Annotated in this window: 52 protein-coding genes, 1 tRNA gene and 3 pseudogenes (2 of these 56 cut by a window edge); 36 read left to right on the top strand and 20 right to left on the bottom strand. The window is 62.4% G+C overall.

Annotated features, from left to right (window positions below; all coding sequences use genetic code 11):
* The 3 genes in view from QZ648_RS18745 to QZ648_RS18735 are tightly spaced (at most 56 nt apart) and all read right to left on the bottom strand, a layout consistent with a single transcriptional unit that may run on beyond the window.
* A protein-coding gene (locus QZ648_RS18745; RefSeq protein WP_291997947.1) for an OmpA family protein crosses the window boundary here: on the bottom strand, positions 1-304 show its beginning. Its footprint begins 353 nt before the window's first position; the window shows 304 of its 657 coding nt (coding positions 1-304); the start codon lies at positions 302-304; its stop codon lies off the left edge, out of view.
* Positions 304-2,322 carry a hypothetical protein gene (locus QZ648_RS18740; protein WP_291997946.1) on the bottom strand — a complete coding sequence of 673 codons (2,019 nt, stop codon included), beginning with the start codon at positions 2,320-2,322 and terminating at the stop codon, positions 304-306. Before QZ648_RS18740 ends, QZ648_RS18745 begins: the two co-directional genes overlap by 1 nt.
* A gap of 56 nt (positions 2,323-2,378) precedes the next feature.
* Entirely contained in the window at positions 2,379-3,152 is a 774-nt protein-coding gene (locus tag QZ648_RS18735; protein WP_291997945.1) for a DUF3348 family protein, read from the bottom strand.
* Between the two features lie 648 nt (positions 3,153-3,800).
* Here QZ648_RS18735 and QZ648_RS18730 point away from each other — a divergent pair.
* From QZ648_RS18730 to QZ648_RS18710, 5 genes are all read left to right on the top strand, one after another.
* Complete coding sequence (locus QZ648_RS18730) at positions 3,801-4,673, top strand: lipid A biosynthesis acyltransferase (protein ID WP_291998016.1); 873 nt, start codon at positions 3,801-3,803, stop codon at positions 4,671-4,673.
* Positions 4,674-4,825: 152 nt separating this feature from the next.
* Positions 4,826-5,509 carry a DedA family protein gene (locus QZ648_RS18725; RefSeq protein WP_291997944.1) on the top strand — a complete coding sequence of 228 codons (684 nt, stop codon included), beginning with the start codon at positions 4,826-4,828 and terminating at the stop codon, positions 5,507-5,509.
* A 105-nt stretch (positions 5,510-5,614) separates the two neighbouring features.
* Positions 5,615-6,268 (top strand): phosphoribosylglycinamide formyltransferase, encoded by a 654-nt coding sequence (purN, locus tag QZ648_RS18720; RefSeq protein WP_169065148.1) that lies wholly within the window; start codon positions 5,615-5,617, stop codon positions 6,266-6,268.
* A gap of 18 nt (positions 6,269-6,286) precedes the next feature.
* Positions 6,287-7,318, top strand: coding sequence for a DUF3108 domain-containing protein (locus QZ648_RS18715; protein WP_291997943.1), 1,032 nt, complete (start codon positions 6,287-6,289; stop codon positions 7,316-7,318).
* Positions 7,315-8,631, top strand: coding sequence for an RsmB/NOP family class I SAM-dependent RNA methyltransferase (locus tag QZ648_RS18710; protein ID WP_291997942.1), 1,317 nt, complete (start codon positions 7,315-7,317; stop codon positions 8,629-8,631). Before QZ648_RS18715 ends, QZ648_RS18710 begins: the two co-directional genes overlap by 4 nt.
* Positions 8,632-8,819: 188 nt before the next feature.
* Here QZ648_RS18710 and QZ648_RS18705 read toward each other — a convergent pair whose 3' ends face one another.
* The 4 genes from QZ648_RS18705 to QZ648_RS18690 form a co-directional block, all read right to left on the bottom strand.
* Positions 8,820-9,014: a hypothetical protein gene (locus QZ648_RS18705; protein ID WP_291997941.1), complete on the bottom strand. Its 195-nt coding sequence runs from the start codon at positions 9,012-9,014 to the stop codon at positions 8,820-8,822.
* Complete coding sequence (locus QZ648_RS18700; protein WP_291997940.1) at positions 9,011-9,169, bottom strand: hypothetical protein; 159 nt, start codon at positions 9,167-9,169, stop codon at positions 9,011-9,013. The genes QZ648_RS18705 and QZ648_RS18700 overlap by 4 nt, the downstream gene beginning before the upstream one ends.
* 77 nt (positions 9,170-9,246) lie before the next feature.
* The gene (locus tag QZ648_RS18695; protein ID WP_169065153.1) at positions 9,247-10,653 is read right to left on the bottom strand and encodes an ATP-binding protein; all 1,407 of its coding nucleotides are present in this window, start codon (positions 10,651-10,653) and stop codon (positions 9,247-9,249) included.
* Positions 10,640-11,347, bottom strand: coding sequence for a winged helix-turn-helix domain-containing protein (locus QZ648_RS18690; protein WP_169065154.1), 708 nt, complete (start codon positions 11,345-11,347; stop codon positions 10,640-10,642). The genes QZ648_RS18695 and QZ648_RS18690 overlap by 14 nt, the downstream gene beginning before the upstream one ends.
* Before the next feature lie 180 nt (positions 11,348-11,527).
* On the opposite strand from QZ648_RS18690, the gene QZ648_RS18685 reads away from it, so the two are divergent.
* Together QZ648_RS18685 and QZ648_RS18680 are read left to right on the top strand one after the other, a co-directional pair.
* Positions 11,528-12,691 carry a fatty acid desaturase gene (locus QZ648_RS18685; RefSeq protein WP_169065155.1) on the top strand — a complete coding sequence of 388 codons (1,164 nt, stop codon included), beginning with the start codon at positions 11,528-11,530 and terminating at the stop codon, positions 12,689-12,691.
* Positions 12,692-12,785: 94 nt separating this feature from the next.
* Entirely contained in the window at positions 12,786-13,316 is a 531-nt protein-coding gene (locus tag QZ648_RS18680) for a disulfide bond formation protein B (protein WP_291997939.1), read from the top strand.
* 16 nt (positions 13,317-13,332) lie between these two features.
* Here QZ648_RS18680 and dut read toward each other — a convergent pair whose 3' ends face one another.
* Together dut and coaBC are read right to left on the bottom strand one after the other, a co-directional pair.
* Complete coding sequence (gene dut / locus QZ648_RS18675) at positions 13,333-13,797, bottom strand: dUTP diphosphatase (protein WP_169065156.1); 465 nt, start codon at positions 13,795-13,797, stop codon at positions 13,333-13,335.
* Complete coding sequence (coaBC, locus tag QZ648_RS18670) at positions 13,797-14,990, bottom strand: bifunctional phosphopantothenoylcysteine decarboxylase/phosphopantothenate--cysteine ligase CoaBC (protein WP_291997938.1); 1,194 nt, start codon at positions 14,988-14,990, stop codon at positions 13,797-13,799. The genes dut and coaBC overlap by 1 nt, the downstream gene beginning before the upstream one ends.
* Before the next feature lie 256 nt (positions 14,991-15,246).
* On the opposite strand from coaBC, the gene mutL reads away from it, so the two are divergent.
* Together mutL and miaA are read left to right on the top strand one after the other, a co-directional pair.
* A complete protein-coding gene (gene mutL / locus QZ648_RS18665) occupies positions 15,247-17,130 on the top strand; it encodes a DNA mismatch repair endonuclease MutL (protein WP_291998015.1) in 1,884 nt (627 codons plus the stop codon).
* A gap of 47 nt (positions 17,131-17,177) precedes the next feature.
* Positions 17,178-18,083 (top strand): tRNA (adenosine(37)-N6)-dimethylallyltransferase MiaA, encoded by a 906-nt coding sequence (miaA, locus tag QZ648_RS18660; RefSeq protein WP_291997937.1) that lies wholly within the window; start codon positions 17,178-17,180, stop codon positions 18,081-18,083.
* Positions 18,084-18,127: 44 nt separating this feature from the next.
* Here the strand turns inward: miaA and QZ648_RS18655 are convergent, their stop codons facing one another.
* Together QZ648_RS18655 and mutM are read right to left on the bottom strand one after the other, a co-directional pair.
* Positions 18,128-20,083, bottom strand: coding sequence for a dynamin family protein (locus tag QZ648_RS18655; protein ID WP_291997936.1), 1,956 nt, complete (start codon positions 20,081-20,083; stop codon positions 18,128-18,130).
* A 99-nt stretch (positions 20,084-20,182) separates the two neighbouring features.
* A complete protein-coding gene (gene mutM / locus QZ648_RS18650) occupies positions 20,183-21,010 on the bottom strand; it encodes a bifunctional DNA-formamidopyrimidine glycosylase/DNA-(apurinic or apyrimidinic site) lyase (protein ID WP_169065158.1) in 828 nt (275 codons plus the stop codon).
* 97 nt (positions 21,011-21,107) lie between these two features.
* Between mutM and QZ648_RS18645 the strand changes: the two genes are divergently transcribed.
* The 13 genes from QZ648_RS18645 to QZ648_RS18585 all read left to right on the top strand — a co-directional run bounded on the left by QZ648_RS18645 (position 21,108) and on the right by QZ648_RS18585 (position 31,083).
* Positions 21,108-22,883 (top strand): tetratricopeptide repeat protein, encoded by a 1,776-nt coding sequence (locus tag QZ648_RS18645; protein ID WP_291997935.1) that lies wholly within the window; start codon positions 21,108-21,110, stop codon positions 22,881-22,883.
* 14 nt (positions 22,884-22,897) lie between these two features.
* The gene (gene lolB, locus QZ648_RS18640; RefSeq protein ID WP_291997934.1) at positions 22,898-23,566 is read left to right on the top strand and encodes a lipoprotein insertase outer membrane protein LolB; all 669 of its coding nucleotides are present in this window, start codon (positions 22,898-22,900) and stop codon (positions 23,564-23,566) included.
* Between the two features lie 20 nt (positions 23,567-23,586).
* Positions 23,587-24,453, top strand: a complete 867-nt coding sequence (gene ispE, locus QZ648_RS18635) for a 4-(cytidine 5'-diphospho)-2-C-methyl-D-erythritol kinase (RefSeq protein WP_291997933.1) — start codon at positions 23,587-23,589, stop codon at positions 24,451-24,453.
* A 103-nt stretch (positions 24,454-24,556) separates the two neighbouring features.
* Positions 24,557-24,633: transfer RNA gene (locus QZ648_RS18630), tRNA-Gln, on the top strand.
* An 89-nt stretch (positions 24,634-24,722) separates the two neighbouring features.
* A complete protein-coding gene (locus tag QZ648_RS18625; protein WP_169065162.1) occupies positions 24,723-25,673 on the top strand; it encodes a ribose-phosphate pyrophosphokinase in 951 nt (316 codons plus the stop codon).
* A gap of 94 nt (positions 25,674-25,767) precedes the next feature.
* Positions 25,768-26,418 (top strand): 50S ribosomal protein L25/general stress protein Ctc, encoded by a 651-nt coding sequence (locus QZ648_RS18620; RefSeq protein ID WP_291997932.1) that lies wholly within the window; start codon positions 25,768-25,770, stop codon positions 26,416-26,418.
* Between the two features lie 206 nt (positions 26,419-26,624).
* The gene (gene pth, locus QZ648_RS18615; RefSeq protein WP_169065187.1) at positions 26,625-27,200 is read left to right on the top strand and encodes an aminoacyl-tRNA hydrolase; all 576 of its coding nucleotides are present in this window, start codon (positions 26,625-26,627) and stop codon (positions 27,198-27,200) included.
* A 10-nt stretch (positions 27,201-27,210) separates the two neighbouring features.
* The gene (gene ychF, locus QZ648_RS18610) at positions 27,211-28,302 is read left to right on the top strand and encodes a redox-regulated ATPase YchF (protein ID WP_169065164.1); all 1,092 of its coding nucleotides are present in this window, start codon (positions 27,211-27,213) and stop codon (positions 28,300-28,302) included.
* Between the two features lie 239 nt (positions 28,303-28,541).
* Positions 28,542-28,766 (top strand): AbrB/MazE/SpoVT family DNA-binding domain-containing protein, encoded by a 225-nt coding sequence (locus tag QZ648_RS18605; RefSeq protein WP_169065165.1) that lies wholly within the window; start codon positions 28,542-28,544, stop codon positions 28,764-28,766.
* Complete coding sequence (locus tag QZ648_RS18600; RefSeq protein WP_291997931.1) at positions 28,763-29,170, top strand: PIN domain-containing protein; 408 nt, start codon at positions 28,763-28,765, stop codon at positions 29,168-29,170. The genes QZ648_RS18605 and QZ648_RS18600 overlap by 4 nt, the downstream gene beginning before the upstream one ends.
* A 408-nt stretch (positions 29,171-29,578) precedes the next feature.
* Entirely contained in the window at positions 29,579-29,749 is a 171-nt protein-coding gene (locus QZ648_RS18595; RefSeq protein WP_291997930.1) for a transposase, read from the top strand.
* A 126-nt stretch (positions 29,750-29,875) separates the two neighbouring features.
* The gene (locus tag QZ648_RS18590) at positions 29,876-30,685 is read left to right on the top strand and encodes a c-type cytochrome (RefSeq protein WP_291997929.1); all 810 of its coding nucleotides are present in this window, start codon (positions 29,876-29,878) and stop codon (positions 30,683-30,685) included.
* A 179-nt stretch (positions 30,686-30,864) separates the two neighbouring features.
* Positions 30,865-31,083, top strand: a complete 219-nt coding sequence (locus QZ648_RS18585) for a type II toxin-antitoxin system CcdA family antitoxin (RefSeq protein ID WP_366144188.1) — start codon at positions 30,865-30,867, stop codon at positions 31,081-31,083.
* Between the two features lie 165 nt (positions 31,084-31,248).
* On the opposite strand, the gene QZ648_RS18580 is transcribed toward QZ648_RS18585, so the two are convergent.
* Both QZ648_RS18580 and QZ648_RS18575 read right to left on the bottom strand, forming a co-directional pair.
* Positions 31,249-32,742 (bottom strand): reverse transcriptase domain-containing protein, encoded by a 1,494-nt coding sequence (locus QZ648_RS18580; RefSeq protein ID WP_291997928.1) that lies wholly within the window; start codon positions 32,740-32,742, stop codon positions 31,249-31,251.
* 300 nt (positions 32,743-33,042) lie between these two features.
* Positions 33,043-33,888 carry an ATP-binding protein gene (locus tag QZ648_RS18575; RefSeq protein ID WP_291997927.1) on the bottom strand — a complete coding sequence of 282 codons (846 nt, stop codon included), beginning with the start codon at positions 33,886-33,888 and terminating at the stop codon, positions 33,043-33,045.
* A gap of 1,233 nt (positions 33,889-35,121) precedes the next feature.
* Here QZ648_RS18575 and QZ648_RS18570 point away from each other — a divergent pair.
* The 6 genes from QZ648_RS18570 to QZ648_RS18545 all read left to right on the top strand — a co-directional run bounded on the left by QZ648_RS18570 (position 35,122) and on the right by QZ648_RS18545 (position 43,824).
* Positions 35,122-35,274 (top strand): hypothetical protein, encoded by a 153-nt coding sequence (locus QZ648_RS18570; protein WP_291997926.1) that lies wholly within the window; start codon positions 35,122-35,124, stop codon positions 35,272-35,274.
* A gap of 266 nt (positions 35,275-35,540) precedes the next feature.
* Complete coding sequence (locus tag QZ648_RS18565; protein WP_291997925.1) at positions 35,541-36,851, top strand: patatin-like phospholipase family protein; 1,311 nt, start codon at positions 35,541-35,543, stop codon at positions 36,849-36,851.
* Positions 36,852-36,872: 21 nt separating this feature from the next.
* The gene (locus QZ648_RS18560) at positions 36,873-38,510 is read left to right on the top strand and encodes a radical SAM protein (RefSeq protein WP_291997924.1); all 1,638 of its coding nucleotides are present in this window, start codon (positions 36,873-36,875) and stop codon (positions 38,508-38,510) included.
* A gap of 35 nt (positions 38,511-38,545) precedes the next feature.
* Positions 38,546-41,416, top strand: a complete 2,871-nt coding sequence (locus QZ648_RS18555; protein ID WP_291997923.1) for an EAL domain-containing protein — start codon at positions 38,546-38,548, stop codon at positions 41,414-41,416.
* A 104-nt stretch (positions 41,417-41,520) separates the two neighbouring features.
* Positions 41,521-43,647, top strand: coding sequence for a glycogen debranching protein GlgX (gene glgX / locus QZ648_RS18550; protein ID WP_291997922.1), 2,127 nt, complete (start codon positions 41,521-41,523; stop codon positions 43,645-43,647).
* A gap of 30 nt (positions 43,648-43,677) precedes the next feature.
* The gene (locus tag QZ648_RS18545) at positions 43,678-43,824 is read left to right on the top strand and encodes a hypothetical protein (protein ID WP_291997921.1); all 147 of its coding nucleotides are present in this window, start codon (positions 43,678-43,680) and stop codon (positions 43,822-43,824) included.
* A 52-nt stretch (positions 43,825-43,876) separates the two neighbouring features.
* On the opposite strand, the gene QZ648_RS18540 is transcribed toward QZ648_RS18545, so the two are convergent.
* Positions 43,877-45,154, bottom strand: a complete 1,278-nt coding sequence (locus tag QZ648_RS18540; RefSeq protein ID WP_291997920.1) for an HD domain-containing phosphohydrolase — start codon at positions 45,152-45,154, stop codon at positions 43,877-43,879.
* Between the two features lie 215 nt (positions 45,155-45,369).
* On the opposite strand from QZ648_RS18540, the pseudogene QZ648_RS18535 reads away from it, so the two are divergent.
* The 3 genes and pseudogenes from QZ648_RS18535 to QZ648_RS18525 form a co-directional block, all read left to right on the top strand.
* Positions 45,370-45,711, top strand: a pseudogene (locus QZ648_RS18535) (Fic family protein); the annotation flags it as partial.
* 112 nt (positions 45,712-45,823) lie between these two features.
* Entirely contained in the window at positions 45,824-46,168 is a 345-nt protein-coding gene (locus QZ648_RS18530; protein ID WP_291997919.1) for a hypothetical protein, read from the top strand.
* 268 nt (positions 46,169-46,436) lie between these two features.
* On the top strand, positions 46,437-46,778 hold the full coding sequence (locus QZ648_RS18525; RefSeq protein WP_169065420.1) for a YciI family protein: 342 nt from the start codon (positions 46,437-46,439) through the stop codon (positions 46,776-46,778).
* A 315-nt stretch (positions 46,779-47,093) separates the two neighbouring features.
* On the opposite strand, the pseudogene QZ648_RS25140 reads toward QZ648_RS18525, so the two are convergent.
* A pseudogene (locus QZ648_RS25140) lies at positions 47,094-47,877 on the bottom strand (transposase zinc-binding domain-containing protein).
* A gap of 62 nt (positions 47,878-47,939) precedes the next feature.
* Between QZ648_RS25140 and QZ648_RS18510 the strand changes: the two are divergent.
* Together QZ648_RS18510 and QZ648_RS18505 are read left to right on the top strand one after the other, a co-directional pair.
* Positions 47,940-48,146: a hypothetical protein gene (locus tag QZ648_RS18510; RefSeq protein ID WP_169065421.1), complete on the top strand. Its 207-nt coding sequence runs from the start codon at positions 47,940-47,942 to the stop codon at positions 48,144-48,146.
* Positions 48,147-48,221: 75 nt separating this feature from the next.
* Positions 48,222-48,383: pseudogene (locus tag QZ648_RS18505) on the top strand (transposase zinc-binding domain-containing protein); the annotation flags it as partial.
* A gap of 272 nt (positions 48,384-48,655) precedes the next feature.
* Here the strand turns inward: QZ648_RS18505 and QZ648_RS18500 are convergent.
* The 4 genes from QZ648_RS18500 to QZ648_RS18485 all read right to left on the bottom strand — a co-directional run bounded on the left by QZ648_RS18500 (position 48,656) and on the right by QZ648_RS18485 (position 50,092).
* Positions 48,656-48,952, bottom strand: coding sequence for a type II toxin-antitoxin system RelE/ParE family toxin (locus QZ648_RS18500; protein ID WP_169065422.1), 297 nt, complete (start codon positions 48,950-48,952; stop codon positions 48,656-48,658).
* Positions 48,949-49,173 (bottom strand): addiction module protein, encoded by a 225-nt coding sequence (locus QZ648_RS18495; RefSeq protein WP_291997918.1) that lies wholly within the window; start codon positions 49,171-49,173, stop codon positions 48,949-48,951. The genes QZ648_RS18500 and QZ648_RS18495 overlap by 4 nt, the downstream gene beginning before the upstream one ends.
* A 224-nt stretch (positions 49,174-49,397) precedes the next feature.
* Positions 49,398-49,877, bottom strand: a complete 480-nt coding sequence (locus QZ648_RS18490; protein ID WP_291997917.1) for a transposase — start codon at positions 49,875-49,877, stop codon at positions 49,398-49,400.
* Complete coding sequence (locus QZ648_RS18485) at positions 49,853-50,092, bottom strand: hypothetical protein (RefSeq protein ID WP_291997916.1); 240 nt, start codon at positions 50,090-50,092, stop codon at positions 49,853-49,855. Before QZ648_RS18485 ends, QZ648_RS18490 begins: the two co-directional genes overlap by 25 nt.
* 135 nt (positions 50,093-50,227) lie before the next feature.
* On the opposite strand from QZ648_RS18485, the gene QZ648_RS18480 reads away from it, so the two are divergent.
* The 3 genes from QZ648_RS18480 to QZ648_RS18470 are packed head-to-tail and all read left to right on the top strand — an operon-like array spanning position 50,228 to position 55,337.
* Positions 50,228-52,018 (top strand): NADH-ubiquinone oxidoreductase-F iron-sulfur binding region domain-containing protein, encoded by a 1,791-nt coding sequence (locus QZ648_RS18480; RefSeq protein ID WP_291997915.1) that lies wholly within the window; start codon positions 50,228-50,230, stop codon positions 52,016-52,018.
* Positions 52,015-54,831: a formate dehydrogenase subunit alpha gene (gene fdhF / locus QZ648_RS18475; protein ID WP_291997914.1), complete on the top strand. Its 2,817-nt coding sequence runs from the start codon at positions 52,015-52,017 to the stop codon at positions 54,829-54,831. Before QZ648_RS18480 ends, fdhF begins: the two co-directional genes overlap by 4 nt.
* 11 nt (positions 54,832-54,842) lie before the next feature.
* The gene (locus QZ648_RS18470; RefSeq protein WP_291997913.1) at positions 54,843-55,337 is read left to right on the top strand and encodes a DUF1499 domain-containing protein; all 495 of its coding nucleotides are present in this window, start codon (positions 54,843-54,845) and stop codon (positions 55,335-55,337) included.
* 42 nt (positions 55,338-55,379) lie between these two features.
* On the opposite strand, the gene QZ648_RS18465 is transcribed toward QZ648_RS18470, so the two are convergent.
* Positions 55,380-56,296, bottom strand: partial view of a bacteriohemerythrin gene (locus QZ648_RS18465; RefSeq protein WP_169065427.1) — the 3' portion only. 190 nt of this gene lie beyond the right edge of the window; 917 of the gene's 1,107 nt are visible here — the last part of the coding sequence; its start codon lies off the right edge, out of view — the gene reads right to left on this strand; the stop codon is at positions 55,380-55,382.

Genomic DNA, 56,296 nt, shown 5'->3' with positions numbered 1-56,296 from the left:
CTGGCTGCAACTCGTCGGAATTCAGCGAAAACAGGACGCTACCGCTGATACCGATGCGACCGTCACGCAGGGTCACCCTGCCCGCTGCCAGCGGATCGGCCAGTGCTTGTTCAAGCGCCATTCGCCGCTGCTCCTCCACCTGGCGCTTCTCGACTTCCCGTTCCAGTGACTGCGCAAGTTCCAGCTGAAATCCAAGCGCCCACACCAGAAGCAGGACGAAGACGCCGACCAGTGCCGACATGAGATCCCCGAAAATCGCCCAGATGGGCGTCGCCTCGGAAAAGCCATCTTCCAGCTCTTCCATCAGCCGACCTCTTCCCGCACGGTCTCGGAAGTGCGCTTCCCAGGACGCCGAAGCTGACGCAATTCCTCGAAAATCTCCTTCTGGGAAAGTATGCTGTGATCGATGATCTCCCGGGCCTGGGCCACGTAGTAGGCCAGTTGCTCATCGCTGCGGATCGTCGCTTTCTCCAGCGATTGCTCGATGTGATCAAGGCTTTCGACGAGCTTGCCATTCGATTCATTGAACAGACCGACGGCCAGAGTGAAGGCTTCGCCGAGACTCGACATTTCTATCGCGCTCCCGGCAAAATCATCGGCAATCTGTGCCGCTTTACCCGCCAGATTGTCGGCGATTCCGGAGAGCTTCGACGCTTCCGACTCCACCTGCCCGGAAAAACGCGAGCCCACATCCTCCAGCAGAGTGGCGGCGGAGGTGAGCAAGGACTCGACCGCTTCTCGCTGCCCCTTGGTGACCTCTTGCAGTGAGGTCGCCAGGCTGCCAAGTTCGCTCATGATCCGCTGCCGCTCGGCAAGCAGAGCGTTGTCCCGTTCCATGTTGTTCGACATCTCGCGGCGAAGATGGGCAATCACTTCGGCGGCAGCGCGCGGGGTTTCGGAAGCTGTCTGAATGAGCCGGGTCATGGGTTCTTCGAGTGAGTTCCCCAGGCTCGCCAATTGTGCCGCCACCGTCGACTCCAGGCCGGCAAGACTGGCAACAGCGGCCTGGCCGCGTCGTTCTTCGTCGTTTCTCAGCGCCTGCAGCTCCGCCTTCAGGGTCGCCGTCAGCTGATTCATGCGCTCGCCATGCCCCTGCAACCATGAGGCTTCGGCATTGATCCGGGTCTCGACCAAGGCCTCGGAGGATTGCAGGAGAGTGCTCACTTCAGCGAGCATGCCGCTGGAAGTCGCACGGGCAGTATCCGCCATTGCACGGGCCGTCTGCTGCAGTGAGTCCGACAGCGCCTGGTGTTGAGTGCGCGAGCGCTCGCCCGCCTGTTCGAAGGAACGGGTCCAAAGCTCAAGTCGCTCCCCGTCGGCCAGCTGCTGGCGTTCTGCCCAACCAGCCGCGCGCCTATCGAAGGATTCCAGGAGCGAGCTGGTCAGGCCTTCAAGTTGCTGTTCGGCGGTGGTGGTCAGGTGCTGATGGGTTCTTTGCGTTTCAGCGCCGATGCTGGTGATCAGGCCTTCGATCAGTGGTCTGATGTTCTCGCCGAGCAGCCGTCCACTCTCGATCGCCTGGCGACCGCTCTCGACGACACTTTCCCTGAGGGATCGATCGACCGAGCTGGCGAGCTCGGAATAACTGCTGCTTGCGGATTGGTGAAAGCGCTCCTGGTTGGCAATCAACTTGTCCCCCAGCTGTTCACCCATGCGCTCCATTGCCGCCGCCAGGAGATGCAGTTTTTCCACCACGTCGGGAAGCGCCTTGGCTTGCGCCTGCACCGCCTTGAAGGCCTGTTGCCGACTGTAGACCAGAGAAAACTCCCGGAAGGTCGTGGCGACCTGGCCATCCAGCTGCCGGGTGGCTGACATTCGGTCGCGTCGGCTGATGGTGGCACTCAAGCCGAGCATGGCGGACGCCGCCACGCCGGCCACGGAGGTGCCGAAAGCGAGCCCGAGACCTTTGATGGGCGCAGCCAGACCGGCGCGAATGGCCTGCAACTCATTCGTTCCTTCGAGCGCAAAAACCGCTCCCTGCAGGGTGGCGACCATGCCAAGGAAGGTTCCGAACAGGCCCAGCATGACCAACAGACCGACCAGATAGGGGGTGATCACGGGCGCGGGCAGCCCCAAACGCTCGCCTTCGATACGCAGCCGCACCGAGTTCTGCAACGACGGATGCAGTCTGGCCAGCCATCGCTCAAGAAAATCAGCGCCCACTTCCTGCGTCGTCCCGGACAATCCCGACAGCGCATTCGAGAGCGTCGACGTCGCTTGCCGGAACTGCAGAATTTCGATAAAGCCGATGCTATAGACGCCGCCAATCACCACGGTCACGGCCAGGCCCAATGGATCGGAAGTGATAAACGTCAGCCCCATCGCAGCAATCGCCGCGGCTCCCAACAAAAATGCTGTCGCAAAAAGCAATCTACTTATCAAGCGCTCTCACCCTCTTCCTTAAGTGCTTCCATGAGTCCAAGAACCGGCTGCAGGCGAGCTTCAAGCTCCGCCAGCAGCGACCCTTGCATTTCACCCGCAAATTGCGCAAGCCAGCCTCCCGGTTGACTCCACAACTGTCGATCATCGTCGGTCTCCCGGTCGACAATCGTCTCCTGATGGCGCTGGTAGAGATCCTCAAAGCGCTTTCCAAGCAGCCGTGGAACTTCCGCAAACAGGTTCTGGGCAGGCGCAGAAAGGGCCTCATCAAGCCCTGTATCGAGGACGACCAGCCTGGCGAGCCTCGCTGAACGACCCGAGACAGTAAGGCGGACATCGGCCCTGAGCTTGTTGATTCTGAGAGCAATCTCCCGTTGCTGATTCACATAGAACATCTGGTAGCGCTTGTAGCTCGCCATCTCCTCGGCCGGCGTACTCGCTGTCACCCTCGGAAAGCTTAGCCACGAGGCGCCCGCACCGGGAGTAAAGCTATCGACGATGGTTTCCACGAGGGTCGTGCGAACTCTGAGAAAACCGGCCATTACCGACTCACTGGACACCGCCACACCTGCCTCTGGCATGGGCTCGGAGGTCATCGTCGAAAGCCTGGCGTGCACCATTGACAGGGCAATGGAATCAGGCAGAGCGATTAGTCGCCCGAGTCGTTCAGCAAAGTCCTTATGCGAAACCTCGCCATCGGCAACAGCTAGATCAGACAGAAAGCGAACTAATCTAGGGCCTTGCAACGGTTTTGGTGACCGCGCTTGAGTCATAAAATGGCGTCGGCCAGATCGCTACGGCCGAAATCGCTTAAAAACTCCAGAAAACTCATTGCTTTAAACCTGAAAGAAGAGCTTGGCTAGCTGTGGTTCATGCAGGTAAAAGTGCAAGCGCTAGAAACTTCTGCATCATTTCCCTGCTCGGCAGAGGACATGACGCCTGTCGGAAAGAACAGGGATTTCGACGGCGGCAAGAGTATATGAGGCCCCGGCAAACGGCGTCAATCTCGAACTTTGGCCCAGCACAAGCCTCGCCAGTCGGGGTGATAGCAAACAGCCCGGAATCGCGTCAGTGACTTCGTCGAGCGGACCTCTTCACCGCCCCGTCTTCGTCAACACTTGCGGGTGGCGCATAGTACTGCAGAACTGCCGCCGGCAAGCAGCACGCCAGATCCTTCCCGGGCGGGACGCAGGCACACCTGTTCCGCCCGTTCCGGGGTGATGCCGAGACACGGACTTTGCATCAGGCAAGCAGCGCGAAGCGAAAAACGAACGACAGAACAAGATACAATACGCCGCCCTGCCCCCCTTGCTTCGCTTGCCGATCTGACCGGCGATCCGCTGCCTCACCGCTGATCTGATGACCCACTTCCCACAAGCCCGCCTACGCCAGGCAGGCAACTCGCGAGTAGCGTGCCGATGCTGAGTCGTTTGCTCGTCGCCCTGCTATGGCTGCTGCACTTTCTGCCACTCGCGGCCCTGGCCTTCCTCGGCCGGACGCTTGGCCTGGTGCTCTTCGGCCTTGCCGGCAGGCGCCGGCACATCGTGCTGGTGAATCTGCGCCTGTGTTTCCCGGAACTCGACGAAGAGCAACGGCGGCGCCTGGCGAAGGAACATTTCAAGGTCCTCGGCCGCAGCATCCTCGAACGTTCGCTACTGTGGTGGGCAAGTGCGCAGCGCTTGTCGCCGCTGCTGCGGGTAAGCGGCGAAGAGCACATGCGCCAGCTGCTCGACGCCGGTCGGCCGGTGCTGATGCTGACGCCGCACTTCGTCGGGCTGGACGCGGGCGGTGCAGCCATCGCCATGCGCTTCGATAGCGCGAGCATCTACGCCGTGCAGTCCGACCCGGTTTTCGACGCCCTCCTGCACCGCGGGCGCCTGCGCTTTGGCGATCAACTGCTGCTCTCGCGCCAGGAAAGCGTGCGCGCCAGCGTCCGGGCGATGAAATCGGGCCGGCCGCTCTACTACCTGCCGGATATGGATTTCGGCAGCAAGGAGTCGATCTTCGTGCCTTTTTTTGGGGTCCAGACGGCGACCATCAGCGGCCTGTCGCGGCTGGCACGCCTGGCCGGCGCCACCGTCGTTCCCTGCGTGACGCGTATTCTGCCCGGCGGCGCCGGCTACGCAGTCGAGGTGGGCGAGCCGTGGGCGAACTTTCCGAGCGCCGACGTCGATGCCGATACCCGCCGCATGAACGCCTGGATCGAAGCCGCCGTACGGACCATGCCCGAGCAGTACTACTGGGTCCATCGCCGCTTCAAGACCCGCCCGCCGGGTGAGCCGCGCCCCTACTGACCTGTGCGCGGCGGCGGCAAGCCGGCGCCGTGCAAGCCCACGCCTGCGCACGCCATCTGACGACCAGACAGCAGCCAAGTGCGGCAAGCAGCACAGCGACGCAACCTGGCTTCCGGTAGAATCGCGCCTTACCTCCTTCCACCCTGCCGGCCATGGAATACCTCACTTACTTCATCGATATCGTCCTGCACCTCGACAAGCATCTGGCGATGCTGGTTGAGCAATACGGGCAGTGGATCTACGTCATTCTCTTCGTAATCATCTTCAGCGAGACCGGTTTCGTCGTCACGCCCTTCCTGCCCGGGGACTCGCTGCTTTTCGTTGCCGGCGCCCTGGCTGCGGTCGGTGGCATGGACATTTCCATCTTGATGGTCGTGCTGATGGCCGCGGCGATCCTCGGTAATATGCTCAACTACCAGATTGGCCGCTATTTCGGCCCCAAGGTCTTCCACTGGGAACAATCGCGATTCTTCAACCGGGCGGCCCTCGACAAGACGCACGCCTTCTACGAGAAGCACGGCGGCAAGACGCTGGTCATCTCGCGTTTCCTGCCACTGTTTCGCACTTTCGCGCCCTTTGTCGCCGGAATTGGCGCCATGAGCTACGCGCGCTTCACTTTCTTCAACCTCGTCGGCGGAGTCAGCTGGGTCGGTTCACTGACCCTGGCCGGCTACCTGTTCGGCAATCTGCCGTGGATTCAGAAGAATCTGACGCTGGTGATCCTGGTGATTATCGCCATTTCGCTGCTGCCATTACTCATCGGCTGGCTGCAACACCGCAAGGCCGAAGCCGAGCCCAGCCCAAGGCCTCCTGAAAATGCCGCCCCACTTCCTTGACCAGGCGCGTCGCCTTGCGCAACGAGCACTACGAGAAGCGCGAGTGAACCGCCTGCGCCGCCGCACTTGCCAGCTGCCTGCCAGCGGGAGCGGGAGCGCCTGCCCATGATCTCGGTCGTCATCCTGATTTCCGGACGCGGCAGCAATATGGCGTCGCTACTTGCCGCAGTCGACGCCGGAACACTGCCGGTACGTATCGCCGCCGTCCTCGCCAACCGCCCCGACGCGGGGGGGCTCGAAACGGCGGCCGCGCGTGGCGTGCCGACCGGCGTCGTTGACCACCGGCAGTTCGCCAGCCGCGAAGACTTCGATACCGCCATGGCCGCGGCCATCGACGCTTTCGCGCCCGAACTGGTGGTCCTGGCCGGCTTCATGCGGATTCTTGGCGAAGCCTTTGTCCGCCACTACGACGGTCGACTGATCAATATCCATCCTTCGCTGTTGCCGACCTTTCCCGGTCTGCACACGCACCGACGCGCGCTCAGCGAAGGTGTCCGCATCCACGGCTGCACCGTACATTTCGTCACCCCTGACCTGGACCACGGCCCGATCATTGTCCAGGCCGCTGTGCCGGTACTCGACGGCGACGACGAAGACACCCTCGCCGCGCGCGTTCTGGCGCACGAGCATCAGGTCTATGCACTGGCGGTGCGCTGGTTTGCCGAAGGGCGTCTGCGTGTGCACGCCGGCCGCGTCGTCCTCGACTCACCGCAGAGTAAGTGCGGCGCACTGATCGCGCCGCAGACTTTCGCGGGGTGAAGCGGCTAAGCGATGCCGATGGCCCTGCTCATCGCCATCGCGGCCTCGCTCGGCGTGCATGCCTTGTTGCTCTTCACTCCGGAGTTCGATTTGCCGCCTTTCCCTGAGCCACCGCCGCTACGCGCCGAGCTCAAACCAGCAGCAGCGATAGAAACGCCGCTCGAGCCGCCGCCGAAAGCCGCCCTGACCGCCGCCAGCAAACGACCGGCAAAGCACCGCCAGGCGCGCGCCGCACCGCCGCCAGCACCAGCTCCGGTGTTGAAGGCGCACGAGTCGCCGCTGGCCGTCGCGGAGCCGGCAATTGGCAGACCAACGGGCACGTCAATGCCACCAGGCACCGAGCCGGCCGCGACAGCGATCGGCCCGCTCGCACTGGCGACGCCTTCGGCAGCAGCCGCGGGCATGCCTGACGCGTCCCGGCTGCCGGCACGCGGGACGATTCACTACCGCGTCGACCGCGGCGATCAAGGCTTCATGATTGGCCAGTCGACGCACGACTGGGTGGTCGTCGACGGCGTCTACCGGATTACCGCGGTGACCGAAACCAATGGTCTGGTGGCGCTGTTCAAACCCTTTCGAATCGAACTCGAAAGCCGCGGCACGGTGACCGCTGCCGGGCTGGTTCCCGAGCAATTCAGCAGCCGCCGCAAGGGCCGCGCGACCGGCGAACAGGCCGAGTTCGACTGGCAGCAGATGCAGGTTCGCGTCGGCCAGCGGCCGGCGCAAGCACTGAGCACTGGCGCCCAGGATCTGCTCTCCTTTCCTTACCAGCTGGGACTCCTTCCCGATCTGGCTAGCGGCACCCTGATGCCCGTGGCCACCGGCAAGAAATACGAGCAGTACCGGTTCGAGGTCGTCGGCGACGAGGACGTCGAGACTCCGGCCGGAAGCTTCCGCTCGCTGCACCTGCGGGTAGGCGGCGTTTCGCCAACCGAACTGTGGCTGGCCTACGATCGTTCGCTGCTGCCGGTGAAGATCCTGCATACCGACCACAAAGGCGCCATTTTCGTCGAAATCGCGACGTCCATCGAATTAAGCGAGGAACCATGAGCGCGCATCCTGCCGTAGCCCGAGTTAGTCCGGCCCGCACTACCCCTGCCCGTTTCACCCCGGCCATTTTCCATCATGCCCAGAAGCTGCTCTCCGAACTGCTGCGCTCGGAGTTTGCGGCCGATCGCGTGGTTGCCGACTATTTCCGCCAGCATCGCGAACTCGGCCACGCCGACCGCAGTTTCGTCGCTGACGCGGTGTTCACCGTGCTGCGCCGCAAACGTTCCCTGTCCGCGCGCTGCGCCGGCGAGCTGACCTCACGGCGCTTGTTGCTCGCCGCGCTGGCCTGCCTGCAAGGCATGAACCGGCGCGAACTCGAAGCGGTGCTGAACGAGGCCGAGAGTCACTGGCTGGCACACGCGAAAGCCGTGCAAGTCAGCGAGCTGCCAGCGGCCGTACGCCTGGATCTGCCCGACTGGCTGCATGCGCTGCTCAGCGAACAATTCGCCGCCGACGAAATCGAGCCACTGGTCGCCGGACTCAATCAGCCGGCGCCCCTGGATCTGCGCGTCAATGCCCTCAAAAGCGGACGCGAGGAAGTCCTCGAACGACTACGCACCGACGGGCTGAGCGCCGAAGTGTGCCGCTATTCACCGCATGGCATCCGCCTGGCCGGCAAGCCGGCGCTGTCACAACACCCCTTGTTCGTCGACGGCAGTATCGAAATCCAGGACGAAGGCAGTCAGCTGCTTGGCTTCCTGCTGCAACCCAAACGTGGCGAAATGGTCGCCGACTTCTGTGCCGGAGCGGGTGGCAAGACTTTGCTGCTCGGCGCCCTGATGCGCTCGCAGGGAAGGCTCTACGCCTTCGATGTTGCCGAACACAGGCTGGCCCGCCTGAAGCCCCGCCTGGCTCGCTCGGGACTATCGAACGTCCATCCGGTCCGCATCGAATCCGAGCGCGACATCAAGATCAAGCGTCTGGCAGGAAAGCTTGATCGCGTGCTGGTCGACGCGCCCTGCTCCGGCCTCGGCACGCTGCGCCGCAACCCCTACCTGAAGTGGCGGCAGACGCCGGCAAGCGTCGCCGAACTGAGCGCCAGGCAGGCGGCCATTCTATCCGCCGCCGCCAGCCTGGTGAAAACCGGCGGGCGACTGGTCTACGCGACTTGCAGCCTCCTCGAACAGGAGAACGAGGCCATCGTGCGCACATTTCTGGAGCAGCACCCCGAGTTTGTCCTCTGCTCGGCCCAGGAGATCCTCGCCAAGCAGGACATTGCCATCGACTGCGGCGAGCAGCTACGCTTGCTGCCGCACCGCCACGGTACCGATGCCTTCTATGCCGCGGCAATGGAACGGCGAGTGAGTGAGTGAGTGGTAAACCGGGCGCGCAAAAAAATCCCGCAGCTTGAACAGTGCGGGATGAAAAGCCCATCTTCAGATGATGGGCGGCAGGGAGGTGTCTAGGGTTGCAGCTTTCGTATCAACCCGCTGCAGAGCGAATCGCTGATGATCAGCCTGGCCGGCGCGTGCAGCAGCAGGGGACGTCGACCACCAAGCATTCAACGCCGTTTGCGACGACTGTACTGCCAGCAACGTGCGCAGTACCAGACCGCAGTACCTCCGGCGGAGATCAGCAAGGCCTTGAGCAGTTCCATTTCGCCAGCGCTGAGCACATCCCAGGCGACGATCCCGACGAAGATACCGACGCCTTCGGCAATCGGGACAGAGACGGGAGGAACAGCCAAAGCGATCAATTACCGGCTGGCGCGTGCTGCTGCGTCTCGCTGCAAGCGGCCGCATAAACAACCTCATCAATGCCCACGTGGCACGCGCAAGCGGCTTCGCAAGCGAAGAAATGCTGACGCGTCGCGGCGAAGAACTGCTCGTAGCTGAGCTTGAATTCGTTCATTTGGCCTTCCTTTTTCGTAATCCAGGAACAGCCGCCGATGATAGGGATGCGCAGCCGACTCGTCTGCAGGCATTGCGTCAGCTTTCAGTGACGTTTTGTGACAGCGGCCAGGCAAGGGTGAAGCGGGCGCCGCCAAGCGGCGACTCCGCGGCGCTGGCCTGGCCGTGGTGTTGCTCCATGACCAACTGCACGATGGCCAGCCCGAGACCGTAACCGCCGGTCGACCGATCACGCGATCGGTCGAGGCGTGTGAAGGGCGAGAAGACCCTTTCGCGCTCGTCCGCCGGGATACCGATGCCGTCGTCGTCGACATGCACCAGGATTTGCTCGCCGAGCACCTGTGCGCTGACCCGGATTTTCCCTTGCGCATACTTCATGGCGTTGCGCAGCAGATTTGAAATCGCGTGCGGCATCGTCCGGCGATCGAGCTCGACGTAGAGCATCGACGGCAAAGTCGCGGTATCGACCTGCAGGTCGAGCTTTCCTTCCAGCAAGCGGCTGCTCTCCACCTGCTCGTCAAGCCATGTCCCCAAGTCAACGGCGGTGAGCTGCAGATCGGGTTGTTCACGGCCGAAACGCGCATAGGTCAGACTGGCGTCGATCAGGCCGTCGAGTTCATCGAGGTCCGCTTCCATCAAGCGCCACAGGCGCTCGCGATCGGCCGGCACTTCGGAGCCTGCCAGCATCTCGAGGGCGAAGCGGATGCGCGCGATGGGCGTGCGCAACTCGTGCGAAATGGCACTCGACAAGTCTTTCTGCGTGGCAATCAGCCGCTGGATGCGTTCGGCCATGCCGTTGAGGGTCTCGGCGAGCGGCCCGAAAGCGCTGCTGCGCATCGTTGGCGCACGTGCTTCGAAAAGCCCCTCGCCCAGAGCCCGTGCGGTCTGGCGCATGGCTTCCAGGTCGCGCCAAACGGGGTGCACCCAGAGCCAGACGACAATCGCCAGACAGACGCCAATCAGGCTCCAGGTCAGCAGACTGATGCGCAGGTCGAGCGGCATGCCGCGGTGGTACTGGGGATTGCGGTCCGGCGAGATCGGGCCGACGACGAGGACCTGTGAGCTCTGCTTGAGTCGATGATAGAGGATGTCGCCCTGAGCATCGATCGCCAACTCGCCGTTGTCGAGCTTCTCGGCCTGTTTCGGCGGCAGATGCAGCGTCCAGCGCTCGACGATATCGAGCCGATAGGCAAACTTCTGGTCAAGCGCAGCGATCGCCTGCGGCCATTTTGAACGCGGTTTGCGGAACAGTTCGTCTTCGATCAGAACAATGGTGCCCTGCATGAAGCGGCTGGTGTAATCGTCGGTAATGCCCTTCACCGCTGTCGAAATGACAAAATCAGCGAAGATGGCAATGGCCACGAACGAACCCATCACCAGCAGGTAGAAGTTGAAGAACAGCCGCGCCAGGCTGTAGCGCTCGCGCCAGGGCGCCGGCGTGTACGGCGCGAGGATCGACAGCAGTTTGCTGCTATTGCCAATCATGCTTGCTGAACAGGTAGCCTTTGCCGCGGACGGTCTTGATCCGTGTCGGGTTCTCGGGGTCGTCGCCGAGCTTGCGGCGCAGGCGCGAAATACGCGCGTCGATGGAACGGTCAAGGCCGTCAAAACCGATGCCACGCAGTTCCTGCAACAAATCGTCGCGAGACAGAACGCTGCCGGCGTGGCGGGCAAGCAACCACAGCAGGTCGAACTCGGCGGTGGTCAGGTCGATGCAGTCCGCCCCCAAACAGGCGGTGCGTGTTGCCTGGCTGATATGAAAGCTGCCAAAAGTGAGTTCGGCGGGTCTGCGCGCGTCGGCGCCGCCAGCGCTGACCGGCGAACGGCGCAACAGCGCCTTGATCCTGGCCAGCAACAGACGCGGCTGCACCGGCTTGGCGATGTAGTCGTCGGCTCCCAGTTCCAGGCCAAGGATCTGGTCGAAATCCTCATCACGTGCGGTCAGCATCAGGATCACCCCCTGGTAACGCGCCCGCACGGCACGACAGATCTCGAAGCCGTCCTTGCCCGGCAACATGACGTCGAGAATCACCAGATCCGGGCGCTCGGCGAGGATGCGTGCCTCGGCAGAGTTGCCATGTCCCTCGACAAGCACTTCGAGATCATTCTTGCGCAGGTACTCGGCAGTGAGTTCGGCGAGGCGCTCATCGTCCTCGACCAACAGGATTCGTGTCTTCATGGCGCAATGATAGCGGGTTGTTGGTGGCGAACAAATGCATGCTGGCGATCAACGCCGAAACAGCCGACAGACAGCGGCCATCCATGGCCGGAACAGGGCGCCTTCCGGCATGCGTGCGCCCGTTTTGCTGAGCGCACTTATTGCCTTACAATCGCAGGTTCGTGATTTTGAGGGTGTTCAATGTACGCTGGAATCGTCGACTGGCCTTGGTGGGCCTACGTGCTGGCAACGCTGGCCTTGACCCACGTCACCATTGCCTCGGTAACCATCTTCCTGCACCGCCATCAAGCGCATCGCGCGCTCGACCTGCATCCGCTGGTGGCGCATTTCTTCCGTTGCTGGCTGTGGCTGACGACGGGGATGGTAACCAAGGAGTGGGCGGCTATCCATCGCAAGCACCATGGCAAATGCGAAACCGCCGAGGATCCGCACAGTCCCCAGGTGTACGGCATCCATCGGGTCCTGTGGACGGGGGTGTTTCTGTACGTCAAGGAGGCCAGAAATACCGAGACCCTGCAACGTTACGGTCATGGAACACCCAACGACTGGCTCGAGAATCACCTCTACTCACCGTGGCACAAACTCGGCGTGGTGATCTTGCTGGCCATCGACACCGCCGTCTTCGGCGTTCTTGCCGGACCACTGATGTGGGCCGTGCAAGTGGCCTGGATTCCCTTCTGGGCGGCCGGCGTGATCAATGGCCTCGGCCATTTCTGGGGCTATCGGAATTTCAGCACCGAAGACGCGAGCACCAATCTCTCGCCACTGGGCATCCTGATCGGTGGTGAGGAACTGCACAACAATCATCACGCTTTCCCGACCTCGGCCAAGCTGTCGTATCGCTGGTACGAATTCGACATCGGCTGGCTCTATATCAGCATTCTTGCGGCGCTTGGCCTGGCCCAGGTCAAGAAAGTGGCACCGAGACCTCGGCTGGGAACGCTGCGGCCGGTGGTCGACCTCGACACCTTGCAGGCGGTAATCACCAACCGTTATGACGTCATCTCACGCTACACCCAGTCACTGAAGCAGGTCTACCACGAGGAAGTTAGCAAGCGCCAGGACCGCAGTCGTTTCAAGGGCCTCAAGCCCTGGCTGGCCGAACATGCCGGCGACGTCCCGCAGGAATTGCGCGCGCGGCTGGAATTGCTGCGCGGCGAGAGCCGTGCGCTGCACACGCTCTACGCCATGCGCGAGGAGTTGGTGGCGGTCTGGGAGCGTTCGAATGCTTCGCGCGAGCATCTGCTCAAGGCGCTGCAGGACTGGTGCGAACGCGCCGAAAACTCGGGGGTCCGCCAGTTGCAGGAACTGTCGATGCGTCTGCGCAGCTACGTTCCGGCCTGACGGTCATGACATGTCGAGATACCGCGGATCATGAAAGTCATGACCGTTTCCCTCTTCCCCAGACCCTTCTCCCGCAGGGGGAGAAGGGAGTTTCGTGAGTCGCTTGCGCGACTTTCACATTAACCCAACAAGCCCGATGCGTCTCTCGCTGCGGGCCTGTTTCGGCCTATTAGCCCTGTTTGCGGTCGGGCTGACCGGCGCCGGGCTGCTCATCGGCGAACTGATGAAACTACAGCCCTGCCCCTTGTGCATCTTTCAGCGTCTGCTCTATCTGCTGATCGCCTGCCTTGCCCTGTGCGGCGTGCTCCTTCCCGGCTGGTGGCGCGCCTGGGGAGTGCTGGTCGGCTTGACCGCTAGCGGCGGACTGGGCACCGCCGCCTATCAGACCTGGCTGCAGCAGAATCCAGAAAGCAGCATGGCCTGCGGGTTTGGCGAGCCGACCGTGATCGAGCAGATCGTCAACTGGTTCGGCGTGCGCTGGCCCGACCTCTTCCTGGCCACCGGCTTCTGCTCGAGCAAGGACTGGGTTTTTCTCGGCCTGTCGATGGCCAACTGGTCGATCGTCTGCTTCCTTGCTGTCATGGTCGCTGCCGCGCAACTGGTCAGCAAGGGCCAACGGCCCTGAGGGCCGCGCCGCTCGTTCAGGAGCGGCCGGTGCTGCCGAAACCGCCTTCGCCGCGCGAACTGGCGGCAAAATCCTCGACGACGTTGAACGCCACCCGCAAGACCGGGACAACCACCAGTTGCGCCAGGCGCTCGAGCGGTTGCAGGGTGAAGGCTTCGCTGCCGCGGTTCCAGGTCGACACCATCAGCTCGCCTTGATAGTCGGAATCGATCAGGCCAACCAGATTGCCAAGGACTATCCCGTGTTTGTGACCAAGCCCCGAACGCGGCAGGATCATCGCCGCCAGACCGGGATCGGCAAGATGAATCGCCATGCCGGTCGGAATCAGCACCGTTTCGCCCGGCTTGATTTCTATCGGGGCGGCGATACAGGCGCGCAGATCCAGTCCGGCCGCGCCGCCGCTGGCGTATTGCGGCGGCGCATCGCCCAGCCGCGGGTCGAGCAGTTTGACGTCCACCGACAGCTCGCCTGTGCCGTTCATCACCTCTTCTCCAACAACTGCGCGATGCGTGCCACGAGTTGCCGCGCGAGGTCAATCTTTGCTGCTGGGGCGAGCGGATGCTGGCCGTCGTCGTCAAACAGAATCAGCGTGTTGCGGTCGCCAGCAAAGCCGTCCTGGATGAGGTTGCCGACGATCAACGGGATCTTCTTGCTGCGCCGCTTGCTTTCCGCGTACGCGGGCAGATTCTCACTTTCGGCGGCAAAACCCACGCACAGAGGCGGCGAAGGCAAGGCAGCGATTTCGCCGAGAATGTCCGGATTGGCGACCAGCTCGATGGTCGGCGGCGAGGCCTGCAGGCGCTTCTTGATTTTCTGCCCGACGACCTGTGCCGGCCGGTAGTCGGCGACGGCCGCCACGGCGATGAAAACGTCGTTCTCGGCAACCAGCGCGTGCACCGCCGCGTGCATCTGCAAGGCGCTGCTCACGGAAACGCGCCTGACTCCCGCCGGACAAGCGAGAGCGACGGGCCCGGAAACCAGCGTCACCTGCGCCCCCGCCTCGTGCGCTGCGCGGCTGATGGCATAGCCCATCTTGCCGCTCGACAGGTTGGTGATGCCGCGCACCGGGTCGATGGCCTCGAAAGTCGGCCCGGCGGTGAGCAGTACCCGCTTGCCGGCCAGCAGCTTCGGTTGCAAGTAGGCGACCAGCGCGTCGCGGATTTCTTCCGCTTCCAGCATTCGCCCCGGACCGCTTTCGCCACAGGCCTGGTCGCCACTGCCCGGACCAACGATGAGCACGCCGTCGCCGCGCAGGGTGGCGACGTTGCGCACGGTGGCCGGGTTTTCCCACATTTGCCGGTTCATGGCCGGCGCCACCAGCAAGGGGCAGTCGCGCGCCAGCACCAGAGTGGTGAGCAAATCGTCGGCCAGACCATTGGCCAGCTTGGCGAGAAAATCGGCTGATGCGGGAGCAACCAGGAGCAGGTCGGCTGCCCGCGAGAGGTCGATGTGCGCCATGTTGTTGGCCACCCGCGCATCCCATTGGTCAGTAAAGACCGGCTGGCCGGACAGCGCCTGAAAAGTGACCGGGGTGACGAAATGCGTCGCCGCCTCACTCATCACTACCTGCACGCTGGCGCCCTCCTTTATCAGCAGGCGGAGCAATTCTGCCGCCTTGTAGGCGGCGATGCCGCCAGTGACGCCGAGGACGATGCGTTTTCCTGCGAGTTCCATGCGCTGTGCTCTTGATCTGATTGGGATTGCTTGGCGGCACATTCTACTGGAGAAGATCGCCCCGAGGTGCGCCACCGCCCGGCAGCAATAGCCGCCCCCGGCTGTTATCACTACGCTGCGTGCCAATCAGTCGATCAGCCCGCCGCTGCGTAGCCGGAGCGAGCGGGCGGGCGATTCACTTCCGTCCCGGCAGGCGTGGGATAATCGGCCCATGCTCGCCACACCTGCCACACCCGCCACACCCGCCACACCGGCAATGACCGCCATCCAGCGGCTGCCCGATCTGCTGATCAGCCAGATCGCCGCCGGCGAAGTTGTCGACCGACCCGCTTCAGCGCTCAAGGAGTTGCTTGAAAACGCACTCGACGCGGGCAGTTCGACGATTCAAATCCAGCTCGAAGAAGGCGGCGTCAAGCTGATCCGCGTCAGCGACGACGGTGCCGGCATCGCGCGCGACGAACTGGCTCTCGCCCTCACCCGCCACGCGACCTCGAAAATCGGCTCGCTCGAAGATCTCGAACGCGTCGGCACGCTCGGTTTTCGTGGCGAAGCGCTGGCTTCGGTCGCCGGTGTCGCGCGAGTCACGCTGACCAGCCGTAGGCGCACCGCTATCGATGATCACGGCGAGCGTGGCAAGCACGGCGACGGCAGCGCAGCAGCGCACGCCTGGCGGCTCAGCGCCGAGCCGGGGGCGGCACCCGAGCCAGCCGCGCTGCTCGCCGGCACGGTGGTCGAAATGCGCGACCTCTACTACAACACGCCGGCTCGCCGAAAATTCCTCAAATCCGACGCCACCGAATTCGCGCATTGCGCCGAGGCCGTCAAGCGCATTGCGCTGGCGCACCCGGAGGTCGCTTTCACCCTGTCGCACAATGGCCGCGTCAGCCTGCACCTGAAGAAAAGCGACGCCCGCGGCCGTGTCGGGGCGATCCTCGGGGATGACTTCCTGGCCGAGTCACGGCCACTCGACGTACGCGCCGGAGCGCTACGCGTCACCGGCTTCTGCGCCCTGCCGGCCTACTCGCGAGCACGCAATGACGCCCAGTATTGCTACGTCAACGGCCGCTTCGTGCGCGACAAGCTGTTGCTGCATGCGCTACGCGAGGCCTACCAGGATCAGCTGCACGGCAGCCGTTACCCGGCCTACTGCGTCTTCCTGACCATCGACCCGGCGACGGTCGACGTCAATGTGCATCCCCAGAAAACCGAAGTCCGCTTCCGTGATGCGCGCGCCGTACATCAGTTCGTCTTTCACGCCGTGCAGCGTCTGCTGGGCAGTCCCCTGGCCACCACGGCCAGCGCTGCAGCGCAGCCAGCGCCCTGGACCGAACAATCTCGCTGGCCCCAAGGACCAACGGACCCGAGCGCACCGGCCAGCGGCGAATCCTCATACGGGGCCCGGCTTCCGTATCAGGGTTCGCTGCACGTCGGTGAGCCGCGCCCCCCCGGCACGGCTGGCAGCGCCAACGCCTACCTCGCCTTCGTCGGCACGGCGCAGCCGCCGGCCGACAGCCTGCCCGGCACCTTAGCCGACCCCCCTGCCCCGGAGACCGGCGGCCCGCCACTCGGCTATGCCCTCGCGCAACTGCACGGCGTCTATATCCTGGCGCAGAACAGCCAGGGCCTGGTGGTCGTTGACATGCACGCCGCCCATGAACGCATCCTCTACGAGAAGCTGAAGCTGGCGCTCGCCGATCAGCAAGTAGCCACCCAGGCGCTGCTGATTCCAGCGGTTTTCAGCGCCGCAGCGGTGGACGTCGCCACCGCCGAGGAGCACGCCGACGCGCTGCAGCAGCTCGGCTTCGAACTGGCGCCGCTGGGCCCTCGTCAGCTCGCCGTCAGACGCGTTCCGGCGCTGCTGCAGGGCGCCGACCCGGCAAGCCTGGCGCGCTCGCTACTCGGCGAGCTGCGCGAGCACGGCGTCAGCCAGCTGCTCACCGCACGCCGTAACGAGTTCCTCGCCAGCATGGCCTGCCACGGCGCCGTGCGCGCCCGCCGCCTTCTGTCGATCGCCGAAATGAATGCCCTGCTCCGGCAAATGGAGGAAACCGAACGGGGCGACCAGTGCAATCACGGCCGTCCGACCTGGACGCAGCTGAGCATGGCCGAGCTCGACCGCCACTTCCTGCGCGGCCGCTGAGCGTGTGCGCAGGAAGTGGCGATCAGCGACCGCCGGCGATCCTGCTGATGGGGCCGACCGCCAGCGGCAAGACGGCAGTGGCCATGGCTCTCGCACGGCGCTTCCCGGTGGAGCTGATCAGCGTCGATTCGGCGCAGGTCTTTCGCGACATGAATATCGGTACCGCCAAGCCCGACGCCGCGACCCTGGCCGAATTTCCACATCAGCTGATCGACCTGATTCCGCCGACCGAAGTCTACTCGGCGGCGCGCTTCCGTACCGACGCCCTGGCGGCGATGGCCGAGATCAGCGCGCGTGGACGCGTGCCGCTGCTCGTCGGCGGCACCATGCTCTACTTCAGGGCACTGCTCGAAGGCTTGGCCGAACTGCCGCAGGCCGATCCAGCCACGCGCGCAGAGATAGACCGCGAAGCCGCACTACGCGGCTGGCCAGCGCTGCACGCCGAACTGGCAACGATCGACCCGGCGACGGCAGCGCGCCTGCACACGACCGATGCACAGCGCATCCAGCGGGCACTGGAAGTATTCCGCTTGAGCGGTCGACCGCTGTCGACTCTGCTCGCCGCGGGCGAGAAGCAGAGCACGGCTTACCAGTTCACGGCCATCGGCCTGCTGCCGTCCGAACGCGCCGTCCTGCACCAGCGCATCGCCGAACGCTTTTCTGCGATGCTGGCCGCCGGCCTGGAAGCGGAAGTGGCCATGTTGCGCGAGCGCTACCTCTTGCACGCGGCGCTACCGTCGATGCGCTGTGTCGGCTATCGGCAGGTGTGGGAAGTACAGGATGGCCTGCTGCCACGCCGCGAGTTGCGCGACCGCGGCATCTTTGCCACTCGCCAGCTGGCCAAACGCCAGATCACCTGGCTCAGGAACACGCTGCGCTCAGAGATCGTCGACTGCCTCGCGGCCGACGCCGAAGAGCGCGTCGCGCAGCTGCTCGGCGACATTCTGCGCTGAGGGGGATGGATACGGCATGTGCTGGGGTCGGCGACGCATGCTGCTCACGCCGCGCTGCGCACTTCCTCTATGCTTACCGCCCGCCGCAGGACGTCACCAACCCCAGTGCCGATTTCGGTGAGCGCCTGCTTTTGCGACACCAGGCCATTCTCGACGTGAACCAGTTCTTCGATACGTTCTTCCAGCGTGTCGGTCGCCTGGTGAATGCGCTTGATGCTCTCCAGCCGGCGCTTCAGCTGGATCTGATGCTCACGAATCTGAATCTCCATCGGCGCCATGATCGCCTTCAGCCATGACTCGGCATCACGATTGGCATGCTCAAAGGTTTTCCGCACCTGTACCGCAACCTCCTCGAAGAAGCGCTGCGTGAGCTGCGACTTTTCGTGAGTCAGCAACTGGAACATGGTGTTGATGTGGGTATTGCACCACTGGTCGAGGCGATCGATTTCCTTTTCGTAGCGGCGCAGCGAAAACGCGATCGGCGTCCCCAGCTTCAGGCCATGCTCGACGGCAAACTTCTTGTAGATGACTTCCATCATGGTCGTGATTTCCGCAACCTCGCCACGCGATCTGCGGAGGTTGTCACGCGCCGCCTCAAAAAAATGCGCCATCGCTGTGGATAGCGTCTTCGAGAAAGTCGCCGCAACCATCGTTTCACGCGTGTGATTGGTCAGCAAGCGCAGCGGGTCGACACCGAGGTGCGCAAAGAGCTTGTTGGTCAGCTGTGAAAAGACGCTGCGCACCGCGTAGTAGCGCTGCAAGCCACTCTCGAACTCCTCCTTCTCATGACGCACCTTGCCCATCATGTACTCGACAACGCCCTTGTTCTTGCCGCGCAGCTCGGTGAGCTCGACGAGTTGTTCGCGCAAGCCAAGCAGGCGCGAGTCGAGCAGACTGCGCGTGCGCTGGTAGCAATCGGCGAACTCGCTTTCGGTATTGTCGCGAACGATTTCCTGCTTGGCCGGAATCAGCTCGTCGGTCAGCGCGCGCTCGAGCTCGGACACGCGACTGCGCTCGAGCAAGGGCTGATCGTCGTTGATCTTGGCGAGCAGCGCTTTCTGGGCGGAAACGGGAAAAATCTGGTTTTCCGGCAAATCCAGCGTCCATGCACAAGTTTCGACCTGTCGGCTGATTTCCGCATCGATCTCTTGCTGCGACTTGAGTTCGTCCCACAGGCTGTCAATCTTGTTCAGAACAACGATGCGCCCTTTCTTGCGGCCACCCGGCGTGCCGATGTGTTCGCGCCAGACCGTCAGATCCGACTGCGTGACACCGGTGTCAGCGGCCAGGATGAAGAGCACGGCATGCGCGTTGGGAAGCAGCGACAAGGTCAGCTCCGGCTCGGTACCGATCGCGTTCAGACCCGGCGTGTCGAGAATCACCAGCCCTTGCTGCAGCAGCGGGTGCGGGAAGTTGATGAGCGCGTGCCGCCAGCGGGGGATCTCGACGCTACCATCCTGACTAATGCGAAAGACAGCCGTATCACCGTCCACGATCGAGAAGCCAAGGCGTTCGGCGACCTTACGATCGACGCGGATAACTTCGCTGACCTGCCGAAGCGCCTCCTGCATCGCCCCCGCCGAAGCGGTGTCGAGAGGTACGACGGACCACTCATCGGGAAAGCGCTTGTACTCGCTGATACTGGTATTGGACTCGCGGCTAGCGATCGGCAGCAGTTCGATCGACGCCGGCTTGCTGGCGTCGAACATCAGCTCGGTCGGGCACATCGTCGTGCGACCGGCGGTCGAGGGCAGAATGCGATTGCCGTAATCGGCAAAAAAGATGGCGTTGATCAGTTCCGACTTGCCGCGCGAGAACTCGGCGACGAAGGCTACATGCAGGCGATCTTCACGCAGTTTGTCGAGCAATAGCGAGATTCGTCGATCGGTCTGGGCGTCGGTAAGTTCGTTCTCGACCAGCCAGCCGGAAAACCTGGCGAGCCGTTGCGAGAGCTCGGAACGCCATTCGCTATAGGCGGCAAGATTGTCAGCAAGCGTCATGGCCAGTCCCGGCACAGGAGAAAGTTTTGACTCTATCACAAAAGGCAGAGCAATCAGTGACATGGCATAGCAGTCGAGCGAGGCAGGAAGCGGCGGCGGTCAACGCTGGCAGGCCGGGCAGTAGAAGCTCGAACGGCCAGCCTGACGGAGCACGCGTATCGGCGTCGCACAGACCAGGCAGGGCTCGGCCTGGCGATCATAGACCGCGCACGAAAGCTGGAAGCAACCGGCACCGCCATCGCTATGCACGTAGTCGCGGACCGTACTGCCGCCCGCAGCGATCGATGCCGCAAGCGTCGCACGAATCGCCTCCGCCAAGACTCGGTAGCGCTGCAGGCTGATCCGGCCGGCACGCCGCAGGGGTGAAATACCGGCGCGAAAAAGGCTTTCGGCAGCATAGATATTGCCAATACCAACGACCAGATGACTGTCCATCAGCAGCGGCTTCACCGCCACCCGCCGCCCGCGAGTGACTGCGTAGAGCCACTCGCCGCAAAAGCCATCGGCCAGCGGCTCCCGGCCCAGCGCGGCGAGCGCCGGGTGCGCTTCGACGTCGGTACCTTCGTGCCAGAGCAGGGCGCCGAAGCGGCGCGGGTCGCGCAGGCGCAGAACGGTATGCTGGAATACCAGGTCCACGTGATCGTGCCTCTGCGCTGGCGTCCCCGGCGGCACCAGGCGCAAACTGCCCGACATGCCGAGGTGAATCAGCAACCAGCCGCCGCCGCGACTGCTTGCGCAGTCGAGCAGCAGATACTTGCCGCGCCGTAGAATGGCATCAATACGCAGGCCGGCCAGCCGCGCATCGAGTCCGAGCGGAATCTCGTGACGCAGCTTCGGCGTGCGCACGATGGCCCCGACCAGGCATCGCCCAGGCAAATATGGAAGCAATCCCTGGCGACTCACTTCAACCTCTGGTAGTTCCGGCATTGCTGCTACCCCGAAAAGTCCATAACATGCGCAGCAGGAATTATGACGCAATCTCCCCCGTCAGCTCCTGCAAGTGTTTGCAGCCAGCAAGGAAACCATGAAACCGATCACCAGCAATCTCCTCTGCGCCACCCTGTCGCTGGCCCTCGCCATGCCCGCCCAGGCTGCCGACGAAACAGCAGCCGGCAAGCAGGACAAAGCAACGCAGCAGAACAAGGCCAGCAAGCGCACGCCACAGAGTGCTTTGCCACAGACGCTCGCAGCGCATCCCGAGGCCACCGACACCAAGGAACTGACCGGCCAGATCGTCTATCAGGTACTGCTGGCCGAAGTCGCCTTGCAGCGCGGCCAGATAGAGTTTGCCAGCCAGGCCTACGCCGACCTGGCAATGCGCACGCGCGACCCCAAAGTCCTCGAAAGAGCCATCGAGGTCGCCGGTTATGCGCGCCGCTTCGAGCGCGTTGTCAAACTCGCGCGCTTGTGGGTGCAAGTCGAGCCGGACTCGAAACGTGCACAGCAGGTGCTGGTCGGCGTGCTGGTGCTGACCAATCAGCTGAACGGCCTGGCACCCCGCTTGATCGACATGCTCGCGGCCGACCAGCCGGCACTCCCCGGCAATCTGCTGGCGCTCAATCGGATGTTTGCGCGCAGCGCGGACCGGAAGGCCGTTCTGCAACTGATCAGCGCCATCGGCGAGCGCTTTCCAAGGCTTCCCGAAGCGCATTACGCGGTCGCCGTCGCCGCCAGCTCTGCCGGCGAGAACGACCGCGCACTCGCGGAAGTACGGCAGGCGCTCGCCCTGCGCCCGGATTGGCAGATCGGTGCGCTACTCGAGGCGCAGCTGCTGGCCCGCAACTCGCCGGCGGAGGCAATTGCCTCGTTGCAGAGCTTCGTCGCCAAGAATCCGGACGCGCGCGAGGCGCAGCTGCATCTGGCGCGTGCTCTGGTTGGCGAGAAACGCTATGCCGAGGCCAAGCGCCTGTTCGAACAGTTGCTGCAAGCCTACCCGGACAACCCGGATGTCGTCTTTCCGGTCGCCATCCTCGCCCTCCAGGAAAATGACAAGACGCTCGCCGAGGCGCAACTCAAACATCTGATTAGCCTCGACTTCCCGGACAAGAGCGCGCCTTACTATTACCTTGGCCAGATCGCCGAGGAAAGCAAGCGTGGCGACGAAGCGCTGGCCTACTATCAGCAGGTCGGCCCTGGCGAACACTATTTACCGGCGCAGATTCGCAGCGCCGCCATCCTTGCCCAGCAGGGCAAGCTCGACGAGGCGAGGCGCCAACTCAGCGCGGCAGCCGCGAGAGACCCGCAAATGCGGGTGCAACTGTTGATCGCCGAAGCGGCACTGCTGCGCCAGGCCGAGCAGAGCGCAGCGGCGCTGGCCTTGCTGGAACATGAACTGGGCGAGCAAGCCGACCAGCCTGAACTGCTCTACGAATCGGCACTGCTGGCCGAGCGACTCGGACGCCTGGAAGTGATGGAAAAGCGCCTGCGCAAGCTGATCGCGCTGCAACCGCAAAGCGCGCAGGCTTACAACGCACTTGGTTACTCCTATGCCGATCGCAATATGCGACTGGCCGAAGCGCGTCAATTGATCGAAACGGCGCTCCACTTGGCACCCAACGACCCGTTCATTCTCGACAGCATGGGCTGGGTACTGTTTCGGCAAGGTGAGCTCGAAGACGCACTGACCCATCTACAGCGCGCTTATGCGCAGCGCCCCGACGCCGAGATCGCGGCCCACCTGGGTGAAGTGCTGTGGATGCTCGGGCGCACGGACGAAGCGCAGCGCACCTGGAACGAGGCGCTGCAGCGGCATCCGGAAAGTGCGGAGATCCAGGAAGTGCGGAAGAGGTTCTTGCCCTGACTGCGACTTTGACCTTGCCCTACCCCGCAGCCATTACCGGCAGGCCGTTGTTCAACGCCATGCGGGTGCGGCTGTCCGCCGTTCTGCTTCTTGCGCTGCTCACATTGACCGCCTGCAGTAGCGCACCGCCCTCGGCGGAGCGGCCATCGCCCGTACAACGCGACGAGCTGCAGGCTTTCTCACTGGCGGGCCGCTTTTCATTGCGCCAGGAAGGACAAAGCCACAGCGGCCGGCTGGACTGGCGACACGCCGAAGAGAGCGATGAACTGCTGCTCTCGTCACCCCTCGGACAAGCCATGGCCGAAATCGTCAGCAACCCTGATGGCGCCCGCCTGAACAGCGCTGACGGAAAAACGCAAACGGCAGCCAGCGCCGACGAGCTGCTGCAGGCCGTCCTTGGCTACCCCTTGCCCCTGGACAAGCTGGCCGACTGGGTACGCGGCCGGAGTCCGCAGGGCGGGACGATGGCCGTCGACGCCTTGGGCCGCCCCCTGCGCCTGCAATACGAAGACTGGCGCATCGCCTACGAGTACGACAGCGACGAGCGACAAGCCCTGCCTGGCCGGCTCTTCGTCGAACGCGAGGCGCTCCTTGAACTGCGCCTGCGCATCGACGAGTGGTTGCCGCTGATACCACTACGCGCCCCCCTCTCGCCGCGCGCCCCGGCAAGTTCGGCGCCTTGAGCAACCGCGCAAACTTCGCCATGACGACCTCCGCCGGCCAGATCTGGGATTGGCACAGCGCCTATCCAGCGCCGGCCAAGCTGAACCTCTTCCTGCACGTCGTCGGCCGGCGCACCGATGGCTACCACCTGCTGCAAACACTGTTTCGTTTTCTCGGGCACGGTGACCGCCTGCGCTTCGCCCCGCGCGCCGACGGCGCCATCCATCTGGCGACACCACTGCCCGGCGTGCCGCCGGAGAGCGACCTCACCGTTCGTGCCGCGCGCCTGCTGCAGGCGGCAAGCGCTTGCCGAAAGGGCGTCGAGATCAGCATCGAGAAACAACTGCCCATGGGCGGCGGCCTGGGCGGCGGCAGTTCGGATGCCGCGACCGTCCTGCTGGCCCTCAACCATCTTTGGCAACTCGGCTTGCCTCGCCAGCAGTTGCAGGAAATCGGCCTGCAGCTCGGCGCCGACGTACCGGTCTTCATTTTCGGTCGCAATGCTTTTGCCGAAGGGGTCGGTGAAACGCTGCAAGCGGTCGATCTGCCAGCGCGCTGGTACCTGGTTCTCGAACCGCCGCTGGCGGTCGCCACGGCAGCCGTCTTCGCGGCCCCGGAACTGAAGCGCGACTCATTGCCGATCAGCGTCGAGCAATGGCAGCCGGGATTCGGCAGCAACGACCTGGAAACCGTCGCGGCGGCCCGTTATCCGGTGATTGCCGAGCATCTCGCCAGCCTGTCGGCCTTCGCGCCGGCCCGCATGAGCGGCTCCGGCGCCTGTGTTTTCGCCGAGTTCGAAAGCCGCGAGCAGGCCGAGGCAGCCCTGCGAAGAATCCCTGCAAAGCTTCGCGCCTGGGTCGCTGCGGGCCTCGCAGCGCACCCCCTGCGTGAGCTGGCGAGCGAATAAAGCGCGCGCAAGCAGAAGAATTATTGCTTTTGCACTTCTTTTCCTGAGAAATCCCGGGTACAATGCGCGCCTCGTTCGCCAGCCAGGCGATGCGAGCGACAGCTGGGGAGTCGCCAAGTTGGTCAAGGCACCGGATTTTGATTCCGGCATTCGAAGGTTCGAATCCTTCTTCCCCAGCCACTCTATTTCTGTCAAAGCGGGCAGGCGTCCTTACCTGCCCGTCTTGCTTTATACGGCGCTGCTTCACCGGCGCCTCTGGAAAGCGCAGCATGGCCTACGACAGCCTGATGGTGTTCACCGGCAATGCCAATCCGGCATTGGCTGCCGACGTTGTCAAGCGCCTCAACATCTCGCTCGGACGAGCGCAGGTGGGTCGCTTTTCTGACGGCGAAATAAGCGTCGAGATTCAGGAGCATGTGCGCGGCATGGACGTGTTCATCCTGCAATCGACCTGCGCGCCGACCAACGAAAACCTGATGGAGCTACTGGTGATGGTCGATGCGCTCAAGCGCGCCTCGGCTACCCGGATCACCGCCGCCATCCCGTATTTCGGTTATGCCCGCCAGGATCGACGCGTACGCTCGGAGCGCGTGCCGATCGCCGCCAAACTGGTTGCCGACCTGCTCACCGCTGCCGGCGTACACCGCGTCTTGACCATGGACCTGCACACCGAGCAGATCCAGGGCTTCTTCAACATCCCGGTCGATAACATCTATTCGCTGCCGATCATGCTGGGCGATGTCTGGAAGAAGAACTTCGACCATCTGATGGTCGTCTCACCCGACGTCGGCGGCGTCGTGCGCGCACGCGCGCTGGCCAAGCGTCTCGAGTGCGACCTGGCGATCATCGACAAACGGCGCCCGAAAGCGAATGTTTCAGAAGTGATGAACATCATCGGCGAAGTCCAGGGACGCACCTGCGTGATCATGGACGACCTGGTCGACACCGCCGGGACGCTGTGCAAAGCGGCAACCGCGCTCAAGGAGGATGGCGCCCGGCACGTCGTCGCCTACTGCGTCCACCCGGTACTCTCGGGCAAGGCCGTCGAGCGAATCAACGCTTCCGATCTCGACGAGTTGGTCGTCACCGACACCATTCCGCTGCGCGAAGACGCGCGGAACTCGCCGCGCATCCGGCAACTGTCGGTCGCCGAAGTGATGGCCGAAACGATTCGTCGGATCAGTAACGAGGATTCGGTTTCGTCCTTGTTCATCGAATAGGACAGCGCGCGCGCCGAGCGCCGAGCGCCGTCAGAACCATTTTCCATCCCTCGCCTGGTCGCGGGCGGGGTTGTGTTTCAACCAGGAGTTGTCCATGAAATTTGAAATTGAAGCGCGCGAGCGCACTTTGCAGGGGTCCGGAGCGAGCCGCCGCCTGCGTCGCGAAAACCGGGTCCCGGCCATCATCTACGGGGGCACGAGAGATCCGCTGATGATCGACATCGACCACAACGAAATCCTGCTCAACCTGCGCAAGGAAGGTTTTCGTTCGTCGGTTATCACACTCACGCTCGATGGCAAACGCCAGCAAGCCTTGCTGCGCGATGCCCAGGTGCACCCCTGGAAGCCGCTGGTCCTGCACTGCGACTTCCTGCGGGTAGACGCCACCCATGCCATCCATCAGCGTATCCCGCTGCACTTCCTGAACGGCGAAATCGCCCCCGGCGTCAAGCTTGAAGGCGGTGCCGTCGCCGCAGCGATCAACGACATCGAAGTCAGCTGCCTGCCGCAAGACCTGCCGGCATTCATCGAAGTCGACCTGAAGGATCTCGCCATGGGCGACACGATCCATCTTTCCGAACTCGTCTTTCCCGACAAGGTCACGCCGGTGGTGTCCGGCGACGACCAGGTCGTCGTCTCGATCATCGCTCCCAAGGTTGTCGAGGAGGACGAGGTCGAAGGCGAAGAAGTTGAAGGCGCCGCTACCGAGGAAGGCAAGGAAGGCAAGGAAGGCAAGGACGAATAGGTCCAGCCCGGCCATCCAGCCAGACCCAGGCCGCCGTCCGGCACTCGCTGCCCTCGGCGGCCTTTTCTTTTTGCGGTCATAACCTGACACCCGGGTCATGAAAGTCATCTCCGTCCTCCCTCTTTCCCGGCCATTCTTCCGCGAAGGGAGACGGAAATTTCGTGAGTCGCGTCTGCGACTTTCACATTGACGGTGCCATCGATGTCATGCCCCCACCCCGCCTGATTGTCGGCCTCGGCAACCCCGGCGGCCAATACGAAGACAACCGGCACAATGTCGGCTTCTGGTTTATCGACCAGTTGTCCGTTCGCCTGCAGTCGCCGCTGACGCCGCAGGGGAAATTCCTCGGCCGAGTCGCTCGCCGCGACGAACTGTGGCTGTTGCAACCGTTGACCTTCATGAATCTCTCCGGCCAGGCGGTCGCTGCGCTGGCGCGCTTCTACAAGATCGCCGCCGACGAAACCCTGGTCGTCCATGACGACCTCGACCTCGAACCGGGTAGCATCCGCCTCAAGCAGGGCGGCGGCAACGGCGGGCACAATGGCCTGAAAGACATTCAGGCGCGCCTGGCGACGCCGGACTTCTGGCGCCTGCGCCTGGGAATCGGCCATCCCGGCGAGCGTGCCGAAGTCATCAACTATGTCCTCAAGGCCCCCCGACGCGAAGAACAGGAACTGATCGACCGCGCCCTCGACCGCTGCCTGCTGGCCTGGCCCGATCTCGCCGCTGGCGACTACGCGGCCGCGCAACGCCAGCTGCACGTCAAGACCGTCTCACCATAGGAATCCGAGCATGAGCCTCAAATGCGGTATCGTCGGCCTGCCCAACGTCGGCAAATCAACCCTATTCAATGCCCTCACCAAAGCGGGAATCGCCGCCGAGAACTACCCTTTCTGCACCATCGAGCCCAACGTCGGCATCGTCGAAGTCCCCGATCCGCGCCTCGCACAGCTGACCGCCATCGTCAAGCCACAGCGTGTACAGCCAGCGATCGTCGAATTTGTCGACATCGCCGGGCTGGTCGCCGGGGCCTCGAAAGGCGAAGGCCTGGGCAACCAGTTCCTGGCCAACATCCGCGAGACCGACGCCATCGTCAATGTCGTACGCTGCTTCGATGACGAAAATGTCGTGCATGTCTCGGGCCGCGTCGACCCGCTCTCGGACATCGAAACGATCATGACCGAACTGGCGCTCGCCGATCTGGCCGCCGTCGAACGTACGCTCAACCGCGAGAGCAAGAAAGCCCGCTCCGGCGACAAGGAAGCGCAACAACTGGTCGGCGTCCTCGAACGCCTGCTGCCACACCTCAACGAAGGCCATCCGGCACGCACGCTGTCACTTTCCGAGGACGAAAAAACCGTCCTCAAACCACTCTGCCTGCTGACCATCAAGCCGATGATGTACGTCGGCAATGTCCTTGAAGACGGTTTCGAGAACAACCCCTATCTTGATAGCCTGCGCGGCCATGCGGCCAGGGAAGGCGCGCCGGTGGTCGCCCTCTGCGCCAAGATCGAGGCCGAACTCGCCGATCTCGACGACGCAGACAAACAGGACTTCCTCGCCGACCTCGGCCTCGAAGAACCCGGCCTGAATCGCCTGATCCGCGCCGGCTACCAGCTGCTTGGCCTGCAGACCTACTTCACCGCCGGCGTCAAGGAAGTCCGCGCCTGGACCATTCACGTCGGCGATACCGCCCCGCAGGCCGCCGGCGTCATCCACACCGACTTCGAACGAGGCTTCATCCGCGCCCAGACCATCGCCCTGGCCGACTTCATCGCCTACAAGGGCGAACAGGGCGCCAAGGAAGCCGGCAAGATGCGCGCCGAAGGCAAGGAATATGTGGTCAAGGACGGCGATGTGCTGAACTTCCTGTTCAACGTCTAAGCAGAACTCTGGATTTCGCCGACCGTCAGCGGACGATCAAAGCGTTGGCGATTGAGTGAGCGCTCGACGCTTCGATCAACGCTTCGCGAACGGCAGCGGCATCGGCAACCGCGCTTTAGCCATCAACAGGAGCATGTCTTCCACTCTGCTCCGCCAGGGAGGAAATGGTCCTCGGGAACGATTGAATTACCGATGACGGACTCTTACAATTCACGGAGTGACTTTGCCGAGGAACGAGCATGAGAAGCACCATTACCGAACGCGGACAAACGGTGGTTCCAGCCGAGATTCGGCGGCAGTTTCACTTGAGCCCGAGCGATCGCCTAGAGTGGGTCGTGGATTCACAGGGAATTCGAGTTGTGCCGGTACGGGCAAACCCGATCGCGGCTTTTCGCGGCCAAGGCAAAGGCGGAAGCACACAGCGCCTACTGCAGGATCGCAAAGAAGAACTGGTCGGCGAATGATTACGTATTTGCTTGACACCTCCGCGCTCCTGACCTTGCGAGACGACGAGCCGGGCGCAGCCCGGGTGGCGGACTTGCTCGAACAGGCACAAGCGAGGACAGTGCAATGTTTCGGCTCGTTCATGTCGCTGATGGAAGTGTTGTATCGCGTCTGGCGCGACGAAGGCGAGGCTGCCGGCCGCCTGGCCTATGAACAGTGTCTGGCGCTTCCCGTTGTCTGGATGCATGAAACGCCGGACTTGCTGAAAAAAGCCGCCGCGATCAAGGCAACTTGCCCCCTATCGGTCGCGGATGCCTGGATTGCCGCATCGGCGATCGAGCAAGGAGCCGTGTTGATCCACAAGGATCCGGAGTTCAAGGTGGTGCCGGTACGCCAGGAACTGCTGCCATTGAAAGAAAAGTAGTTCCCGAGCAAGACAGGCAAAGTGCGCTTCGTCGGGCCGACCCTGGCACACCGAACGACGGCGGCCGGTCCAGCGACCCACGCTTCGTCCAATGAAACCTTGCTCTCGGGCCGCGGTAGCGAGAGGAGATGGTCTCGTTCCTGGCCTGAGTTGGAGAATTTCGTACGGCGCCCAAGCCTGGATGCGCAGGTGCATCCAGCCAAGAACCGGGTCGAGCAGATACCAGTACAAGCGAGTGGCCTGTGCCGGTTGCCGGAAAGTGTGACGCAGATTCCCGCGCCCTAGGCGCGCGAGGGAAGCCGCTTCACGCTGTTGTGCGAGGCGTTGACGCTTGCGTTGCCACCGACGATATCGTCGGTCTTGGCGGCCGCTCGACTGCTGGGCGAATGCAGTCGCAGACTGTGGCGGGTGATCGACCATCACGTGCGCCAGGCGCGCGCCCGCGAGCGTCTTGCCGGCGTTCGCGCTATCGGCGTCGATGAGACCGCCCGAAAGCGCGGCCAGACGTACGTCCCTGTTTTTTATGATCTTGATGAACCGCGCTTGCTGTTTGCGACGCCCGGTCGCGACAAGGCTTAAGAAACGGAAGCAGGCGGATCGCGGTAGGGGCGTCGTGAATGGTACGCCATCCGGCCCGAACCCGCAGGGTGCAAGCACTTTGCCGTACCATAGAGTCTTCCCAAGCGAAACGACACAGGGATCTCCATGAACGCATTCCTTACTCGATCTATTTTCGCCCTCGCGATCCTCCTGATCAGTTCATCGCTCTTCGCGCAATCCGCCAATCCCACGCTGACCGTCGACAGTGAGCGCGGCAGTCACAGTCTCAGCCTCGACGAGTTGCGTGACAGTCTGGAAACACGCGAGATCGAGGTCATCAATCCGGATCTGGGGCGACCGGTGAGCTACCTCACGTTTTCGCTCGCCGATGTTCTCAAGCTGATGGGTGCGAGCAACGCCGAAGATCTGGTTTTCCATTGCCTGGACGGCTACCAGAGCAGCACCGCCGTGGCCAATGTTGCGAAACTCGACCTCCGACTCGCGTACGGCGAAGACGGAGTCCCGGGCCAGTGGTCGCTCATCCCCACCGGCAAGACGATGACCAATCCGGCGCCATTCATCGTCGTCAGCGCCAACACCTCGGACTCGAAGGTGTTTTCCTGGCCATTTCAGATGCACCGCATCGAAGCCGTCTCCTTCGCCAGCAAGTTCCCTCTGGTCCTTCCCACGGGAGTATCCGCGAACAGCGCAGTCGCCAGGGGCTTCACCATCTTTCGCGAGCAATGCCTGAAATGCCACTCGGTCAACCTGCAGGGAGGCGAAGTCGGCCCCGAGTTGAACATTCCGAAGAACATCACTGAATACCGCAGTACCAACTTCCTGCGTCAGTGGCTGCACGATCCAAACCAGTTCCGCGCCCGCGCAAGAATGCCGCCAACAGAGCTGACCCCCGAGGAAATCGACGAGGTGATCGCCTATCTGCGGCATATGGCTCGCCACAAGCAGGGAGGCTAGCGCGCACCGGCAGGCGATCAAGCGCTGTTCTGCGCGCCTGCAAGTGTCGCCCGGCCCGTCGGGGGGGGAAGCTCCGCTTACCCGGCTGAAACTCAGGCACTGTTGCCACCCTCGCGTAGCGAGATGCGAATAGACGGTGCACATGAACACGAACAGCACGCCCGCCATGCACGCCGCCGATGACAGCCAAGCGCCCAAAAAGGCGGCAAATCCCCGCGCCAACGCGGACCTGCTGCACAAGGCCAGGGAAATGGACATCAACACAGACCGTACGCGAAGCCCGCAAGCAGCGGCAGCACAAGCAATGGCTGGCGGAGAAGAAGCGGACAGCAATCGCGACGTACAACGATCACGTCGAGCAGCATGGCGTGTTCAGCGGCGGGCTGCGGACCTTCTGATGACTCAGTTCGCCGTGCGCCGCACTCCGAAACCGGATGACCGCATCCTGACCAACGCTACTCACCCTTTCGACCCTAAGCAGCCTGATGACGTTTGCAAGCACCACGTCTGCTTATTGATCCTCAAGCGGCCGCTCGGTGAAGAGTAACCCTTGACTAGAAATCTCAGTAATCGTACTTGACGGATGCTGGGTGCATCACTCGCTCAATACCGGACTCCTTCAATCCGCGCTGCAGCGCCTTGTAGATTAGAGTGAAGCTCGGAACCTCTAACAATGGTTTTCCTCCAATACGGCGCCGACGGTACTGTTGCACGATCTTTTCCCGTTTTACGGAAAATGGGAAAGAGCTACGCCTATCAAAATTGTGAGAAAGCAGCAGGCGAGCCCGAAGTTGAATAGACCGGTGAATGACAGACAGCAACCATCCGTCCAGGCGGCGCAGCTGAGCCTCGTCGTTGAGCAACGGGTAGAAACTCATTACACCCTTAAAGTGGAGCGTTCGTCGCCGTCCTTTTATGTACTGGACAATATCTCTGTGGAGGAGCCCTCCATACAGATAACGCCGGATCTGCAGCATTGCGGTCAATAGAGATTTGTCTCGGTTGTTCGCAGGTATAACAAGGCCGCGCAGCGGCTTTGTCTTAATTGGTTGGATAAGGTTCTTGTAAAGCAAGTACGAGACTTGTTTCTTTATCCTCTTCTCAGCTTTGTCTCGGATGGAAACTCGCGAAACCCCGATCGAATAGCCAAGAAAACCAAATTCCTGTTTGGACGTAATCTCTGTCGGAAGGCCCTCCCGCGCGAGAAGGCTAATGCCATCAGACTTCCGTGCATTTATCGGCACTCCTGCTTCTCGCGAAAAATTATCCATAATAACAAACGATCTGCATATGGACGCGTAGTCTGGACTCCAAATGACCGTATCATCGGCGTAGCGGGCGAATTTTAAGCCGGCTTTCTCCAGCGCTTTGTCGAGTTTCCAGCACACCAGATTTGCGAGAAAAAGGGAGATAGAAGTTCCCTGTGGGATTCCCTTTTCTCTTTTGCTCAGAAAAGCACATATCACACGCTCTTCTTCGTCGCTTATTAAGAAGCCATTTGCCTTGAACTGAGCAAACAAGTACTTGTGATCAATAGAGCCAAAGAAGTCAGAAAAATCGAATTCAGCAATAAATGTTCGGGCATCTTGAGATAGATCGACTGTAATATCTTGAATCGCAAAGTGAACGTTTCGGTCATTCCGATAGGCGTATGAGAAGGAACTGAACCTATGCCTATTTTTTTCTAGTAAGCGACTATAGAAGTAGCGTGATACGGCAGCGTCTGGAATCTGATAGATGGTTAGTTCTCGTTGCCCACCACCCGCTTTGGGAATTAGGCGCCGGTACGGATCGTTTGGAGTGTACGTCCCTGCATCAATCTTCCTCGCTATCGCTTTAGCAATAGCTTTTGCTTTCGACCTAACATAGAAAGGGTTGAATTTTCGATCGACTTTCCAGTACTCCGGGACCTGAATCTGTTTCGGAGGAGCGCCAACAATTCGCCTCTTGTTGCGTTCATAATCCGCATGTGTCTGATTGTGATAGGCATGATGGCGGCGTATCAGCTTCGCACATTCATTAGTTATTCTATCCGTTAGATAATCTTCTATGTTCATTGCCATGTCACCGAAAACAAAAGGCCCAAGACAGAGTCTTGGGCCCTCCACGGAGCAAACCTAGTAAAAGTAAGTTGCCATCTGGTTGGCGCAGATTTGAGCCCGCACCCCCAATGTCGCAGCACTCGGCCGCTGAATAGAGGTGCTCCGTTCTTCCCCTGAGGAAGTTGTTCCACGATGCCTTATCATGGGCAAGCATGTCAACTGCAACGCGAGGAGTGCGAAGACATCTAACGTCGGCGCTAGGCGCGCGAATAGTCTCGCCGCGAGAGGTCCGTTCGGCAGCTGCGCCGCGCTTCCTCATCGCGTGCCCTTTAGCTTTGCCAGGATCCTGTCCCAAACCGATAGATCAAAGTCTTGGGAAAGCATCAGAGAAGCTGATGACGGATCAATGCTTACAATTTCCTTGTATCTGTTTTGTATCAGATAGCCCTCATTCCTGTACACCTCCAAGGCATCCTTCAAGTCAGCGAGTTGGTCTGTACGAACGACCATTCGAATCGCTGTGCCGCCGAAGATGCAGTCGAAATAGCGCTTTGCTTCGGACTTCTTTGTCAGAAGCATTCCCGTATCGCCACTGGCTACAAAGAATGTTCCTCCGTTCCTGCAGATTCGGCTGGTCATGTACAATCCAAACCCAGAGTTCGCCCAGGGGCCACGTTGCCTTCTTCGCGCTCCCTTGAACGCCTTACCAGAAACGGCAGGCATTAGCGCGTAGTTGATTGCCCGTTTGTCATTGGACGCGTCAATATGAGGGTTATTTTCCAGGCTTTTCCGTAAGCCAATCCCCCGATCAAGTATTGCAACTTCAACTCTATTCATGCTTGGCCAAAACTGTGCACATATGCCAAATTGAGTGGCTTTACTATGTTCGACCACATTACGCATCATTTCTCGAACCGAGTAGGACAAGGTTTCAAATACTGCACCGCTATCACTGCCGCAGAGCATTTCTGCCATGTGCTGACTTTCGCCTTCAAGCTCATTGCCGACTTCAACACCTTTCCTCACGGCGCTTTGAATCAGTTGTTCGCAACGAAATAGCTTGAGAGGAAGGTAGCGTCTGCTCCCATTTGCTTCTCCAGGCGCTTTTCCGAAGTCGAGCCCGAATGCCTGAAAGAACCCCATATGCCCAGCATACGTCATGTGCCTAAAATTGGTGCAAGACGTTTTGGTTCCGGGAAACCTGTTTGCGAGGCGTCGGATCTCGCTCGAGACCAACAACATTGGGAATGGTTCTAGATGCCGAGTCTGGGAAAAGTCGAATAGGAACTCGTCGGCTTGCTCTGCCTTGGCTAAGAAAAACGAAAAACTAAGCGCCGAAGGTAAATCTAGCGACCTAGGCACTGCTATACGTATTGTCACGATTGCAGAGGCACCTTTTTGGAAAAGGATGTACTTACTGAGAGATAGTATTCGCTGGAACTCCAGCGCCGACACAAAAATGTGGTGTTACTAATGGGTAAATGCTATTACATCAAACGTGGCGAAAAGACGAACGCCGGCTCTGCGCTCGGCCTATTTCTACTCCTCCCCAACGATAGTACCTGTTTGGCCACCTATCTGAATAGCGAACGGAGGTGAACTGCACGCGTTTCTCGCGACCGACGGCATAGACCGAGAACTGGCCCGACAACGTTTAGAGCCGGGCGGCGGGTTCCGGATCAGTTAGCCGACGTTCGCGCCTGACGATTCTTCGCCGCCTCTACGTCTCTTCCTGGCCGATTGTACGCATTCGCTGTTCCGACCGAAAGCAGCCGTTCAAGCAGTCTTCGGAATGAGCGCAGCAGCATGCCGGACGTTTGTCGTGCAACGGTTCTTTGACCTGGCCAAGGCTAACCGGCCAGGGCGCGGACCTTGACGCTGTGCGCGAGTCGACAACCAGGCGCAATGGCCAGCGACGTAAGGCCAGCAAGCCCGTCAACTGAACCCCCAGCGGAACCCCCAGCGGTTCGGCAAGGCTGACGTCAGCCGGCGCGTATGCCTTGGAGTCTTTGTGGCAACAGTTCGACGAGCCTTACCGACTCGCGGAGGAATGAAGTTGAGCCTCTGAGCCTCACCGCTGACTCTCTGAGTCATGAAGTTGAGTCTTTGAGCCTCACCGCTGACTCTCTGCGTCATGAAGTTGAGTCTTTGAGCCTCACCGCTGACTCTCTGCGTCATGAAGTTGAGTCTTTGAGCCTCACCGCTGACTCTCTGCGTCATGAAGTTGAGTCCCGAAAGCTTACGCCTGTGGCGCTGAGCGATGAGCTTCAGTCGCTGCCTTTCCAGCCTGGACGAGAAGGGAGATTCGTGACAAGCCGCTGCCGGGCTCATCGACTGCCTCGTTTTCGGACGGCAAGTGCGACCGATAGAGCAGGATCATTGGCCTGGAACAGGATGGCCGAAATCCTGGCGCTCTCGCCGCACACGGTGCGCGACTATGTGCAGGACATCTACCGCCGGGCCGGGGTGAACGGCTACGAAAAGCTGGTCAGCAAGCTGGCGAACGCAAACGGCGCCAGCCCTTCAGCAAAAGACCCGATGACCTGACGGCCACGACCACTGTGGAATGCCTGCCAGCCGCAGCGGCATGAGTTCCCCTGGCCGCCCAGCCTGCGCCTGGCCCCGGACATCCTGCCAGGGGCATCCGCGCCCCCTGCCTCAACGCGACCCGGCAAGCGTGAACCCAGTCAAACGAGCCCGTACCCAACCCATCCGGGGCAGTTTGCCGCATAATATCATTTGCTTGAAATCGCAAAACAAGAAAAAGGAAGCTCGGTACCACTTTGGAAGCCTCGCCGACAGACGCCTTGCCGATGGAAGCCAGGTCCGGCAAAAAGCCCTTCCGCATCTTATCGCTCGATGGTGGCGGTACCTTTGCCTTGATTCAGGCGAAGGTGCTCGATGATCTTTTCCCGGGCGAGGATGGGCATCAGGTGCTCAGCCATTTCGATCTGGTGTCGGCGTGCTCGGGCGGGGCGATCGTCGCTGCGGCATTGATCGAGGGTTACTCGCCACGCCAAATCTTCGAGTTGTTCGACAATCCGGTCAATCGCCACGCACTTTTTGGGCGCCTGCCCTGGTACCGGAGTCTATTGCAGTTGATGACCGGCGTTTTTTCACCCTCGAGCCCGGTTGGTTATCGCTTTTCTACCGACGGCAAGCTGGCCTTCCTGCACCGCATCCTGCCCGTCATGGGCAGCACATCGCTGCAGAACCTGCACGGCATTCTCAATGACAGTATCGCTTCCCTGCGGGAACAGCGCGACGAACCGGGCAGACCCATGTCCTTTCTTTTTGTGACTTACGACTTCGACCGCGACCGGGCGCGCATGATGCGTAGCGACGTCAGCAGCCCGGCGGCCAGTTTCCCGCATCGGCAGCAGCGCGCGACGCTGGCGGAAGCGGCGCATGCCTCGAGTACGGCACCGATCAACTGGTTCGACAAACCCGCGGAATTCGACGGTTGCCGCTTTTGGGACGGCGCCATGACCGGCTACAACAATCCGGTGCTGGCAGGCGTTGTCGAAGCCATCGCCATGGGCGTGCCGCGTCGCGATATCGGCGTGCTGTCGCTGGGCACAAGCACGGTTTTTCTGCCCGAATGCGGCACCGACGGGATCCCGGATGAACTGTGCCGGTCGCGCGCCAGCACCGGCTTCCTGCCGGAGTTGGTCAAGGTGGGCAAGACGATCATCGCCGATCCTCCGGATGCGCACACTTTCATTGCCCACCTCATGCTCGACGGCGGCTTGCCGACCGACGTCTCCTGTTGCCCCTTTACCGACACCGCAATTGTGCGCATGAATCCGGTGATTCAGCCGGTTATCGATCCAGCGACGGGCCAGTGGAGCGTTCCCGCCGGCTGGACGGTCGAAGAGTTTCGCCGCATCTCCGAAATGGATATTGCTTCACGCCGACAAGAGGACGTCGACTTGATCAAGCGGCTAGGCGAGGGATGGTTGCGGGATGAATGGCACAATCAGCCTATCCGGGGTTGCGGCATCTGGGCGTCACCGGCTCCAGACTCGCCTTCGCCCCCCTTGCCGACTACGGATCACCTTTGTGAAATTGGCCATCGCTGGTATAGCAACGCCAAATCCGCCTGGACCGCGCTGTCGGCTTGACGACAGCGGACCGAGCCCGGCATGCCCAATCCACGAATCCTGATTCTCAACTGCTATTCCGACAACCACCGCAGCGCGCGCGGCACCCCGTGGATCATGCCGCAGTCCATCGCGCCGGCGATGCTGGCCGGAATGCTCGATCCCGCCCGCGTCGACATTCGCCTCGCCTGCGAGTTTCGCAGCGGTCCTTTCGAGGATCTTGGCGCCCTGCAATGGGCCGAGTTGTTGGTATTGACCGGCCTCAACCCGGCCTTCGACCGCATGAAGCAGGTCACGGCCTACGCCCGAACGGTCAATCCGGGCATTGTCGTCGCCATGGGTGGTCCCTTGGCGCGAATGCTGCCGAAGCTCAGCCGCCGCTATTTCGATTACGTCTGCAGTGACGATGTCGAGCAGGTGGTCGCGCTGGTCGATGCAGTCTTTGGCCCCGGGCACGCCGCCGAGATACCCATCCCGCGCCATGATCTGTTACCCGGAAGTCGCATCATCGGCTACGCGGAGGCCTCGCGCAACTGCAACTTCCACTGCAACTTTTGCTCCATGACCGCGGAAGGCCGCGAATTCATGAGCTACGACCTGGACGATGTGCGCCGGCAGATCGAGGTCCTTGGCTACCGTCAATGCGTCATGTTCCTCGATCAAAACTTTTTCGGTGGCCCGCGCGCCCTCTTCAAGGCGCGCATGGCCCTCCTCAAGGAGCTGTACGAGCAAAGGAAATTCGGCGGCTGGGCAGCCCTGGTGACCGCCGATTTCTTCACCAACGCCGACAACCTGTCGCTGGCGCGCGCAGCGGGCTGCATCGGTTTTTTTAGCGGCGTCGAATCGTTCAGCCGCGCGCAGATCAGCGCTTTCAACAAAAAACAGAATCTGCTGCTGCCGCAGGAGGAAATCATCCGCTCCTGCCTGGAGGCCGGTCTGGTCTTCCACTACGGCCTGATCTTTGATCTGGTGGAGCAAAGAATCGACGACCTGCTCGCGGAAACCGACTTCATCGTTGCCAACCCGCGCATTACCCTGCCAAGCTTCCTCGGTTTTGCCATCCCGCTGCTGGGCACGCCACTGTTCAGCCGCCGCCTCCAGGAGGGCCAGTTTCTGCCCAACGTCCGGCTGCGCGACATGGATGGGCGATCGCTCGTCTGCCACCCCGAGGACGCCATCGAGAAAGCCGTGGCTTTTGCCGCACGCATGGACAAGGGCCTGATTTCCAAACGCAAGCTGGCGGCGCACGCGTGGCAGTTCTTTCGCCGCTATCGTACGACGCTCTCCAAGTGGGGACTGCTGAGCGGCCTGGGAAATGCCTGGGCCATGAGCTACCCGCGTTGCGGCAGCAATGGTCGCGACGGCATTCGGCCCGGCCGGGACGGCTGCCGCAGCTACCTTGCCAGCTCCGAACCGCTGGGGTCACTCTACCGTCCCCGGATCTGGATCCCCGAAGCTTACCGCGGGCATTTCGAGCCCCTGTGCGTCACCGACCCCGATGGCGAACTGCACGCTGAGCTGATTGACGATGCCGCCAGCCTGCTGCCGCAGGGCAGAGCCGCGACCAGGATCGAAGTGACGACGATTCCCCCCTATAATGCGATCGCAATGCTCGAACACGCGCAGCTTCCCGGCATCTCCGAAGACAGGAAGCGTGCATGCCAGGAAACGACAGGATAACGCGTGCGATGACCAAGCGGCTCTGCAAATGCCTGATGTTTTTGATCTTGCTAGCCTTCGTGCTGCAGTGGACCGCGCCGAAAGCCGCTACCGTGTCGACCGGACTGACGCCCTTGTGGGATGCCCCAAAAGGTCCCGGGCAGTCGGACGATGCGAGCCGTTGGCTGACCCAGCTGCGCGATTCGGTGTCGCTACCGCGCGCGGGTTGTAAAAAACTGTCCTTGCCAGACCTGTCGCTTACCAAGCCAGCGCGCGCTTTCCAGATCGCCATCGAGCGCCATCAGTGGGCTAACGGATCGCCGATCGTCTACCTGCAGGAACCGATTGCCGAGTTCTTCATTGTCGTCGCCACCGACGTCAATGCTTGCCCCTGGTTGTCGATTTCCGGTCGCGGCCTGCCGTTTGGCCACCGTGACATCGTCAGCCCATTCCCCTTTGCGCGCCTTCCTGCCTTGCCAGAAGGCGCGGTAATCACGGCCATCGTGCAGGACTACAAAGCCATCCGCCCCTGGATCATGCTCGCCAACGAGAGCAGCTTCGTGCGCGACAACACCGTGCTGTGGGTTGGCTTGGGGGCCTACAGCGGCATCCTGCTGATGATGATTGTCGTCGCCGTAGGCTTCGGCGCTTACGCAGGCAGCCGCGTCGCCCTGGCCTACGCCGCTTACTGCGTCGCGCTGCAGGTCTGGCTGGTGCAGAACTTCGGTATCGGTTCGGCTTTCGTGCCGTTCTGGCCTGGCCCGCAGTACTTCCCGACCCTGCAGGCAATCTCGGTGGCCGGCGTGGTCCTCGGTATTGGCTTCGCGGCGCTCGAATTCCTGCAGCTTCGTGGCAAGGTTCGCGCCGCGGTTGCCGGCTCCGTCCTGCTCAGCGCGATCTTCTTCCTCGGTTCGGCATGGCACGCGGCCGGCTACCGCGCCGGCGCAGCCGTTCTCTTCGTCCTTGCCGTGGCCACCATGGTGCTGCTGGTCAGGAGCGTGTTCACTGGCGATGCCTCGCTCCGCCTGTTCACCCTGGGGCTGGGCGCGACCCTGCTCGGCGGCGGGGTGCAGGCTTTTTCGGTCATCGGCAGCGGCGTCGAAGTCAGCCGCCTGGCGGCCTTCGCGTTTCCGATCGGCAGCCTGTTTCAAGCCGCTTTCTGGCTCGCCGCACTGATCATCCGGCTGCGCGACGAGCACCGCGAATTGCACGAACTCGAGGAACGACAGGCGGCGATCATGTGGGCGACGCCTGATTTGATCCTGGTCGTCGACCGGCAAGGAATCTGCCTCGACTACAAGCAACCTTACGCGACGCGATTCTTCGTCACCGGCAGCGAACTGCTCGGCGCGAACGTGGCCGCGGTTCTGCCCAGCGAAACCGCGAGCATCATCCAGCGGGGCGTCGACCAGGCACTGCAACGAGACGACCTGCAATCGGTGTTCCTCGAGTTGCCGCTAGAGGGAAGCATCCACCACTACGAGGCGCGAATCGCGCCGAACGGACCCAACAAGGTGGTCATCGTCGTCCGCGACATCACCCTCCAGAAGCACAACGAGGAAAAAATCCAGCGCCTGGCCTACTTCGACACACTAACGGGCCTACCCAACCGTCAGAGTTTTCTCGAACGCCTGGACCGCGAATTGCTGCGCGCACGCCGCACGAATCGTCGGATGGCGCTGCTGTTTCTCGATCTCGATGGCTTCAAACGGATCAATGACACCCTCGGCCACAGCGCTGGTGACTGCCTGCTGCAGACCATCGCCGAGCGCTTGCAGGAAAAACTGCGCGCCGGGACCTTCATTGCGCGGCCGGCACTGGACGAATCCGGCCTGCACTTCGCACGCCTCGGCGGTGACGAGTTCACCGTCGTTCTGCCCGATGTCGACAGCGCCGAGACCGCCTGCGTAGTCGCCCGGCGAATACAAACGCTGCTTGCACAACCGGCCCTGATCGGCGAACAGGAGGTCGCGGTCACCTCGAGCATCGGCATCGCCCTCTTCCCCGACGACGGCCTCGATGCCGTAACCCTGCTCAAGCACGCGGATACCGCGATGTATTACGCCAAGGAGCAAGGGCGAAACAACTGGCAGCTGTATGAGCGAACACTGACGACGCGAACAACGACACACCTGGCTCTGGAAGGCGATATTCGCAAAGGCCTCGAACGCGGAGAATTTTGCCTCTTCTACCAGCCGCAGGTGCGCGCCGACGATGGGACGGTCGTCGGAATGGAAGCCCTGATGCGCTGGCAGCATCCGCAGCATGGCCTGGTATCGCCGGCACGGTTCATCCCCGTGGCCGAGGAAAGCGGCCTGATTATCCCGATCGGCGAGTGGGTCCTCAATACTGCCTGCGGCCAGGTGCGGGAATGGCAGCAGCGTGGCGTTTCGGTACCGCGGGTGGCGGTAAACGTCTCGGCACGCCAGCTTGGTGCAGCGGATTTCCTGGACAGCGTCGAGGCGGCCGTCGTCGCCACGGGCATCTCTGCCGACCGACTCGAACTGGAGTTGACGGAAAGCATTCTGATGGATCCGAAGGCCGAACGCATCGAGGGGCTGTTTCGGCTGCGCGCAATGGGGGTGCACTTCTCGATCGACGATTTCGGCACCGGCTACTCATCGCTGTCGTACATCAAGCGCTTCCCGATCGGCACGCTGAAGATAGATCACAGTTTCATCCGCGGCCTGCCGCAGGATGCCGATGATGCGGGGATCACCACCGCGATAATCGCCATGGCCCGCAGCCTCGGTCTGGAGGTCATTGCCGAAGGTGTCGAAACCATAGAACAGCTCGACTTCCTGCAGCGTGCGCAATGCCCGAAACTGCAAGGCTACCTATTCAGTTACCCGCTGCCGGCAGACGAGATGGAAGCGCTTCTGCGTCGTGGCCACATCGCCCTGCCTTCGCACACCAGCGAACAATGAGCCAGATTCCTTCGCCAGCAGAACGATTACGCTCCGAAAGGCAACAATAAACACCCGACCGCGCCGCAATAATGACCGTTGCGGATTTTTTTTGAGGGGGTGACATGGATACCCGTATTGACTTCCATCCGACACACCAGCACGGCGCTTACAAACTTCGTCCCGGGCGCACTTATCCCTTCGGCAGCACCCTGGTACCTGACGGCGTCAACTTTTCGATCAGCTCCGGCCACGCCACCGCGTGCACCCTGGTGCTCTTCGAGAAAGGCGCGCCGGAGCCATGCGTGGAAATCCCCTTCCCGGACACCTTTCGCATTGGCAAGGTCTGGTGCATGGTCGTCTTCGATCTCGACGGCGAGCGTATCGAGTACGGCTATCGCATGGACGGCCCCTGGGATCCGGGAGCCGGACACCGCTTCGACCGTTCGAAAATACTCCTCGATCCCTACGCCAGGGCGATCGGCGGCCGGACGGTCTGGGGCACGCCACCCGACTGGAACAACATCTACCCGCAGCGTGCGCGCCTGATCTTCGAGGACTTCGACTGGGAAGACGACCGTCCTCTGGAAACGCCACTCGCCGACCTGGTGATTTACGAACTGCATACGCGCAGTTTCACCGCCCACTCGTCGGCCAGCGTCAAGCACCCCGGCACCTATGCCGGCATCGCGGCGAAGATCCCCTATCTGAAGGAACTGGGGGTGAGCTGCGTCGAACTGATGCCGATCTTCGAGTTCGACGAATTCGAGAACAGCCGCGCCGAGCCGCTCACCGGCGAAATGATGTTCAACTACTGGGGCTACAGCACGATCGGCTTCTTCGCGCCCAAGGCGGGCTTCGCCGCCACGGGCCCCTTCGGCATGGAGGTGGACGAGTTCAAGAACCTGGTCAAGGAGTTGCACCGCAACGGCATCGAAGTCATGCTCGACGTGGTTGTCAACCACACCGCCGAAGGTAACGAGAACGGTCCGACACTCTCCTTCCGGGGCATCGACAACCAGACCTTCTACATGCTGACGCCGGAAGGCTACTACTACAACTTCACCGGCTGCGGCAATACCCTCAATTGCAACAGCCCGGTGGTGCGCAACATGTTTCTCGACTGCCTGCGCTACTGGGCGGCCGAATACCACATCGACGGCTTCCGCTTCGATCTGGCCTCGATTCTCGGCCGTGCCCCCAGCGGCGCACCGCTGCCCAACCCGCCACTGCTCGAAAGCCTGGCCTTCGACCCGGTGCTCGCCAACTGCAAGCTGATTGCCCAAGCCTGGAACGTCGGCGGCCTCTATCAGGTCGCCTCCTTCCCGGCCTACGGACGCTGGGCCGAGTGGAACGGCAAGTACCGCGACGACATTCGCCGCTTCCTGAAAGGGGACGACGGCATGGTGCGAGTAATGGCCGAGCGCATCCAGGGCTCACCGGATCTCTACGGCTGGAATGAACGCGGGCCGACGGCATCGATCAACTTCATCACCTGCCACGACGGGTTCACGCTCTACGATCTGTTCGCCTACAACGACAAGCACAACGAAGCCAACGGCGAAGGGAATCGCGACGGGGGAAACAGCAACCATAGCTGGAATTGTGGCGTTGAAGGCGAAACCGACGATGTACAGGTCAATGCCCTGCGCCAGCGCATGATCAGGAATGCCCTGGCCATCCTGCTGATGAGCCACGGCATACCAATGATCCTGATGGGCGATGAACTGGGCCGCACGCAGCGCGGCAACAACAACACCTACTGCCATGACAACGACTTGAACTGGCTCGACTGGACGCTGCGCGAACGCAACAGCGATCTGTTCGACTTCACCCGCAAGATGATCGCCTTGCGCAAGGCTCACCCGCTGCTGCGCACCGGCGAATTTTTTGGCACCCGCCGCTCGCCGGCCGATATCATCTGGCACGGTACACAGGCATGGAAAGCGGACTGGTCGGCAGACTCGCGCGCCCTGGCCTTCATGCTCCGGGAACGGCAGGCCGGACAAGGAGGGAATGCCACGCCAGTGCTCTACATGGCGATCAACAGCTTCTGGGATGCCCTGCCCTTCGAACTGCCGGAACTGCCCACCGACTATCACTGGCACCTGTTCGCCAACACCAGCCTGCCGGCCCCCGGCGACATCCAGGAACCGGGTCAGGAAATACCTCTGCAGGAGAATCTGCGAAGCTTCCTGGTTGGCGGACGCGCGGTGGTGATCCTCGTCGGGCGCCCACGCCCGCAAGCCTGACCCACAGACCAATCCTTCGCGTCAGCAAACATGACCTTCAGCAGCGGTGTAGAAATGAAGGGCCGCGAGGCATGGATCACCCGTGCAGGCGAACTTGACGCAGCGGTGGCCGGCGAATTTCGCCAGGCCACCGAGCAGGTCGCCGGGCAGAAGTCCGAGAAAGCGTGCCCGGCCTGACTGGCAAGGTCCGCTGAAAGAAAGCTGCGCCGACTGACGAATCGCCGCCGCCTTACTGCAAGCGCCCGTTCAGCTGCAGAAGCCAGTCCCGGATGGCCACTTCGCCGGGCTCCTCCGTCGTCTCCAGAGTGGGAAAACGGCAGAAAACATCCTGGATGATCCCCTTTAACTGCCAGCCCGCTTCACGCGCCAGCATGGCCAGTTCACGCACTTCGCCGGGCTGGTCACGAACGTCGGCGCACACCGATTTGAGCTGATCCGGGTGCAGACCGGCGTCGGCCAGCGAACGCTCCAGCGTCGCCACGCGATCGGTCAGAAAAGCCCCGACGACAGGTGCGCCGGCAGCATAGTGCCTCATCTCTGAACGCGCCTTGCTCCATTCATCAAAGTCGTCGGCAAGGCTTTTGATCCGCTCCGCGTTGCGGATGTCCTGCTCGCTATCCGTCTCGTCGACGATCCCTTGCTCCAGCAGCTTCAGGATCACGCTCGACATCTGCGCGTCGAACTTGCTGTGGTTCAAACGCAGGATCAGCGACAAGCGTTGCTCGGGGGCGCTGGTTTTCTTGTCGAGAACGGCTGCGACCACCTCCGCCAGCAGCAGTATGCGTCCCATGACGCTGATCTCGGCGCCTTTGAGTCCGCGCGGATAACCGCTACCGTCGTGTCGTTCGTGGTGCTCGAGAATCGCTCTGGCGACCGCCTGCGGGTACTCGGGTCGCTGCCTGACGATCATCGTCGCCGTGAGTGGGTGCGCGTGCAGTTGTCGCCGCTCGGCGGCATCGAGCCGGTGATCGGGCTGCAGCATTTCCGGATCCACATGCAGCATGCCAATATCGTGAATCAGCGCGGCTGCGGCGAGCGCCCGCAGGTCGGGCACCTCCAGCTCCTGGCGTATGCCCAGGTAAAGCGCAATCAGCGCCACCTGCAGGCTGTGCTCGAAGAGAGCGCCGCCGCGATCACGGGCGACGGTCAACCTGAAGGCCATCGCCTTCGGCAACGCTATGCTGCCAATGGCGCCGAGCAAGGTGACGCGATCGCTGAGCTCGGCTGCAAGCCGCCCATAGAAAGGCTGCTGCGTGATCAGAGCTTCAGCCTGATTGCGCAAATCCTCCAGCGTAACCGCCTTCTCGGCGGTGAGGCTCTCGTCAATAGGCAGCTGCAAGCGGTGATTGATCAGCCGTTCGAACAGCCCGCTGTCGACCCGCAGGCCGCGCTCGACCAACTTCATGCCATTGCTGGAATAGATCGCCTGGTGGGCAAGCACCTTTTGCGAGTCGCCGAGCTCGGTCGCGGCCTTGAGGTAGTGTTCGTCGTTGCTTTCTTCGGCCATCAGAGTCTATTTGTTCCTCGGCAGCTTGCGGGCGGCGCAGGACGTCGGGAGCGGCTTGCTGCCTTCTCGCCGCAACGGAAAAAGGGTGATTTTACATCAGCATTGCCGAGTCACCCGTCGCAGCGGGGGTAGGCAACAATCATGGCTGACAGCGCAGGAAGGTGTGTGCTCACCGGCCACCGAAACGGGTATAAATGGATGCGCTATCGGACACCATGATCGGCTCCAGCACCGTCCACCAGATCACTCCTGAAATCCTCGGTCCCATGGCTGGCATCGATGAGTTCAAGGGCGCCTGGCGTTTTCTCGGTACCTTGGCTTGGCACCGGGTCGGCGCGCCGCGTTACGGCGGGTGGCCACCATCGAGAGTATCGGCTCATCCACCCGCAGCGAAGGCAGCCGGCTTGCGGACCGTGACGTCGAACGTCGGCTGTCCCGGCTGCAAATGGAGTCGGAGTCGTTTACCAGCCGCGATGAGCAGCAGCTAGCCGGCTATGTTGGCTCACAGCGAGAAGGACGCCTGCCACCGGGAAAACCACAAAACCTCGTCGAAGAGCAGCGAAGCCCCGTAAAGCAAGCTCTCTGGCCGGCGGCGACCATCCCGCTCGTTGCCGGCCCTCGCCGCCCACACCCTGGACAGATCGATCGATGCCGGAGAACCAAGGGTCCATGCCGACGATCGATCATTCCATCAAAAACATCGAAGGTTTCATGTCGGCGATAGAACGGTCCATGAAAAACATGGAACATTTCATCTCGCTGATGGAACGGTCCATGAAAAAGATGGAACATTTCATCCCGCTGATGAAACGCTTCATGAAGAAGATGGAACATTTCATCCCTCTGATGGAACGCTCAATGAAAAAGATGGAACGTTTCATCCCGACGATAGACGCTTCCGTCAAAAACATGAAACGATCGAGCTTGGCGATGAACCATTCCCTGCCAACGACAGAAGGCTTCAGCACCGACAGGGAGCGATTCGCCAATCTCGGCCAATTGGTTGGAGCGTGAAAGATTTGAGAAAGACCACAATGTCAATTTTGCTAGTGGGCGCCTCGCCAAGGGTTGGGGCTGGCTTTGTGATTCCACGAACCAAAAGGCACTGGCAATTATTGGCAGCGTATTGGCCGCGCTTGCAGGAGGCGGCTGGACTGTGTATACATGGCTCATAGCGAGAGGCTGGTTCAAGTGACGCCCAACCCATCATTCCACCGGACCTGCGCGAAAAGCCGCGCAGGCCGGTGAATTCAAACGTTGGGCCGCAAGAAGGAGCGATACGATGCCTCGATATTTGATTTCGTTTGATGACGGATCGATGGACCATATTCCCGATGAAGATTGGCCGTCGGTGGGCGAGGCATCACATAAGGTGGTTCGGGAAGCAAAGGCCGCAGGAGTCTGGATCTTCGGCGGCGGTGTCGAGCGCCAGCAATCGACCATCGTTGCGACAGATGGGACCACCACAGCCGGACCAGTACCGGAGACAAAGGCGGTCGTTGGAGGGTTCTCGATCATTGAGGTTTCTTCGCGTGAGGAGGCACTCGTTTGGGCTGCCAAAATCGCCATAGGATGTCGCTGCGCACAGGAGGTCCGGGAGATCATGTTCGATCCGGAGTCGTAACGTATGGCCGGTCTGCGGCCTAACGAATAAGGATAGATCGTGCGCAGCCACGATCTGATCCGTTTGTTGGACGAGCCCGGCCGGAGTGCTGGGCGCCCCCTCTGCAAATATCTTTTTGGGTTACTCCGGAAGCATGGGCTCCGGATGGCCGGGAGCCGAGAAGTCCCGGCGCGCTGCGGGACAGGCAGCGAAGATTTTGCGAATCCGGCCGTTTTGGCGTCCCGGCCCCCGAATTCCGGGCGACCGCGCCACGCAGCTTAGGGAAACTGAAGTCCCGAACGCGGCCGGACAGCGCCGTGAAGGCGGCTTACATGATCAGAGGGCGACCGCAACGACCGGTGGCACAGCAACGACACTGGACGACGTCGATCGAATCCGCGTCCTGACGATCACCGTCACGGCGCCACAGCACGCGCAAAGCATCGCTGGCCGCGCCTTGCGCGGTGGCGTGAAGCGGCTGGGATCGAACTTCAGCAAGAGATGCAGCAAGCCGATCAGGCGCTTGCAATTGGCGTGCAGGAAGCCGAAATTGAACAGATAGACGCCGTTCTTGCCGCGACGCTTGCGTCGCCAGCGCTGCTTCGCTGCATCGACCGCCGCCGCGGGGACGACGAGATGGACATGCGGGTGGAAGTCGAGCCGGCGCGAGTGCGTGTGCAGGACCGCGGAGCGTCAAGGCCCCCGGCGTGCCCTGCAACTGCCGGTCGTTCTGGCTGAAGCGATGCACCGTTTGCCAGGCGCAGGACATCAGGAGATCGAAGGCGACCTCGGCATGCGCCGCAACGAGCCCGCGCGATTCCGCCGGCAGCGTGAAGGTCAGCAGAAAGTAGTCGGCCGGGACGAAGCGCTGCATCTGACGTTCCAGCCATTGCCGGCTCTCGTGGTGCTGGCAGTGCGGGCAAAGGCGATGGCCGCAGGAATGCGGAACGAGTTTTTGCTGATCGCAGCCTCCGCACTGGACCTGCATCATCGGGCTGGCCGGGCTGCGGCAATCGCGCATCGCCGAGAGCGCCTGAAGCTGCTCGAAGCTCAGCCGGTGGCGAAATTGCGGCATGAAGTCCGCTTCGAACTGGGCGATGACAGAGCCGAGGCGGATCATCGCGGCGTCCCCTTGCCCACGCTATAGCCGTCCATCAGCGCGTTGATGCGCTCGATGGCGTGATGCCTGGTTTGCTCCGTCAGATGGGTGTAGCGAACGGTCGTGAGAATCGAGTGATGGCCGAGAATGCGCTGCACCTCGGTGAGCTCGACACCATCCCGCGTCTGCTGGGACACGGCCGCGTCAGCACGACGATGCGCTACTTCCATCTGGCGCGCACGCGGCTAACCGGTACCACCTCTACGCTCGAACTGCTCACGCCCAGCTGACCGGCGCCGGTGAAAGCGGCCGGCCTGGCCGGGGTGTTGGCCACCTTCGGCCAGGCTTAGCTCGCCAGCAAGCCTTTGGCGCGCGGGGCAGCCCGCGTCTGGCGTGCGATCCTTGCCTGTCGCACGGCGATCCTCGGCGGTCACGTCGAAAGCTGTGAGCACTGCGGCACGACCCGGCACGTCTATCACTCGTGCAGGAACCGGCACTGCCCACATTGCAAGATCGGGCAGTTTCGCGTGGTCGCGACCCTCTTGCCACAACGCAATCTCCCGAATCCGCGCGGACCGCCGCGATGATCGACGTCGGTTGCTCTCTTCCGGAGTCATCGGGTGGCGCTGCCATCCGCAGCGCCGTTCGCCTTTTTGGCAGCCGATCGGTGCCAGGAGTCCCGCGCCTACCGGCTGCGCTTCGGCTTGTCGATCTTCCGCGAGCTTTGCCGGCTATCGATGGGCAGCTAGCCGCTCGGCGGATTCATGCCAAGCGACTGACTTCGGACCGTCCTATCGCCTTAGCGCTCGCGCCAGTATCCTGGCTTGCGGCGTTGGTGCGCGACAGCGAGCACTGTCACGGTATTGCCTCGAATCTCGTAAAAGACCGTGTAAGGAAAGTGACGGAGAATATTTCGCCTGATTGCATCCTCGTCTTCGGAGCACATCAGCGCACTGATACCAAGCCGATCAATGGCCCCAAGTGTCTCGGTTCGAAAAGCATCGGCCGCAATTGGGCTGCGCTCAAAGTACCAGAGGAATGCCTCTCTGATTTCTGCCTCAGCCTCGGGCAGAATCTCGACTACAAAGCGAGTCACAGAGTGCTCAGTCTTGCTCTGGCTTCCGTCCAAGAAACGGCCTTTACTGTTCCCGCTCGTAGGGCCGCTTGCCGCGATCTGATTTCCTGCCGCCAAGCTTCCGCAATTGAAGAATCGTCACTGCCTTCGAGACTATCGAGTAGCGCTACGGTCAAGGCTGCACGCTCGGCGGCTGGCAGGCCGAGAGCTTCGTCCAGAATGTGGTGTACGTGAGCGTTCATGCGGCAAAGTCTAGCACTCAGATTGGGCCGGGTCACTGCCTGCTTGGAGGCGATGCCCAACGAATGGGGATAGATCGTGCGAAGCCACGATCTGATCCCTTTGTTGGACGAGCCCGGTCCGGAGGGCTGAGCGCCCCCCCCTGCAAATATCTTTTTTGGATTTGCCCCACAGGCATGAACGCCGGAGGGCCGGGAGCGGGAAGTTGCGGCGCGCTGCGGCGCAGTCAAGGAAGATCTCGCAAATCCGGGCGTTTTAGCGTCCCGGCCACTGAATTCGGGGCGACCGCAACGAGCGGTGGAACGGCAACGATGCCGGGTAATGTCGATCGAATCCGCGTCCTGACGATCGCCATCACGGCGCCACAGCACGAGCAACGCATCGCTGGCCGCTCCTTGCGCGGTGGCGTGAAGCGGCTGGGATCGAACTTCGGCAAGCGATGCAGCAAGTCCATCAGCCGCTTGCAATTGGCGTGCAGGAAGCCGAAATAGCGCGCGCGGCGAAAGCCCTTGGGCAGCAGGTGCTGGAGAATCAGCCAGAGGAAATCGGCGCCGGCGAGCGCGCGCTTTTGCACCTTGTTCGTCTTTGCGCTGCGATAGCGGAAGCTCACCCGGCCATTCTCGCAGGCGAGGATGGCCTGTTCACGGATGACGCCGCGGTAGAGGTAGCGACCGAGGGTGATCAGGGCCTTCTCGCCATTACCCACCGATTGGCAGTGCGCCACCCATTGCCGCGGAGCGTCAAGGCCCCCGGCGTGCCCTGGAACTGCCGGTCGTTCTGGCTGAAGCGATGCACCGTTTGCCAGGCGCAGGACATCAGGAGAGCGAAGGCGACCTCGGCATGCGCCGCAACGAGCCCGCGCAATTCCGCTGGCAGCGTGAAGGTCAGCAGAAAGTAGTCGGCCGGGACGAGGCGCTGCATCTGACCCTCGGTGAGCTCGACGCCGGCCTCGAGCAGGTGCGTGGCATAGGCGTGCCTCCTGTGCCGAGCTCGGCACAGGAGGCACTATGCTTGTTAGTTTGTTAGCATGGCCACTTCGAATCGGGAAGCCAGCGCATGGACAACAGCGAGCAACCGCCAGCAGGGCGACGCAAGGGACGCGGGCAGCGGCGGGGGCGGCGCGTTGACGTAGCCACGCGGGACGCGGTCGCCGCGCTGCTGAGCGATCTGCCGCTGCGCCGCGATCTGTTGATCGAATATCTGCACCGGCTTCAGGACAGCCGCGGCTGCTTGCGTGCGGGCGAACTGGTGGCGCTTGCCGACCTGCTGCGCATCGGCGTCGCCGAGGTCTACGAGACGGCGACCTTCTATGCTCATTTCGACCTGCGCGATGATGACGAAGCCGTGCCGGCGCTCGCTGTGCGCGTCTGTGACGGGCTCAGCTGCCGGCTGCAGGGAGGCTTGCAACTCGACGCCGCCTTGCGCGCGCAGCTCGATCCAGGGCAGGCGAGAGTGTTGCGCGCGCCGTGCATGGGCCGTTGCGATCTCGCGCCGGTGGTGCAAGTAGGCAAGCGCCACGCCGACCGCGCCAGTGCCAGCGACGTGCTGGCCCTGATCGAAGTTGGCGAATTTGCAGCCTTGCCGGTCGTCAGCGAGACGCTGGCCGCCTACCGCGCACGCGGTGGCTACCGGCAGCTGCTGGCGCTGCGCGACGGTAGCCTGCAGGCTGAAGCCGTGATCGCCGAACTCGAAGCAGCCGGCTTGCGCGGAATGGGCGGCGCCGGTTTTCCCGCCGCGCGCAAGTGGCGACTGCTGCGCGCCGCGCCAGCGCCTCGCTACCTGGTCTGCAACGCCGACGAGGGCGAGCCGGGCACTTTCAAGGACCGGGTGATTCTCGAAGAGCAGACACACCCCTTCCTCGATGGCTTGCTGCTGGCAGCGGCCTGTATCGGCGCGCAGCGCTGCTGGATCTACCTGCGCGACGAGTACCCCGCGGCACACACGCTGCTGCGCCGCGAGATCGCGGCGCTCGAAGCAGCGCAGCTGATCGAGCCGGGTTTCATCGACCTGCGGCGTGGTGCGGGCGCCTACATCTGCGGCGAGGAATCGGCGCTGATCGAGTCCATCGAGGGCAAGCGCGGCTACCCGCGGCAACGCCCGCCCTACGTCGCCGAGGTGGGGCTGTTCGGACGCCCGACGCTGGTCAACAACGTCGAGACGCTGGCCATGGTGCCGACAATTCTCGCGAGCGGCGGTGCGCGCTTCGCGGCGCTGGGCAGCGAGGGTTTCACCGGCCTGCGCAGCTACTCGGTCTCCGGCCGGGTACGCGAGCCCGGTGTGAAGCTCGCGCCGGCCGGGGTCAGCGCGCGCAAGCTCATTGATGACTACTGCGGTGGCATGGCCGATGGGCAGCAACTGCTGGCCTATCTGCCGGGCGGTGCTGCGGGGGGGATTCTGCCGGCGAGCATGGCCGAGCTGCCGCTACACTTCGGCGAACTGGAAAAGCACGGCGCACTGGTTGGATCGGCGGCGGTGATCGTTCTCTCCGACCGTGACGACCTGCGCGCCGCGGTGCAGGCGCTGCTCGAGTTTTTCGCCGACGAAAGCTGCGGCCAGTGCACGCCGTGCCGGGTCGGCACCGAGAAGATGCTGGCACTGTTCGCGGCGCCTGAGCTCGATGTCGAATTGCTCAAGGAACTGGCGGCGGTGATGCGCGAGGCGTCGATCTGTGGCTTGGGGCAGGCGGCGCCGAATCCGCTCACCACGGCACTGACTTATTTCCCGCAGCAGCTAACGGTCATGGCTGCCCCCCCTCTTCCCCTTTTCCCCGGCCCTTCCCCCGCGCGGGGAGAAGGGAGATTGGTGAGTCGCGTACGCGACTTTCCCGGTACGGAGGAAGCGCGATGAGTGATGTAGTACGGCCAGTGCAAGCGACGCAGCTGCTCTTTGAACTCGACGGTCGCACGCTGACGGCTCTGCCCGGCGAAACGATCTGGCAGGCCGCCAGGCGCGCGGGCACGACGATTCCGCATCTATGCACGCGCGAGGCGCCGGACTATCGGCCGGGCGGCAACTGCCGGGCGTGCATGGTCGAGATCGACGGCGAGCGCAACCTGGCGCCGAGTTGCACTCGCCAGGTCAGCGCCGGCATGCGCGTGCACAGTGACACTTCCGAACGCGCGCTGAACAGCCGGCGGCTGGTGATGGAACTGCTGCTCAGCGAGCAGCCGCCGCGCCCACAAGCGCACGATCGCAACGCGTCGTTCTGGCACTGGGCCGAGCAATTGGGCTTGCAGGACAGCCGTTTCCCGTCGCGCGCCGCCATGGCCGGCACAGCGCCCGCCCCCCTCCCCGACCGCAGCCACCCGGCGATGAGCGTGCACCTCGACGCCTGCATCCACTGCCAGCTGTGCGTGCAGGCCTGCCGCGACATCCAGGCCAACGACGTGATCGGCATGGCCGGTCGCGGCGCAGCGGCGAAAATCGTCTTCGATCTCGACGATGCCATGGGCGATTCGAGCTGCGTCGGCTGCGGCGAGTGCGTGCAGGCCTGCCCGACCGGCGCGCTGATGGCGACGACGATGCAGGCCGCAGACGGCAGCGGCCTGCTCGCGACGGGGGAGTCGGTCGACCGCGTCGTGCCCAGCATCTGCCCCTACTGCGGCGTCGGCTGCCAGATCGACTATCAGGTGCGCAAGGAGCAGATCGTCGCCGTCACTGGCCGCAATGGTCCGGCCAACCGCGAGCGCCTGTGCGTCAAGGGCCGCTTCGGCTTCGATTACGTGCACTCGCCGCAGCGCTTGCTGACGCCACTGATCCGCCGTGACGATGCGCCGAAAGTTGCCGACGCCACCTTCGACCCGGCCAATCCGCTTACCCATTTTCGCGAAGCGAGCTGGGACGAAGCGCTAGAGCGCGCCGCCGCAGGGCTGCGCGCGATACGCCAGCAGCACGGCGGCAAGGCGCTCGCCGGCTTCGGTTCGGCCAAGTGCAGCAACGAGGAAGCCTACCTCTTCCAGAAACTGGTACGCACCGGTTTCGGCACCAACAACGTCGACCATTGCACGCGGCTGTGTCACGCCTCCTCGGTAGCGGCCCTGATCGAGGGCGTCGGCTCCGGCGCGGTTTCGGCATCGTTCATGCAGATCGACAAGGCCGAAGTGGCGATTCTCATCGGCTGCAACCCGGAAGCCAACCACCCGGTCGCCGCGACTTTCTTCAAGCGTGCCGCGCGCCGGGGCACGCGGCTGATCGTCATCGATCCGCGCCGCCACGGCCTGGCGCGCTTTGCCGATCAGACCCTGCAGTTTCGCCCCGGCAGCGACGTCGCGCTGCTCAACGCCATGCTGCACACCATTGTCGACGAGGAACTCTTCGACCCGGCCTATATCGCCCGTTACACCAGCGGCTTCGACGCCATGCGCGCACACCTGGCCGCCTACAGCCCGGAAGCGATGGCCGAAGTCTGCGCTATCGCCGCCGCCCAGATCCGCGAAGTGGCACGGCTCTACGCGCGCTCGAAAGCGTCGATGATCTTCTGGGGAATGGGCATTTCGCAACATGCCCATGGCACCGACAATGCGCGCTGCCTGATTGCCATGGCGCTGATGACCGGCCACATCGGTCGCCCCGGCACCGGCCTGCATCCGCTGCGCGGGCAGAACAATGTCCAGGGGGCATCGGATGCCGGCCTGATCCCGATGTTCCTGCCCGACTACCTGCCCATCTCGCTGGCCGCCAATCGGCAAGGCTTCGAGCAATTGTGGAAGACGACGCTCGATCCTCAGCCGGGGCTGACCGTTGTCGAGATCATGAACGCCGCTGCTGCCGGCGACATTCGCGGCATGTACATCGTCGGCGAAAACCCGGCCATGTCGGACCCCGATCTCAAGCACGCGCGCCAGGCGCTGGCGTCGCTCGATCACCTGGTGGTGCAGGATCTGTTTCTCACCGAAACCGCCATCTACGCCGACGTCATCCTGCCGGCCTCGGCCTGGCCGGAAAAGGAAGGCACGGTGACGAACACCAATCGCCAGGTTCAGCTCGGCCGCCAGGCCCTGCCGCTGCCCGGCGATACCCGGCCTGACTGGTGGATCATCCAGGAACTGGCGCGCCGCCTCGACCTCGACTGGCAATACGAAGGACCGGCGGCAATCTATGCCGAAATGCGCCAGGCGATGCCCTCCCTGGCCCATATCAGTCGCGAGCGGCTCGAACGCGAGGGCTCGGTCAGCTACCCGTGTGCCGGCGAGGATCTCCCCGGTGCCGACGTCGTCTTCGCGAACGGCTTCCCGACGCCGAGCGGCCGCGCCGGCTTCGTCGCCGCCGCGCTGCTACCGCCCGACGAGCAGCCCAGCGAGGACTACCCGCTGGTGCTATCCACCGGGCGACTGCTCGAGCACTGGCATACCGGTGCCATGAGCCGGCGCAGCGCGGCACTGGACGCCCTGGAACCCGAAGCGGTGGTTACCGTCAGCGACCAGGATCTGCGCCGACTTGGCCTCGCCGACGGCGAGCGCGTCCGCCTGATCACCCGGCGCGGCGCAATCGAGGTCACGGCACATGCCGATCCGGCGGTCGCGCCGGGGTCGCTGTGGCTGCCGTTCTGCTTCCACGAAGCCGCCGCCAATCGCCTGACCAACCCGGTGCTCGACCCCTTTGGAAAAATTCCCGAGTTCAAGTATTGCGCCGTGCGCCTGGAGCGCGCCGGAATCTCATGAGGCGCGTTTGGATGCTCAAGTTCCTGCACCGGCTAGGCATTGGCGTCGCCCTGCTGGCGGCCCTTCTGTGGGCTGCCGGCCAACTCGGCCTGTTCACCGGCACGCCGCCGAGCGACCTGGGCGTTCGCGACGGAAAGCTCCCTCGACCATCGGCAACACCGAACAGCGTCAGCAGCCAGGCCAGGCTATGGCCAGATCATCCGCAGGGTGAGTACGCAGACATCGCACCGCTGGCGCTGCTGCGCAGCGATGGACCAGCCACCATCGCCAAGCTCAAAACGCTGCTGGCGAGCGAGCCGGGAGCCACCCTGATCGACAGCCGAGCCGACTATCTCTATGTGCAATACACCACCCGACTGCTGAAGTTCGTCGACGACGTCGAATTCTGGTTCGACCCGGCCAACGAGGTGATCCAGGTGCGCTCGGCATCGCGCATCGGGCGCAGCGACCTCGGCGTCAATCGCCAGCGCATCGAAGCCCTGCGCCAGCGGCTCGCGAACTCCTGATCGAAGGCAGGATGCGATGTCGACAGCGGTGATCGAAATAGTTCACTGTCCCGTCCTGACGCAATTCTTGCCCACTTGCTTGGCCACATAGACGGCCTGGTCTGCCGCCTTGATCAGCTCTTCAAAACTTGCGACGGCAGGCGTTCTGGCCGCAACCCCGACACTGATACTACCGTGCCAGGGCTCACCGCCAGTCGGCACGCGCAGGGCCGCGACAGCTATCCGGGTCAACTCGGCGATATGCATTCCGCCCTCCTTGTCGGTATCCGGGCAGATGACCAGAAATTCGTCGCCACCGAGACGGCAGACCACGTCGTCACTGCGAAAGGAATGCTGCAGCCTCTTGGCCAACTCGATCAGCACCCCATCGCCCGCGTCATGGCCACAGGTATCATTGACCCGCTTGAAGTGATCCGCATCGATCATCATGCACACCAGCGGCGAATCGTTCTCGACCGACTCCTCCCATAGCGATGCCAGTGCCCGCAGCGCGTGGCGGCGATTGGGAAGCCCGGTAAGGGCGTCGGTCAAAGACAGTTCGACCAGTTGAAGATTCGCTTCCGACAGTTCCCGGGTACGTTGGCGCACTTTCTCTTCGAGCGAGCGATTCAAGGCCAGCAAATCCCGGTTCCTCGCCGAGACCTGATTGAACAGGCCGTTTAGCGCGATGAGCAGGGGCTCGGTGGCATTGTTGCTGGCTTTCTCTTTTTCGTCATAGGCTCTGCTTGCTTCCATACCACTCCCGATGGCGGCCATCTGCCTGGCCATGTTCTGGTCTGAACCGAGGATGTGATAGGCGAGCCAGTGCGTCAGAAGATCAAGAATATGCTTTGCCGCATCGAGATTATCCGGAGTAACACCGGCATGCATGGCGCTGATCTCGCGCAGAAAACTGCGATGCGCTTCAATGTGAGGGCCGAGATGACGCCGATCGATACCCACTTTCAACATCAAGGCCT

The sequence above is a fragment of the Candidatus Accumulibacter sp. ACC012 genome, from assembly GCF_907163155.1.
Classification (GTDB): Bacteria; Pseudomonadota; Gammaproteobacteria; order Burkholderiales; family Rhodocyclaceae; genus Accumulibacter; species Accumulibacter delftensis.
The sequence above is the reverse complement of the archived record's forward strand: the minus strand, read 5'-3'. Positions and strand labels throughout refer to the sequence as shown.

Bases quoted from the DNA above. Each gene is read 5' to 3' on its own strand.
- QZ648_RS18740 (WP_291997946.1), bottom strand. From the start codon at position 2,322: ATGGGGCTGACGTTTATCACTTCCGATCCATTGGGCCTGGCCGTGACC.
- QZ648_RS18735 (WP_291997945.1), bottom strand. From the start codon at position 3,152: ATGACTCAAGCGCGGTCACCAAAACCGTTGCAAGGCCCTAGATTAGTT.
- QZ648_RS18725 (WP_291997944.1), top strand. From the start codon at position 4,826: ATGGAATACCTCACTTACTTCATCGATATCGTCCTGCACCTCGACAAG.
- purN (WP_169065148.1), top strand. From the start codon at position 5,615: ATGATCTCGGTCGTCATCCTGATTTCCGGACGCGGCAGCAATATGGCG.
- QZ648_RS18715 (WP_291997943.1), top strand. From the start codon at position 6,287: ATGGCCCTGCTCATCGCCATCGCGGCCTCGCTCGGCGTGCATGCCTTG.
- QZ648_RS18710 (WP_291997942.1), top strand. From the start codon at position 7,315: ATGAGCGCGCATCCTGCCGTAGCCCGAGTTAGTCCGGCCCGCACTACC.
- QZ648_RS18700 (WP_291997940.1), bottom strand. From the start codon at position 9,169: ATGAACGAATTCAAGCTCAGCTACGAGCAGTTCTTCGCCGCGACGCGT.
- QZ648_RS18695 (WP_169065153.1), bottom strand. From the start codon at position 10,653: ATGATTGGCAATAGCAGCAAACTGCTGTCGATCCTCGCGCCGTACACG.
- QZ648_RS18690 (WP_169065154.1), bottom strand. From the start codon at position 11,347: ATGAAGACACGAATCCTGTTGGTCGAGGACGATGAGCGCCTCGCCGAA.
- QZ648_RS18685 (WP_169065155.1), top strand. From the start codon at position 11,528: ATGTACGCTGGAATCGTCGACTGGCCTTGGTGGGCCTACGTGCTGGCA.
- dut (WP_169065156.1), bottom strand. From the start codon at position 13,797: ATGAACGGCACAGGCGAGCTGTCGGTGGACGTCAAACTGCTCGACCCG.
- coaBC (WP_291997938.1), bottom strand. From the start codon at position 14,990: ATGGAACTCGCAGGAAAACGCATCGTCCTCGGCGTCACTGGCGGCATC.
- mutL (WP_291998015.1), top strand. From the start codon at position 15,247: ATGACCGCCATCCAGCGGCTGCCCGATCTGCTGATCAGCCAGATCGCC.
- miaA (WP_291997937.1), top strand. From the start codon at position 17,178: ATGGGGCCGACCGCCAGCGGCAAGACGGCAGTGGCCATGGCTCTCGCA.
- QZ648_RS18655 (WP_291997936.1), bottom strand. From the start codon at position 20,083: ATGACGCTTGCTGACAATCTTGCCGCCTATAGCGAATGGCGTTCCGAG.
- mutM (WP_169065158.1), bottom strand. From the start codon at position 21,010: ATGCCGGAACTACCAGAGGTTGAAGTGAGTCGCCAGGGATTGCTTCCA.
- QZ648_RS18645 (WP_291997935.1), top strand. From the start codon at position 21,108: ATGAAACCGATCACCAGCAATCTCCTCTGCGCCACCCTGTCGCTGGCC.
- ispE (WP_291997933.1), top strand. From the start codon at position 23,587: ATGACGACCTCCGCCGGCCAGATCTGGGATTGGCACAGCGCCTATCCA.
- QZ648_RS18625 (WP_169065162.1), top strand. From the start codon at position 24,723: ATGGCCTACGACAGCCTGATGGTGTTCACCGGCAATGCCAATCCGGCA.
- QZ648_RS18620 (WP_291997932.1), top strand. From the start codon at position 25,768: ATGAAATTTGAAATTGAAGCGCGCGAGCGCACTTTGCAGGGGTCCGGA.
- pth (WP_169065187.1), top strand. From the start codon at position 26,625: ATGCCCCCACCCCGCCTGATTGTCGGCCTCGGCAACCCCGGCGGCCAA.
- ychF (WP_169065164.1), top strand. From the start codon at position 27,211: ATGAGCCTCAAATGCGGTATCGTCGGCCTGCCCAACGTCGGCAAATCA.
- QZ648_RS18605 (WP_169065165.1), top strand. From the start codon at position 28,542: ATGAGAAGCACCATTACCGAACGCGGACAAACGGTGGTTCCAGCCGAG.
- QZ648_RS18600 (WP_291997931.1), top strand. From the start codon at position 28,763: ATGATTACGTATTTGCTTGACACCTCCGCGCTCCTGACCTTGCGAGAC.
- QZ648_RS18590 (WP_291997929.1), top strand. From the start codon at position 29,876: ATGAACGCATTCCTTACTCGATCTATTTTCGCCCTCGCGATCCTCCTG.
- QZ648_RS18585 (WP_366144188.1), top strand. From the start codon at position 30,865: ATGACAGCCAAGCGCCCAAAAAGGCGGCAAATCCCCGCGCCAACGCGG.
- QZ648_RS18580 (WP_291997928.1), bottom strand. From the start codon at position 32,742: ATGAACATAGAAGATTATCTAACGGATAGAATAACTAATGAATGTGCG.
- QZ648_RS18575 (WP_291997927.1), bottom strand. From the start codon at position 33,888: ATGACGTATGCTGGGCATATGGGGTTCTTTCAGGCATTCGGGCTCGAC.
- QZ648_RS18570 (WP_291997926.1), top strand. From the start codon at position 35,122: ATGGCCGAAATCCTGGCGCTCTCGCCGCACACGGTGCGCGACTATGTG.
- QZ648_RS18565 (WP_291997925.1), top strand. From the start codon at position 35,541: ATGGAAGCCAGGTCCGGCAAAAAGCCCTTCCGCATCTTATCGCTCGAT.
- QZ648_RS18560 (WP_291997924.1), top strand. From the start codon at position 36,873: ATGCCCAATCCACGAATCCTGATTCTCAACTGCTATTCCGACAACCAC.
- QZ648_RS18555 (WP_291997923.1), top strand. From the start codon at position 38,546: ATGTTTTTGATCTTGCTAGCCTTCGTGCTGCAGTGGACCGCGCCGAAA.
- glgX (WP_291997922.1), top strand. From the start codon at position 41,521: ATGGATACCCGTATTGACTTCCATCCGACACACCAGCACGGCGCTTAC.
- QZ648_RS18545 (WP_291997921.1), top strand. From the start codon at position 43,678: ATGACCTTCAGCAGCGGTGTAGAAATGAAGGGCCGCGAGGCATGGATC.
- QZ648_RS18540 (WP_291997920.1), bottom strand. From the start codon at position 45,154: ATGGCCGAAGAAAGCAACGACGAACACTACCTCAAGGCCGCGACCGAG.
- QZ648_RS18530 (WP_291997919.1), top strand. From the start codon at position 45,824: ATGCCGACGATCGATCATTCCATCAAAAACATCGAAGGTTTCATGTCG.
- QZ648_RS18525 (WP_169065420.1), top strand. From the start codon at position 46,437: ATGCCTCGATATTTGATTTCGTTTGATGACGGATCGATGGACCATATT.
- QZ648_RS18510 (WP_169065421.1), top strand. From the start codon at position 47,940: ATGCCTGGTTTGCTCCGTCAGATGGGTGTAGCGAACGGTCGTGAGAAT.
- QZ648_RS18495 (WP_291997918.1), bottom strand. From the start codon at position 49,173: ATGAACGCTCACGTACACCACATTCTGGACGAAGCTCTCGGCCTGCCA.
- QZ648_RS18485 (WP_291997916.1), bottom strand. From the start codon at position 50,092: ATGCAGCGCCTCGTCCCGGCCGACTACTTTCTGCTGACCTTCACGCTG.
- QZ648_RS18480 (WP_291997915.1), top strand. From the start codon at position 50,228: ATGGACAACAGCGAGCAACCGCCAGCAGGGCGACGCAAGGGACGCGGG.
- fdhF (WP_291997914.1), top strand. From the start codon at position 52,015: ATGAGTGATGTAGTACGGCCAGTGCAAGCGACGCAGCTGCTCTTTGAA.
- QZ648_RS18470 (WP_291997913.1), top strand. From the start codon at position 54,843: ATGCTCAAGTTCCTGCACCGGCTAGGCATTGGCGTCGCCCTGCTGGCG.